Here is a 54,778-nt window from a genome sequence, read left to right on the forward strand (position 1 = left end):
TGCGACGGTGAACCGGCTTGAGGCCGTCACGGGCGTCAGGAAGCGCGCGCGAGACGATCACGCTCATGGCGTAGTCGAGGTACGAACGCTTCAGTTCGTCCTCGATCGTGATCGTGGAAATGTCGGAGCCGCCGCCTCGACCGTTGATCGGGGTTGCGGCGTTTTCGTAGCTGTCGTCGGTCAATGAAGCGTGGCTTTATGCGGCCGGAATCGGAACGTGATCCGCTGTGATGATTTCTAGCATTCCAGGGGCTCGGTGGCAAAGCGACGTCGCCGTGAAAGCCCGTCTCTGAAAGGACTTTCCACATGCGCGCCTACACTCTCGCCGCCGCCCTCATGATCGCCTCTCCGCTGGCCCTGACCACGGCCTGCGCCGCGACCGGCAACGCCCCGCAAACCCATGTCGAACGTGCGCCCGTCGGCGCGACGGGACAGGCGGTCCTGATCAACGCCTCGGGCGCCAATATCGGGCGCGTCGACCTGCGCCAGGGGCCGACCGGCTTGGTGATCAAGGTCGAGGCCTCGGGCCTGACGCCCGGCTGGCACGGTATCCACATCCATGCGACCGGCGAATGCGCCGCGCCCTTCACCTCTTCCGGGGCCCACATCAATCACGGTGAACCGAAAGCCCCGCACGGCCTGCTGAACGCGGCCGGCCCGGACGACGGCGACCTGCCCAACATCTGGGCCGGCGCCGACGGCAAGGTGAACGCCGAACTGTTCACCCCCCGCGCCCGCATCTCGTCGGAAGGTCCCGGCCAGTGGCTGTGGGACGCCGACGGCTCGGCCATCATCATCCACGCCAATCCCGACGACCATTCGACCCAGCCCATCGGCGGCGCGGGCGACCGGGTTGCCTGCGCCGCGCTTAGCGCAAGCTGAGCTTTCCTTAGACGTTGAAGATGGCCCGCTGAACGCCGTTCAGCGGGCTTCTTTTTGCGTCAGCAGGCGCCGGATCAGCTCGGTCTGTTCTTCTTGGCGCGCGGTCAGGTGCTCGACCTTTTCCAGCAAGGCCATGATCTCGATCTCGGCCTTCAGGTTGACCTGATAGTCATTGCCGGCGTCCAGACGGTCCTTCTGCGCCTGACGGTTCTGGCTCATCATGATGATCGGCGCCTGGGCGGCGGCGATCATCGACAGCATCAGGTTCAGGAAGATGAAGGGATAGGGGTCGAAGGCGTCGCGCCTGAGCACCAGGTTCAGCACCGTCCAGGCCAGCAGGAACAGGCCGAAGGCGATCAGGAAGGTCCAGGACCCACCGAACGTCGCCACTCTGTCCGCCAGCCGCTCGCCGAAGGTCTGGCGGTCGTCGAAGGTCTCGTTGATGTCCTCGGAGATCGGCCGGCGTTCGGCCGTGCTGCGAACGACGCTGGCGGCGTTCGCGGGCAGTTCGTGCGTCGCCTTGCCCAGCCAGCGGCGGGAGACGTGGTCGGCGTCGAGGGGGGCGTGCGGCATGGCGGTCTCCTGAAACGGTCAGGAACAGATCAAGCCTTGGCGGCCCCCGCGCGCAAGCCCCGTTCGGCCAGAGCGACCAGAGCCACCCCGCCCATGGCGATGGCCGACCCGGTCAGAATCTGCGGCGTCAGGATGTCCCCCATGAAGCCCCAGCCGATCAGCATCGACACCACCGGCGTCACCAGCAGATAGGGCGTCACCCGCCCCGCCTCCCGCCGCTGCACCAGCCAGAACAGCAGGGTCGTCGCCAGGACAGACGACACGATCCCGGCCCAAAGCAGCGTGGCCCAGACCATGGGCGTCGCGGTCTTTACCGCCTCCCACTGCCCATGCTCGAACACCGCCGAGCCGAAAGCCATGACGGGAAAGGCGCCGAGCGCCAGCAGGCCCTGCATCTTCAACGGCGGAATGGAGGTGGTGCGGCGCGCCACCACCGTCGTCACGCCCCAGGCCGCGCCGGCGGCGATGGCGACCAGAATGGCCTTCCAGTCCTGCAAGGCGTGAGCGTCCAGCGTCATCCAGGCCACACCGACGAAGGCCACGCCCATGCCGACCAGGGCCGCCTTGGACAGCCGCTCGCCCAGGATCAGGAAGGCGAACAGGGTGGTGAAGGGGATCCACAACTGGTTGGCCACGGTCACCGGACTGACGTCGGTCGCCAGCCAATAGGCGGTGTAGGCCAGGCCATACTGGATCGGTCCGCCGACGATGACGATCAGCATCAGGCTCTTCCAATCGGGGAACGGCGGCCGCACGAAGGCGATCAGACAGGCGCTGGCGATGCCGAACCGGATCGCCCCGACCAGCAGCGGCGACAGGTGCTCGGTCGCCAGCTTGGCCCCGGCGTTGTTGATGCCCCACACGACGATGATCGCCGCGATGGCGGCGATCTCCAGCCCGGTCAGGGCATGGGGTTTAGGCGGCAATGGCGCGGGTGCGGGCCCAACTTCAGGATTGGCGTCGGTCATCACAGGCCTATGACACGGCTTGGGACGCGCGTCGGCTCACATTGGATGACCCCAGGTTTCGGGATCAGAACTCCGGCTTGGCGACCATCAGCCAGTAGATGGCCAAAACGCCGGCGAAGGCGGGCCAGCCCAGGGCGAACCACCAGCGGAAAAGGCGATGATAGGCGGACGGCAAGTCAGTCCCCTCGCCTGCCGCCTGTTCGGCCAGCTTCATCATCCGGTACTGTATCCACACGACCGGCAGCCAGCAGACGCCGATGAGGACATAGAGACCATAGGCGGCCAGCAGCCACGAACTGGTCAGGGACCAACCCTGCAGATGGATCAGGCCCAGGCCGCTGATCGGCTGGATCACAACGGCGGTCGCGGTGAAGACGAAATCGGCCAGAACGACGATCCTGCCCACATCCGCGACCGTCCGCGCATCTTTCGTCGCGTGGGCGCGCAGCATGAAGAAGGCGATGCCCGCCCCTGTGCCGAACAGGACGGCGCCGGACAGGATGTGGACGATCTTCAGCAGGATATACAGGCTCATCGGCGCGCGTCCGTGGCGGCCACGAACAGACACAGGGCCATCATCGGCAGCACCTTGAGCCAGGGCCCCAGCGGGTCGATCCAGAAATGCGGCAGGCTGGTCGTGCCGGCGATCAGATAGCCGACGGTGGCCAGGCACATGAAGATCGCCACCCGCGCTGTCCACGGCCGCACGAACAGCATTAGCCCCAGCACCACGTCCAGCAGGGCGCCCCACCAAGCGATGGGTCCGGCCATGCGGCCATAACCGCCCTCGTGCAGAATGGCGACGGCGCGGTCCCAGCCGGGTCCAAAGCTGATCAGGCCGGTGATCAGCCAGAACAGGCCCAAGGTTACGATGGAGACGGGCCGCACGAACCACAGCCGCGCGTGCCAGACATCCTGAACCGAGGCCGGGGTCTCGGCCAGGAAGCGGGTGAAACCGCGCGACGGAACGCCCAGCGCCTGCGCCCAGCCGCTGTCGCGACCGGACACGTCATGGTCCATTTGTTTGATCGCGGTCGTGCGGATCGGCGAGGACCAGCCCAATCGACCAAGCAGATCACCGACCGCCAGCGCGGGCGCGGCCAGGGCGCGCGGCACGCGAACCACAGGCGCGGGCGTCAGTCCCATCCAGCCGCGATACAGACGCACCGTCTCGACCATGGTCACCGGCTCTGGTCCCGGCATGTCGAACGACTGGCGAGACGGGGCGCCTGGTTTCAGCGCCGCAACGACGGCGGCGGATAGATCGCCCAGCGGGATCGGGCGGAAAATCTGGTCGCCGCCTATGACGAGGCTGAACAGCGGAAAGGCCGCCAGCGCGCGGATCAGGCCCGTGCCGCCGAACGCCGCGCGGTCCACCACCAGCGACGGCCGCAGGATCAGCCAGTCCAGGCCGCTGGCCTCGACCATCCGTTCGGTCTGGGCCTTGGTGCGGGCGTAGTCGGTGCCGGCGTCATCGTCCGCGCCGACGGCGGAAATATGAACCAGTCGTCGCATGCCCGCCGCCTCGCAGGCCGCGATCAGGGCGCGCGGACCATCGACATGGGCGGCGCGGGTGCTGTCGCCCGACCCGTTCTGAAGCACGCCGACACAGTTCACCACCGCATCGACGCCGGCCAGCAGCGTCGTCCAGGCCTCGGCCGTCGTCAGTTTTGCGAAGTCGGCGACGACCCAATCGAACGTCGGCGCACGACGGGCCGGTTCGGCGATGCGACGGGCGCCGGCGCGCACGGACCAGCCCGCAGACGACAGGGCCGCCGCAACATGCGAGCCGATGAAGCCGTTGGCGCCCAGCACCAGCACCCGTCCGCTCATCCCAGCACCCGGTCCGTCAGATCGACCCCTTGCGGAGGCGTGGCGCACCAGGTCGCACCGGGAAATCGGCGACGACGACGCGCGATGAAATCATAGAGGGTGTCGCGGACGATCCTCGGCATAATCCGCCCGAGGACCGCCAGACGATAAGGCGGCGGCAGCAGGGCCGCGATGCCCAGGACGCCGTCGGACCTCTGTCGCGCCACGCCGTCCTGGATCAGCAGCATCGTATAGGGATTTTCGGCATCGACGCCGTAGTGGACCAACAGGGCCCGCCCCAGCGGCGACTGCGTCGGGGCGAGCCGGATGCGACCGGCCCGGTCGTGCTTCAGGATTTTGTGCGCCGAGCCCGAGCAGAGCGCGCAATCGCCGTCGAACAGAACCAGGGGCCGGTCGTCCGGGAAGGCCGGAACGGCGGGATCCTCACGATAGCTGTAAGGCCCCCGTCCCATGGTCGGTTCGGATCGGCCTTAGAACGGAATGTCGTCGTTCAGGTCGTAGCTTTCCTTGGGGCCGCTCGGCTTGTTGGCGCCGCCGGTGGAGAAGCCCGACGAATAGTCGTCGTCGCCGCGACCACCGCCGCCGCCGCCGGCATAACCGCCGCCTTGCGATCCGCTTTCCGAACGACCGCCCAGCATGGTCAGTTCACCCTTGAAGCGGCTGACCACGATCTCGGTCGAATATTTCTCGACGCCCTGCTGGTCGGTCCATTTGCGGGTCTGGAGCGCGCCTTCGATATAGACGGTCGAGCCCTTCTTCACATAGTTCTCGACCACCTTGACGATGTTGTCGTTGAAGATGACGACCCTGTGCCACTCGGTCTTTTCCTTGCGCTCGCCCGAGGACTTGTCGCGCCAGGTTTCCGAGGTCGCGATCGACAGGTTGGCGATGCGGTCGCCGTTCGGCATGGACCGAATTTCGGGGTCACGACCCAGGTTGCCGACCAGAATGACCTTGTTGACGCTGCCCGCCATGGAAACTTCCTTCTCGTGTGAGGCGGCGACTGCATCGCCCGCCTCGTCAATTCAGTCCGATGTCTGACCGGGGCGACGCCTTATCGCCAGCCGCTTTCTACATCGCACCCGCCAAACCGGTGGATTAACGAAATGTTCCACCTTTGTTCACGTACTGCAAGTCCTATTTCGCGGCGGGGTCCGCTGCGATCGCGATAGGACGGCCCGTCTCGTCGCGCTGGATGGCGCCGGGGATGGCCAGGCGGCCGTCGCCGGTGCGGGCCATGGCGAAGAAGCGGCTGCCGTTCAGGCTCTTGCCGATCTTGACCCCCTCGCGGTCGATGAAGATGAACCGGCCCTGATAGGCGCCCGCGATCTCCTGGTTCGAGCCGCCCATGCGCAGAAAGCGCAGACGCATCTCCTCTAGGCGCGCGGCGCACTGTTCCAGCTGGGGCTGGTCGTCGGCGATCTTCTGCAGGCGAGGCGGCGCATTGTCCGGCGTCGCCACGAAATAGCAGGCGCCCTCGGCGAACTCGTATTTCGGTTCGTTGGAGCAGGCGCCCAGCAGGGCCGTTCCAGCGACGGCGGCGAGAACGACGAGGCGCATCAGTTCATCCCAGGAAATTGGCAGTTGCGGTCCTGCTCGGCCAGGGTCCGGAAACGGGAATTGTCGCCCGACTGTTCCACCCGGCGCGGCACCAGGCGCAGCGTCGTATCGCCCCAGCGGCCATATTGGGCGTCGCCCGGCCCGACGCAGGTTCCGGCATACAGCGCCTGGACGCAGGCGTTCAGGCTCATGTTCGAAGACAGGGTGCGCCAGCCGGAACCGCTGTGACGCAGGCACGGGCTGCCGTTGGCGACGGGCGTGGGTCGCGGCGCGGGGCTCTGCTCGACATAGGCGGGCGGCGCCGTCTCGGCCATCTCGACGGCCGGCAGCTCGGGCGGCGGAGCGAAGGCGGCGGTGGGGGCGGCGGCCAGGGCGCCGGTCGCGTCCAGACCCACGTCCAGAGCGTCGGTCGCCAAACCATTACGCTGGGCGCAAACGGCCAGGGTCGCCATGCCCACGAACTGACCATCGACGAAGCAGCGCAGCTCGCGCGTCGGCTCCAGCGAAGGCGCGTCGGCCAGGTTGACGACCAGCCCGCCCTTGGACGCGGGCGAATCCTCCGGCGTCTTGTCGCCGCCGCCGGTGAAGATCAGGGCCAGCACGACGGCGGCGATGATCACCAGACCAGCGCCGACCACGATGATGACGCGGTTGTCTTTCGGAAGGGCCATGAAGGGGCTTTCGCGGATGAGGAGGTCAATAACTCCGACCGGGCGCCGGGCGTCAACCGGCAAGCGCCGCGCAACGCCCGTGCAGATGATATTCCAAGGGAGCAAAACCCGAAGGATGGCGCAACCCATACGAGACGATTGACGCCGCTGAAGGCGATAGCCAAGCTTCACCTCATGACCCCGACCGCCCCGCCCTTTTCGTCGCCAAGCTTTCTGTCCGCCGTGACGCCAGAGAAACGCATCAGACGCGCCTTCGCCACGGCCGGCGCGATCATCGCGGCCATGATCCTGGTCGCCGTGGCGCTAGGATTGGCGAACTTGGCAATGCCGGGTTTCCGCGGCGCATTCGAACTCTCCGAAGTCGCGCAAACGTCAAACCGACTGATGGAAGAAATCCGGGTGATGGGTGCTTTGGCGGTAATTCTCGGCATCACAGCCACCTTGGCTCTGTGGTTCGCCAGCCTGATCCATCATCGGCCAGCCGTCAGCTTCCTATGGGCGAATCGCAAGCCTTCGATCCGACTGCTGCTGCTCGGCGCGGCGGTGTCGGCCCCGATCACGGCGATCATCTTGTTCGGCTATGGCTGGCTACAGGGGGAACCGCTGCTGTTCCCGGTTCTGGACGATCGGTATCCACTGATGCATCGCGTCTCTTACGCCTTGGCGGCAGTCGCCGCGCTGTTCGTGGCGGCGGTGGCGGAAGAGGTGCTGTTTCGAGGCCTGGTGCTGCAGGCGACGGCCGCCTTAACGCGCCGAATCCTCGTGATCTGCGCGATCAACGGCGTGCTGTTCGCTGCCTTTCATCTTTATGCCGACCCGGTGGTGTTCGCCAGTCTGGCCATCGCGGGCGCGCTCTGGGCCTGGGTCACGCTGGAGCTGGGCGGCATCGAGTTCGCGACCGGAGCTCATGTGGCCCACAATCTCTGCGTCGTTCTTCTGGCCGAACCGTTCACTCTGGGCTGGGATACCGCGCCGACGGCAGCGCCGATAATATTGGCGTTCGACCTGTTCATGGTGCTGGCCGTGGCAGTGGCGGTGAAGACGCTGAAAGCCAGCAGAACGACAGCCCTGGCCTAGATCAGGCCAGCAGACGGCTGAGCGCAGCTTGATAATTGGCCAATTGGGTCTGCTGATAGGCGGTCGAGGAGCCGTTGCCGGTCTGGGTGTTGGTGATGCCGACGGTCGATGGCGCCAGCGAGCGATAGGACGATCGCACCGCCGTCATGGCCTGGGCCAGCGACTCGATTGCGGCCTTGATCGCGGCCGGATCGTTGAGGCTCAGCTTGTTGGACAGGTTCAACCCATAGGTTTTGGTCGCGTCCTTGTCCGGCGTGACCGGGCCGACGAAGCCCGACGTCAGGCCCAGCGCGCCAAGCGCATCCTTGCCGACGGCCCCGGAGGAGATGATGGCGCCGTCCTTGTTCGCCGCCGTCTTGATTTCCAGACGCTGGACGATGGGTTTGGCCTTGAGGTCGGTGATGACCTTGGCTTCCAGCTGGCGGCCCGAGGCGGCGTTGATCTTTTTGGCCAGGCTCTCCAGCGTGTCCTTGGCGTCGATGGTCACGGTGACGGCCCGCCCGCCGGCGGCGGGAGTGATCGAGAACTGATCTCCGACCCGGGCCGCTGTGGCCACAGTCAGAAGCTTGGAATCCGCCTGCATGATCTGGCCTTGCGGCAGGCCCAGCCTATCGAGGACGCTGGCGCCGCCCGAGGCGATGCTGAGGCTGGTCGGCATGGCCTGGTCGCCGTCGGCGCGCCAGGTCCGGTTGGATTGGACCGCCCCTGTGGCCAGATCGATCTGGGCCAGATAGCCCGAAGTGGGGTCATCCTTGCCCGCACCCTCGGCCCGGTTCGTGCCGGTGATCCAGACCTTGCCGTCCTTGATGGCGACATCGGCGGCGGTGTCCGCGCCTGCCCCGCCGAAATAGGTCAGGCGGTCGTCGCCGGAGGCCTGAAGATCATCGGACAGGGTGGCGATGAAGACGTCGCTGCCGCCCGCATGGGCGTTCGTCGCCGCGCCGATGTCCAGAGCCGCATTTTCGGTATGGCCGGTGACCACGACCTTACCGTTCTCGACCGAAATGCCCGCGATCGCGCCGCTGGCGTAGCCGAGGTCGCGGCTGGAGGCCAGGGTCGGCACGCCGGCTGCGTCCAGAGTGAAGCGGCGTACGACCGCCTTCCCGTTCTCGACGCCCGCCGTATAGAGATCGTTGCCCGACACCGTCATGGCCTGGACGGAATCGTCGCCTGCGCTGCCGAACTGAATCGTCGAAACATTCACGCCGACGTCCGGGCCGTTGATCTTGATCGGCTTTTCCTGGAAGGCCTGAAGATAGGAATCCCAGCCGCCCAGAGCCGCATTGCCCGGCATGGCCGATTTCGAGCGCCCGGCGACATAGACCATGCCGTCTGCGCCGAAGTGGACTTCGGTCGCCTCGTCGGCCGCCTTGGCGCCGCGACGCTGGGTCCATAGCTCCTTGCCCGAACTGTCGAACACGGAAACGAAACTGTCGGCGACGGCGGCGTTGTCGCCGCTCTTGCCTGGCTCCAGCGCGCCCGTCACGGATCCGGCCAGAGCCACACGGCCGTCGTCGTCGATGGCGATGGAGAAGCCGTTGGCGCTGGACGCGGCGCCCAGCAGCTTGGTCTGCATCAGATTGCCGCCGGAATCGTATTTCATCAGGGCGACGTCACGCACGCCCTTGATCGGCTGGTCGCCCTCGCCGGCCGTCAGCTCGGCGACGACCCAGACCGAGCCGTCGGGCGCGACGGCGCTGGCCTTAACGGCGGCGACGCCGTCGGGCAGGTCGGTGTGCCCCACCCTGCCCTCGACCCAGAACGGATCGTCCACGCCCTGCTGCGCGGTCGGCGCTGAGCCGCCGTCAGCCTGGAATTTGAGCAACTGACCCGCCGTGCCGGTCTTGCCGACGCCCTGGGTCACATAGACGGCGTCGGAGGTGTCGACGGCCTGGAATCTGATCGCCTCGCCCGTTCCGCCGTTAACCTTCAACGCCCACTGATCCGGCCCGGCCGGCAGGGTGATGGTCTTGGTTCCGCTCTTGATCGTCTTGGGCTCGGCAGGGATCATCTGGACGCCCATCCGCGTCGCGACGCCTGCGGCTTCCAGCTTGCCGTTCATATAGGCGACGACATTGCCCATCGAACGATCGGTCGCGCCCATCTCGGACAGGTCCATCTCGACCGCCTGGGTTCCCGTCGCGGTCTTGACCGTCATTGAGAACTTCACGTCGCCCTCGAACGCCTTGACCGTCGAGGTCGCGGCGCCGTCATGCAGAGGCGCGGTGAGGAAGCTCGTCGGCGCGCGTTCCAGCGCATAGGTGCTCTTGACCGAGGTCTGGGCCACGCCCTGAACCAGCCGCATGTCCTCGAAGCTGGCGGTGCTCAGATAGGTGGACATCTCGGCCATGCCCTCGCCGAACCGCTTGGACAGCAGGGCCGCTTCGGACGCGGCGAGACCCTTGACGCCGGCCCGGTCGGCCAGGGCGCTGAGACTGTTGAGGCCCTGGTACAGGGCGAACATTTTGCGATAATCGCTGGAGGCGCCGGCCAGATCCAGGCTGACATTGCCTTCGTCGATCAGGCGGCGGCCGGCCAAGGCCGCACGGACCATGTCGCTGGCTTTTGGCGGGGTCGCTGTGGAAGACCAGGGCGCGGTCGGTTGGGTCTTCTTGGTCTTCGCAGCCGTGCTCGCACCAATGAGTGACGACGACGTGTCCGTCGTTATCCCATAAAGACCCAGCAGATAGCTGTTGTTGATCATTCACACGGCTCCGACCCTATCGTGCGCCTGCGCCCGATAACGAACCGTTAAGCTGTCAGATCAGCCCTTGAACAGCGACAGGATGATCTGGGGCGCCTGGTTGGCGATCGACAGAGCCTGGACGCCCAACTGCTGCTGGACCTGCAGGGCCTGAAGGCGCGCGCTTTCCTTGGCCAGATCCGCGTCCACCAGATTGCCGATGCCGGCCTCCAGCGCGTCCGACAGCTTGCCGACATAGGTGGTATGGCGTTCGATCTGTTTGGACTGGGCGCCCAATTCGGCCAGGCGCGAAGTGCTGGTGGAAATGGCGGTATTGATCCGCGTCAGGGCGTCGTCAGCGTTCGCCTTGGTCAGCAGGTCCGGCGCCGCCGCGACTGGGGCGGTGGTCGCGGCGAGGCCCAGGCCCGTCAGCGTCATGTCCTGGCGGTCCAGGGTGATCGTCTCAGCGCCGTCGGCGCTGGCCAGGAAGTTGATGCCCGCCGTCGCCGAGCCGTCCAGAATGTTCGATCCGTCGAAGATCGCATTGTCCGCGAACGACTGGATCGACTTCAGCAGCGACTGGAACTCGTCGTTGTAGGAGGTCCGCATAGCCAGGGTGGCGCTTTCGTCCGACGCGGCGGTCGCCTTGCCCTTGAGCTCGATCAGCAGGTCCGAGATCTGTTCGCCTGCGGCCAACGTCACGTCGGCGATCGAGGTGGCGCGGTTCAGGCTGGTGGTCACCGCTTCCAGCGAGCCGCGATCCGCGCGCTGTCCCTGTGCGACGGCCCAGACGGCGGCGTTGTCTCGTGCGCCCTGAACCTTCAGTCCAGTATTCACCCGGCTCTGAGTCGACGCCAACTGGTCGTTGGTGCGGTTCAGATTCTGCAGGGCGATCATCGCCGAGGTGTTAGTGTGGATGCTGGTGGTCATGGCTTCAAGCCCCCGGACGTTCTGTTGGGTACAGGATTAACCATGAGTCGTAATCACATGGTTAACGGCATAGAAACCATGATTGCACCGCACGGCAAGCCGGCGGCGCTGGGCATTCGTGAACGACGACGGCCAATTAGACGGCGGTGTCGACCAATCTTCCTCCGCGATAGGTCGGGTCGCTGCTCAGCGTCTCGACATCCTCACGCGGCAACTGCCGAACCACCTCGCCCGTCACGCGGTCCAGGACCTTGTATACAAAGCGGTTATCGCCCAGTGACTCGATGGTCAGCCGGTAACGGCTGGCGTCATTGTTGTCGTTCCGAGGCGTCGGCGGCGGAGGCGACGGCTTGGTGGTGATTGCGGCGTCGGGGATCGGCGGAGGTACGCTTACTGATCTCGCAACATTGTCTGTCATGGCTCCATGCGCGGGTCGGCCCGCGCCCTCTAGAGAAACAAGCGATCAGCCGGAGCGGTCGTGAGACCGCTCCGGCCGCGCGTCTTAGCGGAACAGGCCCAGCAGGATCGAACTGCCCTGGTTGGCGATCGACAACGCCTGCACGCCCAGCTGTTGCTTGGTTTGCAGGGCGGTCAGCTTGGCGCTTTCCTTGGCCAGGTCGGCGTCCACCAGATTGCCCACGCCGGCTTCAAGAGCGTCCTGAAGCTTGTTGACGAAGGTGATCTGGCGACCCAGCGACTTGGACTGGGTGCCCAGCGTGGCCAGGGCGCCGGTGACGGTGCCGATGGCCGTATCAACCGCCGCCGTGGTGGCGGCGCCGGCGGCGAGGTTGCCGGCTGTCAGAGTGGACAAGCTGGCCAACGGCGTCGTCAGGCTGTTGACGCTGTCGAACGAGGCGCCGGTGATCGCCGAGGCGATTTCCGTGCCCAGGGCGTTGAAGTCGGCAAGATAGGCCGTCTGCGCCGAACCGGTCGACGAGGCGATGCTGACGGACAGCGACTTCATCTCTTCCAGGGCGGAGGTGATGGTGTCGCCGGCGGCCAGGGCCACGTCGGTGATCGACTGGGTGCGTTGCAGGCCGGCGCGAACGGCGTCCTGCGAAGCGGCGGTGGCGCGTTGCGACGTGGCGATCGAGAAGATCGCTCCGTTGTCCTTCGCCGATGACACCTTCATCCCGGTGCTGATCCGGTTTTGGGTGGTTTCCAGCTGTTGGCTGGTCTTGTTCAGGCTCTGCAGGGCGACTGCGGCGCCGTAGTTCGTGTTGATGCTGGTAGCCATTTTGGCGTTCCTTTTTCACTTCGTGAGATCCGCCGCCATTTTGGCGACGGGAGCATTTTGCTCGGGGTTCAAGGCCATGACCCCGCCGCCGAGGCGGCGAGGTCGCCGGGCCTTAGCGGAACAGGCTCAGCAGGATCGAGCTGCCCTGATTGGCGATCGACAGCGCCTGCACGCCCAGCTGTTGCTTGGTTTGCAGGGCGGTCAGTTTGGCGCTTTCCTTGGCCAGGTCTGCATCGACCAGGTTGCCGACGCCAGCCTCCATGGCGTCCTGCAGCTTGTTGACGAAGGTGATCTGACGACCCAGCGACTTGGACTGGGTGCCCAGCGTGGCCAGGGTGCTGGTCGTCGCCGCGATGGCGGCGTCGACGTTCGCCGTCGTGGCGTTGGCGGCGGTGATGCTGCCAGTGTTCACGGCAGTGATCGCCGCGTTCGCGCCCAAGGCCGTCAGGCTATTGGCGCTGTCGAACGTGGCGCCGGTGATCGCGGTGCCGATTTCCGTGCCCAGAGCATTGTAGTCGGCCAGATAGGCCGTCTGCGCCGCACCGGTCGACGAGGCGATGTTGACTGCAAGCGACTTCATTTCTTCCAGAGCGGAGGTGATGGTGTCGCCGGCGGCCAGGGCCACGTCGGTGATCGACTGGGTACGTTGCAGGCCGGCGCGAACGGCGTCCTGCGAGGCGGCGGTGGCGCGTTGCGACGTTGCGATCGCGAAGATCGCTCCGTTGTCCTTCGCCGACGACACCTTCATCCCGGTGCTGATCCGGTTTTGAGTCGTGTCCAGCTGTTGGCTGGTCTTGTTCAGGCTCTGCAGAGCGACTGCGGCGCCGTAGTTCGTGTTGATGCTGGGCATTTCTAGCCCTCCTTTTCACTTCGTGAGATCCGTCAGCATTTTGCCGACGGGAGCATTTTGCTCAGGGTTCAAGGCCATGACCCCGCGGCCGAGGCGGCGAGGTCGCCGGGCCTTAGCGGAAGAGGCTCAGCAGGATGGAGCTGCCTTGGTTGGCGATAGACAGCGCCTGCACGCCCAGCTGTTGCTTGGTTTGCAGGGCGGTCAGCTTGGCGCTTTCCTTGGCCAGATCGGCGTCCACCAGATTGCCCACGCCGGCTTCCATCGAGTCCTGAAGCTTGTTGACGAAGGTGATCTGACGCCCAACCGACTTGGACTGGGTGCCCAGGGTGGCCAGGGCGGTGGTCACGCCCGCGATCGCCAGATCGACGTTCGCGGTGGTGTAGTCGGCGACATCGGGCGTCGCCGCCGTGAACAGCGCCAGCTGCGTGTTAGCGCTGACGGCCGTAGCCGTGCCCAGGCGATAGGTGCCCGAACCCGTCTGAAGATCGGTCGTCGCGCCCGCCGCCGTGTTCAACAGGTTGATCCCGTCGAAGGTGGCGCCGGCCAGTGCACTGCTGATTTCCTTGCCCAGGGCAGTGAAGTCGGCCTCATAAGCCGTTTTCGCCGAACCCGTGGATGAGGCGATGTTCACCGAAAGCGACTTCATTTCTTCCAGAGCGGAAGTGATGGTGTCGCCGGCGGCCAAGGCTACGTCGACGATGGACTGACCGCGTTGCAGCGAGCTGCGAACCGCATCTTGCGAGGCGGCGTTGGCGCGCTGTTGCGTGGCGATGGCGAAGATCGCGCCATTGTCCTTGGCCGAGGAGACTTTCATGCCGGTGCTGATCCGGTTTTGAGTCGTGTCCAGCTGTTGGCTGGTCTTGTTCAGGCTCTGCAGAGCGACTGCGGCGCCGTAGTTCGTATTGATGCTAGCCATTTTGGCTGTTCCTTTTTCACTTCGTGAGATCCGCCGCCATTTTGGCGACGGGAGCATTTTGCTCGGGGTTCAAGGCCATGACCCCGCCGCCGAGGCGGCGAGGTCGCCGGGCCTTAGCGGAACAGGCTCAGCAGGATCGAGCTGCCCTGATTGGCGATCGACAGCGCCTGCACACCCAGCTGTTGCTTGGTTTGCAGGGCGGTCAGTTTGGCGCTTTCCTTGGCCAGGTCTGCATCGACCAGGTTGCCGACGCCGGCCTCCATGGCGTCCTGCAGCTTGTTGACGAAGGTGATCTGGCGACCCAGCGACTTGGACTGGGTGCCCAGTGTGGCCAGCGACGACGTCACCGTGCTGATGGCCGTATCGACGGCAGCCGTGGTGGCTGCGGCGCGAGCGACCGAGCCGCCGGTCAGGCCGGTTACGGCCGCAACGCCGAGGGGGGTCGTCAGGCTGTTGGCGCCGTCGAACGTTGCGCCGGAGACCGCCGAGGCGATTTCAGTACCCAGAGCGTTGAAGTCTTTCAGATAGGCGATTTCCGCGTCTGAACCGGCGACCGAGGATTGGATGCTGACGGCAAGAGACTTCATCTCCTCAAGCGCCGTCGTAATGGTGTCGCCGGCGGCCAGGGCCACGTCGGTGATCGATTGGTTGCGTTGCAGTGTGTTGCGCGTGGCGTCTTGCGAGGCGGCATTCGCACGCTGCTGGGTGGCGATGGCGAAGATCGCGCCATTGTCCTTGGCCGACGACACCTTCATCCCGGTGCTGATCCGGTTTTGGGTCGTTTCCAGCTGTTGGCTGGTCTTGTTCAGGCTCTGCAGGGCGACTGCGGCGCCGTAGTTCGTATTGATGCTAGCCATTTTGGCTGTTCCTTTTTCACTTCAGTGATTTCCAACGGCTTTTTGCCGCGGGGAGCTTTTTGCTCAGTAGGTAAGAAGCAATTGCCGGGCCATTTTTGCCGCTCGCAATTTGTCATAAGTAACTGTTTTTACTTGTTTACCTTTGATTTACCCTCCTTCTAACCCGGCAACTCCTGCCGGGCCGACCCACAAGCCAGGCAAGTTTTGCCGAGTGCGTGACGAGTTCAGTCTGCGCCGGCGGTGCGTCACCGCGCGGCGAAAGGCGAAATGTTCAGCCTGAGAGCTTAGCTGCGGAAGAGGCTCAGCAGGATCGAGCTGCCCTGGTTGGCGATCGACAACGCCTGCACGCCCAGCTGTTGCTTGGTTTGCAGCGCGGTCAGCTTGGCGCTTTCCTTGGCCAGGTCGGCATCGACCAGGTTGCCGATGCCGGCCTCGGTCGAGTCCTGCAGCTTGTTGAGGAAGGTCATCTGACGACCGACCGACTTCGACTGGGTGCCGATGGCCGCCAGGTCGGCGGTGATCGTCGCGATGGCGGTGTCGACGATGGCGGTCGTGGCGCCGGCGCGGACAGCGGTGCCGGCCGAGACAGCCACGACGGAGGCGGCGGCCGCCTTATCGACCGTGCCGAAGCCGATCTGATAGGTCCCGCCGCTGACATTGGTGGTGATGGTCGTCGCGGTGGTGGTGTTCCACAGGTTGACGCCGTCGAAGCTCGCGCCCTTCAAGGCCGCATCGATTTCCTTACCCAAGGCATTGAAATCGGTCAGATAAGAGGTTTCGGCGGCGGAGCCGGCGACCGAGGACTGAATGCTGACGGCCAGCGACTTCATTTCTTCCAGGGCGGCGGTGATGGTGTCGCCGGCGGCCAGGGCCACATCGACGATCGACTGTCCGCGCTGAAGCGAATTCCGGACCGCATCCATGGCGCCCATGTTGGCGCGCTGGGTCGTCGCGATGGCGTAGATCGCGCCGTTGTCCTTGGCCGAGCCCACTTTCAGGCCCGTGCTGACACGGTTTTGCGTGCGCTCCAACATGGCGTTGGTCGCATTGAGGTTTTGCAGGGCGACAGCTGCGCCGTAGTTCGTATTGATGCTCGTAGCCATTTTGGCTTCCTGTTCACTTCGTGTGATGTCCGGCGCCATTTTAGCGCCAGGAGCGTTTTGCTCGGTCTCTAGGAGAGCAAGGGCGGGGCCAGTTCGAAACAGCGCGCCCGTTCGACGCCTTCATTGATTTCGTTGAATTTATCTCGCCTTTCGGCGAGGCGACCCGGCAAGCTTTCACCTCACGCGGCAGAAGTTGCCGAGTCGTTTTTGCTGGGTGTCAGTCTGCGGCCCGTTTGGTCCCGGCCTGAACGTCCTGCATCGCCCGCTCGGCCAGCAGTGTCTCGACCGCCAGCCGCCGCGCGCCGTCGCAGGCGACGATCTGGGCGCCGCGCAGCACATAGGCGGCATCCAGATCGCCCGCCGTAGGCTCAGCCGGCAAGGTCGCCAGGGCGCACGGCCGTCGCGCCGCTTCCGGCAACGTCAACCGCGCCGGCGCAACCGTCGAGATCGGGGGCGAGCCGGCACAGCTCGCGGTCATGGCGGCGCAGACGATCAGCGCGGCGGTGTTCCAAGGAATAGTCGGCGTCATCGGCGCTCCTGGCCTGTGCGACGGCGGTCGCGGTCGCCCGGTCCACCGCCGTCGTCCTGTGTTGATAGTGATCGACGCGCACGGCCTGAGCCGCCGCCCCTGCGGTCTCGATGCGCCTGGCTTCGGCTTGCGCCTGGGCGGCTGCGGCGGCGTCTCGCTCGTGAGACCGAGCCGTCGCCAAACGTTTCTGTTGCAGGTCCAGCGGGTCCCAGCGAAAGCCGAGGCCGCCCAGCAGAACGGCCCCTACCCCTAACACCGCCACGCCTGCCGCCAGCCAACCCCACGGCGTCAGCGCGCGCAGGAGGGCGCTCACGGGAAGGCCTTTCGATCCAGCTCGAAATGCGGGCCGTCGCGCAGTGTCTTCCAGTCCCCGCCCCAGATCAGGGGCGTCTTCAGATCAGCGGCCGCCGCCTTGAACGCCTGGGCGATCCGGCCATACAGCGGCCAGTCCCAGCGCACCTGACCCTCGACCAGGGCGGCGACATCGACCGCGTGACCCGTCAAATGACGCGAGCGCAGCGTGCGGCTGGCCCCCGCCTTGACCAGCGCCGCCTGACGCGTCGCCGTGCGCAGGCCCTCCGTGATCATGAAATCGACCGGAGATCGCAGGATCGCCGCCTCGACCACCGCCGTCAGCGCCGGATGGACGCCGACAAGCCGCACCCGCGACCGGGTGGAAAGCCGAAAGCTCATGGCCGGCCTCCCATCATCTTCAGCCGGGCATTGGCCACAAGGGCGACCAGTTGTTGGGCGGTGGGCGCCACCAGATAGAGGACCAGGATCAGGGCCAGTAGTCCCATCAGCCCATCCGTCATCCTGGGCAGCATCTCGGGCGGCATCCGCCCGACCGTCCGCATCAGCAGCACCCACAGCCCCGCGCTGACGGCGAAGGCGTAGAGGCGGCGAAACAGCCAACGCCCTTCCGCCAGCGGCTCTATCGTCGGTCGGGTCATTGTTCGTCCTCCTTGTCATAGGTTTCCACGATGCAGCGCCCGTCCCAGCCAGACTGGGCGCGCCATTCGCCGTCGCTGAGGCTGTCGGGCGCTTCCCACGCCTCGGCCTCCAGCACTTCCACCGGCTCGGCCGGATGCCGCCGCCGGCTCATCCGACGGCCGTGATGCGAACCGCGCCCGCCGCGCCTGCGCCGCCCGGGCCGGCGACGGTCAGACCCGCGCCGCCGCCCCCTCCGCCTGCGCCGAATATCGCCCCCGCACCGCCGGGACTTCCGGCGCCGGTCACCGACGCGGACCCGCCGCCGCCGCCTCCACCGGACAACGACAGATGGGGCATGGCGGCGATCGAACCCGCCGCACCCGCCGCCCCACCAGCGGCAAGACGTCCGCACCAGCCGCCGGCCCCGCCCGGTCCTCCAGCACGCGCGACATCGGGCGCACTCAGCCCGCCGCCAGCGCCGCCGCCGCCGGGTCCATCGGGACAGACCGTCTCGCCGCCGGTCGCTGCTGTGGTCGTGATCGATGAGCCGCCGCCGGGGTTGGCGACGCGCAAACCCAGACCGCCGGCGCCGCCCAAGCCCGCGCTGGCGCTGCCTGTCGCACCGCCGAGGCCGCCCGAGGCGCGCAGCAGGACCTCGCCGCCCGCCGCGATGCGGCTCTCGTCTCCCGCAGCACTCCCAACGCCGCCCGCGCCGACGGTGATCGTCAATGCATCTTCGAGATCGTCAGTGGACCAGCAGCCTTGCGTCAGGCCGCCCGCGCCGCCTCCCCCGCCGCCGAAACGCACGGTCCCGGCCAGCCCAGCCAGGCCAGCGCCGCCCCCTCCTCCGCCGCCGACGCAGGCGACTTCGAGCCAGCGCGCCCAGGACGGCGGGACATAGTGGCCGTCTGCGGTGAACAGGGTGGTCTCGCGCCTGACCGCGCCTTGATCGAAGGCGATTCGGCCGGTGGCGCGGTCCACGCGAAACACGCTCCGCCACGTGCCTGCGTCATCGCAGACCTTGAGGCCCAGATCGTCATCGCCGATCAGGCCAAGTTCGGCACGCGCCGCATATCCGCTCTGGAACAGCAGCGACAGCACATCGCCCGCCGTTTCCTTGTTCAGCGTCAGACGCAGGTCGCCGTCGCCGCCCTCCTCCACGCCGCGCGCGGTGAACAGGGCAGCGTTGATCTTGACGGACAGGGGATTGGCGTCATCGGCGGTCGTGCCCAGGCCCAGCCGCATCAGGCCTTGGGCCTCGCCCAGCCGCTCGCCGAGCGCGACCCAGCCCGCGTCGGTCCGCACCAGAACGGCTGGCTCGTCCAGCACCACGGCGATCAGGCCATTGGGCGTCGGCACGACGGTCCAGCCGCCCGCCTCGAACCGCATCAGGACGCCCGCGGCCCGCCCAGCCCAGGCGACCCCCTCCGCATCGTCCGGCAGGATATAAAGGTCGCCGTCAGCCGGCGCGGGCGGCTGAACCGTCGTTGTCCGGCTGACCACCGCCGTTTGCAGCAGGGCGTCCAGCCGGGTCAGGGCCGTGTTCAGGGTCACGTGCTTCTGCATCTGTCCCGCCGCCAGATAAGGCAGGGCCAGACGCGCACTGAAGTCGTCGCTCATCATTCTCTCCGTTGTCGTCGGAGATCAGTCTGGGCGTGGCCCTACCTCAGGCCGGAAGATGGTCGATACGATCGATTAGGCCGTTGTTTTCATACGGCTTCGGTTTGCAGAATATGCTGGCTAGACCGGGTTAACTCGCGCATCTCAGTCGTGAAGATAGACGATCCGCTTCAGCGTCTGGTCGTTTTGCACCCGCGCCTCGTGCATCTCGTGGTCGCCGCTGGCGCGCGCATTGGCCTCGGTGTCCTCGACCCAGTGGGTGCTTTCGATGTGCTTCTGCAGCGCCCGCGCCGCCATCAGCTGGCCGGGAAAGAAGGTGTCCACGATGTCGCCGGCGAGGGGCACCGTGCCGGTCGCCGTGTCGATGGCCATATAAGCCCCCATCCGCGCGAGGGTCGCCGGCGTCGCCTTGGCCCGCACGGCCTGAAGCATCAGCCAGCCGCCCGTTCCGACCGTATAGGCCGTGCCGACAATCGGCACCCAGGTCAGCATGGCGTCCAGCCCCAGGCCGAACGGGCCGATGCCGATCACGCGGTCGGACAGCTTCTTTACGCCCTCGACATTGGACCAGATGTTCTCGATATCCCGGATCGACCGTCTGGCCATGTCGCCCTCCAAAGCGTCGCCTTAACGCGGCGCGACGCTTCGCGTTCAATCCGAGAGATACGTCTTCGATGACCCTGATCAAGCTGGCGGCGAATGTGACGGCAAGCGCCCTGCTGCTGGGGCTGGCGGCGTTCGGCGCAGCGGCCCTCAGCGGGATCGGACATCGCTGGGTGGATATCCTGGCGCAGTTCACATCGCCGGTGCTGCTGACGGCCGTAGGCGTGACCCTGGTTTGTCTGATTCTGCGACTGTGGCCGGCCTCGATCATCGGCGGGGTTGCCTGTCTGGTGCTGGCCATCGCGGTCTGGCCCCAGTGGACGCCGACGAAGGGCGTCCCTGTTCCGGACCAGCCCATCGTGCGGGTCTATTCAGCCAATCTTTGGGTGTTCAACACGGACGTTGAGGCGATGCGTCGGTCGATTTCCGCCGCCGACGCCGACATTCTGGTGCTGGTCGAGATGGGCCAAGCGCCGGCGTCGCGGCTCGATGCGCTGCTGCCGGACTATCCTCACCGCGTCCTGATCGGCCAAGCCCGCCCCGGCGACCATGCGCGGTCGATCATCGCCTCGCGCTATCCGATCCTGCAACGCCTGCCCGAACGGGCCGACGGCCTCAGCGCCGTGGGCGCGACGGTCCAGACGCCCATCGGCCCGATCAACGTGTTCGGCGTCCACCTGACCCGGCCCTGGCCCTATCAGTATCAGTGGGGGCAGATCAGCCAGGTCATGGCCCTGACCGAGCGTCGCAAGGCCGCGCCGGACCATCCGGTCATCGCCGCAGGCGATTTCAACAGCGTCTCGACCGCCCGCATCGGTCGCCAGATCCAGGCGGACATGGGCTTGATCCCCGCGCCCGGCTGGCCCGGCACATGGCCCAGCCAGGCGCCGGCCTTCGCCGGCATCACCATCGATCAGGTCTATCGCTCGCCGGACCTGGCCCTGATCACGCGACGGTTGGGCCAGCCGACGGGGTCCGACCATCGCCCGGTCGTCACCGAGTTCACCCGCGCGCAGTCGCCGCGATAAGCGCCTTCAACCGCGCCTCGTGCCCGTCGGTCGGAAAGTCGTCGGCGACCCAGCCGTCCTCGAACGCCTTGATCAGGCGGCCGGTCTCAGGCCCTGCGGCGAGGCCCAGCCGCGCCAGATCGCGCCCGCCGACCGGCATCTTGGGCGGCGTCCAGTCGGCGGCCAGCGAACGCAGCCGCGCGCCGTCGCCCTCGCCTGCCGCCTCGGCGCGCATCAGCCGATCCTCGAACGCCCTGCGCCCCAGTCGATAGATCGCCGCCCGCGCCTCGGCGTCGCCCATGCGCGGCGACACAGCCGCCCCCTCGCCGACCGCCGCCGCCAGTCGGTCCCGCATCGCGTTCGACAGGCGTAGAGTGCTCGCGATCCCGACCACCGCCGCCGCATCGGCGGGCAGAAGCGCCGACAGCCGCATCACAGGATCGTCGGTCAGATCGCACATCGCCTCGAACAGCGGCAAGAGCTGCACCTGCGGCAGCACCTGGGCCAGCACGCCCGTTTCGGCCATCGCCCGCACCGCCGTACGCGGATCGCGCGCCGCCAGCAGTTTCAGCAGTTCCTTGGACACCCGCTCGGCCGACAGCTGCGCCATGCCCGCCTTCAACGTCGCACAGGCCGCCAGCCCGACCGCATCCGGCTCTCCCCGTCCGTACCAGGCGTAGAACCGGAAGAAACGCAGGATGCGTAAGTAATCCTCGCGTATGCGCGTCTCCGCCTCGCCGACGAAGACGATCCGCCCTGCCGCTGCGTCGTCCAGCCCCCCGCCGGTCGGGTCGAACACCGTCCCGGCCGCATCGGCATAGAGGGCGTTCAGCCGGAAATCCCGCCGCGCCGCATCCTCGGCCCAGTCCTCGGTGAAGGCGACGACCGCGCGACGTCCGTCCGTCTCGACGTCGCGGCGCAGGGTCGTGATCTCATAGGGGCGCCGCTCCGAAACCCCGGTCACCGTGCCGTGCTCCACCCCGGTCGGCACGGCCTTCAGCCCGGCCGCCTTCAGCGCCGCGATGGTCTCTTCCGGTCTCAGCCGCGTGGCGATGTCGATGTCATCGACCGACTGGCCGAGCAGGCTGTTGCGCACGCAGCCGCCGACGAACCGCGCGCAGCCCGGACCGCCCGCCGCCTCCAGCGCCGCCATCACCGCCCGCGTCGCCTGGCTTTCCAGCCACGGCTGTCCCGCCATCGAGAGGCTCATGCGGCGTCCTCGTCCGCCGCTGCGTCGGGCGCGGCCTCGTCGCCGTACAGCCGGACGTGCAAAGCCTTCAGGATTCCCGCCGTCACGCCCCAGATGTAGCGTTCGCCCCAGGGCATGGCCCAGAACCAGCGCCGCAGCCCTTCGTCCATGTCGTAGAAGTCGCGCCTGTGGTTGGCGGCGTCCATCAGGAAGTCCCAAGGCGTCTCGAACACCTCGGCCACCTCGTCCGGCGAGGGCGTCGTGACCGGCGCCTCGCGCAGCCAGCCGATCACCGGCGTGACCAGAAAGCCCGTGCCGGTCTCATAAGCGTCAGACAGGCCCAGCACCTCGACCGCAGCCGGGCTCAGCGCCACCTCCTCGTCCGCCTCGCGCAGGGCCGCCTGGACCGCGTTCTCGCCCGGATCCAGCCGCCCGCCCGGAAAGGCGATCTGGCCCGTGTGCCGCGCCAGAGTATCCGCCCGCCGCGTCAGCAGAACCGTCGCCCCCTCGGGCCGCGCCACTATGGGAATCAGCACCGCCGCCGGCCGAAGCTCCTTGGCCGTCCGCGCCGCCTGGGGGTTCAGATCGAAGTCCGAACGCGCCGCGACCAGCTCCGGTCGCCAGGTCTCGACCGGCGCCAGCCGTTCGACCAGCCGGGTTCTCAACGTCTCCAGGCTCACGTCACGGCGCCCAGCGAAAACGCCTGGCCGCCTGACCGCACCACCAGCCGCCCATCGACCTCCTCGGCCATCTCGACCAGTTCGTAGAAGACCGGGCGTGCGATCCGCGCCCACAGGTCGCGTCGCACATGGACGCGCGGCGCCGGTTCGCCCGTCGTCGGATCGGTCTCGACCACGATGGAATCGCCCTCGCTCGCCCTCACCTCGTCGCCGACATCGGTCGTGAACACGAGGTCGTCGCCGTCGCGCGTCATCGCCACGGCCCGGAACGGCAGATCCTCGACCTGGATCTTCAGCTTCTCGACCGGCGTGACCAGGTGATAGCCGTCCGGGTCTTTGCGCAACACGGTCGAGAACAGCCGCACCAGTTCCTTGCGGCCGATGGGCGAGCCTTCGTGCATCCAGACGCCGTCGGCACGGATCACGATGTCGATCTCGCCGCAATGCTCGGGATGCCACAGGTGAACCGGCGGCAGCCCTTTGCCGGGCGCCTGTTTCGCCGCCTGGGCGACGGCGTTCAGTCCTGACTTGGGATCATTCATCCCTCTGACTTAAGCCCCGCAAAGCGTGCGGGAAAGGTCAGCCGATGCGAACCGGTCCCGAAACCTGATCCACGCCGGTCGCCAGCCACAGGACGCGACGACGATCCACCGGACCCGGCAGGATCGCCTCGGGCGCGCCGACGAAACCAAACCGCTCGAAATAGGCGGCGTCGCCGACCAGAAGCACCCCGCCGACATCCAGCGTCCGCGCTTGGTCCAGACAGGCCTGCACCAGCTCAGCGCCCAGGCCGTCGCTTCGTCGGCCGGCATCCACCGCGATCGGCCCCAGGAACAGGGCCGGCGTCTCGCCCACCGTGACCGGCCATAGCCGCACCGAACCGATCACCCGTCCATCCAGCCGCACGACAAAGCCCACGGTGGCGTGCGAGCCTTCACGCAGCCGCTCGGCGGTCTTGGCGAACCGCCCCGGCCCGAAGACGGCCATGACCAGGGCCTCCACGCCTTCGGCGTCGGCCGGGGTCTCAGCTTCGATCCGGCTCAGGGCCGCAGGTATGGCGAGGGCGTGCGGCATCGGCGCTCCATTAGGCGCGGGCACCTAGAAGCAAAGCTGCGCCAAATCAAGGCGCGCTTCGATGACCGTCATCCGGCCTTGGAAAAGTCCGGCGCACGCTTTTGCGTAAAGGCCATGAAGGCCTCCATGGCTTCGGGGCTCTTCATCTGCGAGCCGAAGGCCTCGCCCTCTCGCTGCATCAGGGCCCAAATCCCTTCGGCGTCGCGCATCAGCCGCTTGGTCTTGCGGATGGAGTTGGGCGCGCGGCCCGCCACCCTGGCGGCCAGGTCCGCCGCCATCGCCTCGACCTGATCGGCCGGGACCGCGCGGTTGGCGATGCCCCAGGCCAGGGCCGTGCGACCGTCCAGCGGCTCGCCCAGGGCGAACAGTTCAAAGGCCCGCTGATGACCGATCACGGCCGGCAGCAGCAGGCTGGACGCCGCCTCGGGCGCGAGGGCCAGGTTGACGAAGGGCACGGACAACAGGGCGTCCTCGGCCACCACCACTAGGTCGCAGTGCAGCAGCATGGTCAGGCCGATCCCGACCGCCCGCCCCTTCACCGCCGCCACGGCCGGCTTGTCCAGGTCCGCCAGCGCCTTCAGGAAGCGGAACACCGGCATCTCGCCCGGTCCTGCACCCTGCGATCCCAGGGCGATGAAGTCCTGGATGTCATTGCCGGCCGAAAAGCTGTCGCCCTCAGCGCGCAGCAGCAGCGCGCGCACCGCATCGTCGGTTCGCGCCCGCTCGGTCGCTTCGGCCAGGGCCGAATACATGGCCTGGGTGATGGCGTTCTTCTTGTCGGCCCGGTCCAGCGTGACGCTCAGGACGCCGTCGATCAGTTCGCTGCGGATATGTTCGCTCACGTCGTTTCCTCGTCCTGTTCGACGGCGGTCCACCAGTCGACGCCGTTTTCGTCACGCGTCCGCGTCACGCGGCCGCGTCGTTCCAGATAGTTCAGGTGCGCCTGGGCCTCGCCCGTGGCCATGCCCAGCACCCCGTCGCCGACCGCCCGACCGAACACGGCCGAGAAGCCGTCAACGACCCTAGACGGTTGACGCAACGTCCGCTCAAGCCGTTTCAGCGCTGTCTCGTGTCCGCGCTTCAACGCATCGAGCCGGGCATGAACCCCGTAAAACGGCTCGCCATGCGCCGGCAGGACGAGCAGTCCCTCCGGCAGCAGGCCCCGCAGTTTGACCAGCGAGTTCATCCAGTCACCCAGCGGATCGGCGTCCGGCTCCGTCGACCAGACCGATACGTTCGACGATATGCGCGGCAAAATCTGATCGCCCGCGATGAAGACGTCGTCCGATCGCCGCCACAGGCAGACGTGTTCCGGGCTGTGGCCCGATCCGACCACCACGGTCCAGTCGTCGCCGTCGATGCGCAAGGCGTCGCCGTCCGAAAGCCGGAGATAGCTGCGTGGCATCGGGCTGACCCCCTTGGCGAACCCGCCATAGTCCGCGCGCCAGCGTTCGATCTGGACCTCGTCCCACCCTGCCGCACGATAGAAGATCTCGCCGTCGGCCGGCGCATCGCCCGCCTGCTCGGCCATAAGCATCCGGCCGGTGATGTATTCGATCTGCGACATCAGCAGGGGCGCGCCCGTCCGTTCGCACAGCCAGCCGGCCAGGCCGATATGGTCGGGGTGCATATGGGTGCAGATCAGCCGCGTCACCGGCCGCCCCTCCAAGGCCCCCGCCAGCGCCGTTTCCCAGGCGGCGATGGAGCCGCGGGTGTTCAATCCGGTGTCAATCACGACCCAGCCCTCGGCGTCGCGGATCGCATAGACGTTCACATGATCCAGATGGAACGGCAGCGCGAACCTTAGCCACAACACCCCGCGCACGACCTCGATCGCCTCGCCGGGCGCCGGCACGGCGTCGAACGGATAGGTCAGGCCCCTTGCGTCCTTCGCTACCGTCGTTCGCGTGCTGCCGTCGGCCAAGTCAGTCTCCAATCGAAACGCGCAGACACTAGCCTCAGTCCGGCCTCAGCGTCCACACTCGCCTTGACCCGGCCCAAATACACCGCCACGAAGCTGGCCTGCATTCAGAAACTCAGGGTGTTTTCATGAAGTCCCGCCTCGCCGCCGCCCTTGCGGCGCTTCTGTTCAGCGCCTTCGCCGTCGCGCCCGCCATGGCGCAGGATCAACAACAACGCCCTAACGCCGACGGCGAACCTGCCGTCACCAGAGGCAGTGCATCGCGCGTGGCCGCTGGTCGCCAGCGTCGCGAACGCGCGCCCGCCGCTCCGACGGCCGAGCAGATTTTGGCTTCTGCCCAAGAGCAGATGAACCTCACAACGACCGGCTGCCAGGTCAGTGAAGCCAAACTGATGGGCAAGACCGCAGCCGACACGACGGTCTATGAAGTCGCTTGCGGCGCCGCACCGGGTTACATCGTCGAAACCAAGACACCGCCGGAAGCTTCAAGCTGCATCATCCTGGCCCATTCGGCCGAGGTCGCCCGCGCCTCCAATCCTACGGCGCCTCCCGCCGCACAGTGCACGATCGCCGCCAATACCGACATCCAGAAGTTCCTGCGCCAATACGCACAGGATGCGGGCGTCGCCTGCACCGTCGATCAGGCCAAGCTTCGCGGACAGTCCAGCGACGGGGCCGTCATCTATGAAATCGGCTGTTCGGATGGCCCCGGCTTCTGGATCAAGCAACAAGGCACGACCTGGAGCAAGACGCCCTGCATCCAGGTGCTGGCCGAAAACGGAACCTGCGCCTTCACCACCACGGCCGAGAACGCCGCGTTCGTGAAGACCCTTTTCGCCGGCTCGGAAGCCGCTTCCTGCGACGTGACCGAAGCGCGCCTGATGGGTCAGAACGCCAACGGCGTGTTCTATGAAGCCAAGTGCGCCGGCGCCGACGGCGTCATCGCCCGCCTGAACGCCGAAAACGCCGTCCAGCAGATCTACCCTTGCGCCACCGCCCAGGCCATCGGCGGCGGCTGCAAGCTGACGACGGCTCCGGCCGCTGCGGCTGCGCCGGCCGGCGGACGCCCGTAAGCGAAGCCTCAGACTGAACGAAGGGCCGTCGGAGCGATCCGGCGGCCCTTTTGTTTTGCGCGCCCTCTTTTCCAGAACGAAGACGCAGCCTAGCGTCGCCGTCATGCGCATCGCCACCTGGAACGTGAACTCCGTCAACGCCCGCCTGCCCACGGTGCTGGCCTGGTTGGAGCAGGCCGCCCCCGACGTCGCCTGTTTCCAGGAGATCAAATGCGTGGACGAGAAATTCCCGCGCGAGGCCTTCGAGAGCCTGGGCTACAACGTCGAGACCCACGGGCAAAAGAGCTACAACGGCGTCGCCCTGCTGTCGAAATACCCGCTGTCCGACATCCGGCGCGGCCTGCCCGGCGACGACGCGGACGAACAGGCCCGCTATATCGAGGCTCTGGTCGAGGCGCCCCAGCCCATCCGCGTCGGGGCCATCTATCTGCCCAACGGCAATCCGATCGGGACGGAGAAGTTCGCCTACAAGCTGGCCTGGTTCGAGCGTCTGAACCGCCACGCCCGCGAGCTGATGGCGTTCGAGGAGCCGCTGGCCCTGTGCGGCGACTACAACGTCATCCCCGAAGCAGAGGACGCCAAGAACCCCGCTGCCTGGACCGACGACGCCCTGTTCCAGCCCCAAAGCCGCCAGGCCTTCCGCGCGCTGAAGAACCTGGGCCTGGCCGACGCGCACGAGATCGGCGGCGAGCCAGCGGGGACATACACCTTCTGGGACTATCAGGCCGGCGCCTGGCAGCGCGACCACGGCATCCGCATCGACTTCGCCTTGCTGTCGCCCCAGGCGGCCGACCGGTTCCGGGGCATCGAGACCCATCGCGACGCCCGCGACATGGAAAAGCCCAGCGACCACGTCCCCGTGGTGGTCGATCTCGATCTCGCCAGAGACGGGGAGGCCTGACGCCCATGGCCGACGCCTTGCGGGTGGTTCTGCTGATCGCCCTGGCGGCGGCCCTGCTGACGACGTTGGCTTTGGCCCTGTCGTGGTGGATGGAGCCGCCGCGTCGCCTGCATCGCGCCATGCTCAAGACCCTGGGGGCCGCGCCCGAGGTCGAGGCCCTGTCGCCGGGCGAGGGCCGCGCCTGCGCGTTAAACTTCGACATCGAACAGGTGGTCGTGTTATGGGCCAACGGCGCCCACGGCCTGGTCTATGCTTTCGACGAGGTGGACGGCGGTGAGATCATCGTGGATGGCCATGTCGTCGCTCGCGTCCGCCGGGGCGAGGCGCGCAAGTCACTGGACGTCCTGGCCCCCGATGCCGAACAGGTGGTGCTGCGGCTGATGTTCGCCGACGCCCGCCATCCCGAGTTCGAACTGGCCCTGTGGGACGCCGCCCTGCCCGCCCAGACCGGCTCGCCCGGCGAGGCGCTGCGGCTAGGTCGGCGCTGGCTGTCGCATCTGGAAGCCCTGCTGAAGGGCTGAGACGCGACAGGGCCTTTCGGTCGCCGCGATGGGGCGCTAGAAGCCCCGCTCATTCCTGAAGACACGCCTTTATCAAGGAGGCCGCCTTGGCCCGCCTTTTCGACGCCTATATCGTCGCCGACTGGACTGCCGCCGAAACCAAGAAGCTCGGCGACACCTCGCTGTGGATCGGCGTGGCCAAGCGCGACGTGCGTTTTCGCCTCTATACCGAGACCCACAACGTGGCGACCCGCGCCGAAGGGGAGGCCCTGCTGGCGTCCATCCTGGCGGATCACAGGAAGCGCGGCGACCGGGTGCTGGTCGGGCTGGACTTCAACTTCGGCTATCCCGTCGGCACGTCCGCGCGGTTGAAGCTGGACGGAACCCCGTGGCAGGCGATGTGGAAGTTCATCGCCTCGAACGTCGTGGACAAGGCCGACAACACCAACAACCGCTATCAGGTCGCGGCCAAGATGAACCGGTTGATGACGGACGAAGCCTGGCCGCTGTGGGGCGCGCCGGCCAAACAGGCCCAGCGCTGGTTGACCACGACCAAGCCTCCCGCCGGCTCGGGCGCCGACATCCCCGAGTTCCGCGCCACCGAGAACGCCGCCCGCAAGGGTCGGCTTCAGCCCAAGAGCGTATGGCAGATGCACGGCGCGGGCGCAGTGGGCGGCCAGACCCTGGTCGGCATCCCGGCCGTGCGGCGGCTGCTGGAAAGCCTCGGCCCGTCCGGCGCCGTCTGGCCCTTCGGCACCGGCTGGCGCGAGCTGACGCCTGACGACGTCGAGCCCCTGTCGGCCCTGGTCGTCGAGGTCTGGCCCTCCATGCACGAGACCAAACCGAACGAGGGTGAGTTCAAGGACCAGGCCCAGGTCCGCTCGACCGCCGAGGCCCTGGCTCACATGGACGAGGCGGGTGATCTGGCCAAGGCCTTTGGCCCTCCCAAGGACGCGACACCTCAGTTGATCGCACAGGTCGAGCAGGAAGAAGGCTGGATCCTGGGCGTCTGAATCAGGCGGCGACCGGCACGCCCTGCATCGCGTCGGCGACGGCGCGAATCAGGGCCTCCGCCGCCACCGGCTTGGACACCGCGCCGCAGAAGCCCTGGGCCAGCAGCTCCGCCTCCATCCCTTCGCCGGCGTCCGCCGTGTAGGCCAGGATCGGGGTCAGGCGGTTGGGGCCAGAACCCCCGCGAATCCGGTTCAGGGCCTCGACCCCGCCCATCTTCGGCATCCGCAGATCCATCAGGATCACGTCAAAGACGGCGCATTCGGCGCACTCGACCGCGTCGGCGCCGTCCACCGCGTCCTCCACCGTCGCGCCCATGCCGTTCAGAAAGGCGCGGGCCAGTTCACGATTGGCGGGATGGTCGTCGGCGACCAGCACGCGCAGACCCCCGACATCTGCGCCGCTCATCGGCCGGGCGCCGACCGCGACCTCTTCTTCCGCAGCGGGCGCCGGGATTTCGAACCAGAAGACACTGCCCTTCCCCTGGACACTATCGGCACCGATGGCGCCATTCATGGCTTCCACCAAGCCTTTGCAGATGGCTAGGCCCAGGCCCGTGCCGCCATGCGAACGTGTGTGCGACCCGTCCACCTGGGAGAAACGGCGGAACAGTTGGTCCAGCTTGTCGGCGGCGATGCCGTCGCCGGTGTCATGCACAGCAACGCGAAGCCGTTCCTCGTCGGCGCTCCAGCGCACGGCCAACCGCACCCCGCCCCGGCTGGTGAACTTCACCGCATTGCCAATGAGGTTCAGCAGGATCTGGCGCAAACGGTCGGGGTCGGCGACGATCGAAGACCGATCCGTGGTCAGTTCAAGCTCCAGATCCAAATCCTTGGCGCCGGCCTGGGGTGTGAACAGTTCCAGGGTCGAACGCGCCAGGGTCTCGATATCGGTCGGCTCGGGCCGGATAGCGACCTGCCCGGCCTCCAGCTTTGAAAAGTCCAGGATGTCGTTGACCGTGCACAACAGGGCGCGGCCCGCATTGTCGACCCGGCCGACATAGTTGCGCACCAGATCCGGCAACGGCTGTTCCAGCGTCAGGGCCGTGAAGCCGATAATGCTGGTCAGGGGCGTGCGCAATTCGTGGCTCATATTGGCCAGGAACTCGGCCTTCACGGCGGCGGAGGCTTCGGCCTCGGCGCGGGCTTGTTCCAGCTGCACTTCCAGCGCCTTGCGGCGCGAGATGTCGCGGATGACGACCACGGTCTCGACCGGTCGGCCGGTCTTGTCGCGCACCAACTGCATTCGGGTCTCGCACCAGACCGGGTGGCCGTCACGGTGCAGAAGACGGTTCTCCAGGGTCGCCGAACCTCGCCCGCGCGCCATCTGGGCGAAGGTCTCGGCCAGACGAACACGGTCGTCGGGATGAACGAAGGATTCGGCCGTCCGTCCCGCCATCTCATGCGGCTTCCAACCCAGCAATCGCTCGACGGCCGGGGAGATATAGTTGGAATGCCCATCCAGTTGAATGCGAGCGATGACGTCGGCGGCGTTGTCGGCAAGCAGCTTGAACTGATCGTGGCTGCGCGCCAGCGCGTCCATGGCCGCGCGCTGGTCGGTCACGTCCTGAAACACGCCGAACATGGCCAAAGGCTTGCCGTCCGGCGAGAACTCTGCGGCGCCTTTGCTGACGACTTGACGAACGACGCCGTCATTGCGGCGGATGCACATATCCAGCTCGAACGGGCCCTCACCCTGCAGCGTTCGCTGCCATTTTTCTTCCAGCAATGTGCGTTCGGCCTCGGGATAGAAGGCTGTCGCCGTATAGAAATCGGGCGAGAAAGTCTCGGGCGAGACGTCGTGAATCTTGTAGACCTGATCCGACCAGAAGATGGTCGGATCGACCACGTCCACGCGCCAGTGACCGACGCCGGACAGGGCCTCAATCATGCTCAGCATATGCTGCTGTTCGCCGCGCTGACGTTCAGCGCGCGCGCGTTCCAGTTCAGCCACTACCAACCGTGCCAGGTCGCGCAACCGATCAAGCGTCGCATCGTCCGGTCGCGGGCGGACCCGAGTATCGATCACGCACAGCGTGCCGTAGTTTGCCCCGTCCGACCCCGTCAGCAGGGCGCCGACGTAGAAGCGGACGTGTGGCTCGCCTGTCACGAACGGGTTGTGCGCGAAGCGAACATCCTGCGTCGCATCCTCGACCACCATCACTTCGTTGGCAGGCAGATCGAGCGCGTAGGTGCAGAAGGATACATCGCGAGGTGTCGAGCAGCCGTCCATGCCGATGTTGGCCTTGAACCACTGAATGTCCTCGTCCAGCAGCGTCACCAAGGCGATGGGACAGTCCAGAAGGTGCGCCGCCAGATTCGCGGCCGCTTCAGTCGCCGCATCGCCCTCTGCACCCACAGCATGCAACGAACGAACACTGGAGAGACGCTGGCTTTCGTTCATCGACGCGGCACCCGGATACTGACTGGGGTCCGACCATGCGCAAACTTGCCTACTTTAACGTTACCCGGCGGTAGGTAAGTTTCCTGATCGTCAACCTATCAAGGCCCGCGCCGCCGCCCGCGCCTCGTCAGTGATTTCTGCGCCGGACAGCATCCGGGCGATCTCTTCCTGACGGCGCTGGTCGTCCAGGGTGACGACCGTCGTCGTGGTCAGACCGTCGCGGTCGGCCTTCATCACCTTCCAGTGGGCATGGCCGCGCGAGGCGACCTGGGGGCTGTGGGTCACCACCAGAACCTGGGCGCCGTTCGACAGGCGTTTCAGACGCGAGCCCACGGCCTCGGCCACAGCCCCGCCGACGCCCTGGTCCACCTCGTCGAAGATCATCACCGGCTGGCGCATGTCCTCGCGGCTGGCCAGCGCGGCCTTCATCGCCAAGGCGAAGCGGGCCAGTTCGCCGCCTGAGGCGATGGCGTCCAGCGGGCCGAAGTCGGTGCCGGCGTTGGTGGCGATCTGGAACCGCACGGTCTCGACCCCGTCGGGGCCGCGCCGGCCCTCGATCGGCTCCAGCGCCACGCGGAAACGCGCCCGCTCCAGCTTCAGCGGCCCCAGTTCGCCCATGACGGCGGCAGTCAGGCGCTCGGCCGCCGCCTCGCGCGCCGAGGTCAGGAAGGTGGCGGCCAGGTCGTAGGATTCGGCGGCCTCGGCGGCTTCGCGCCCTGCATTGGTCAGGGCTTCTTCGCCGTCTTCGATCAGGCGAAGCTGCTCGCGCAGGCGAATGCGCAATTTTGGCAAGGCATCGACCGTGGTGTTCAACTTACGGGCGGCGGCGCGCAGGGCGAACAGCCGCTCTTCGGCCTTGTCCAATCGACCCGGCTCGTAATCGAAGGCCCCGGCGGCGGCGTCCACGGCGGCGACGGCTTCGGCCGCCTCGACCATGGTGCGGTCGATGGCGTCGATAGCGGCGGACAGTTTCAGGATGACGGGGTGATCGCCCTCGGCCCCCGCCTGCCCCGCTCGCTGACGCGCGTGTTCAACGGCGCGCAGGGCCGCCCCCAGCTTCTGGCTCAGCTTGTCGCCGCCCAGCTGTGTACGGGCGTCGGCCAGGTCGGCGATGGCTTTTTCGGCGGCGCCCAGCAGCGCCCGCTCGCCGGCCAGTTCGGTCTCCTCGTCAGCGCGGGGGTCCAGGGCGTCCAGTTCGGACAGGTTGAGCGTGATCTCCTCGACCCGCGCGGCGGCGTCGGCCGCCTGCGCCTTGAGCTCCGCCAACTTCGCCTCGGCGGCCTTCAGCTTGGTCGAGGCCGCCGCCACCGCCAGCAGCTGCGGCTGCAAACCGCCATAGGCGTCCAGCGACCCGCGATGCGTGCGCCAGTCCAGCAGACCGACGGTCTCGTGCTGCCCATGCACCTCGACGAGGGCCGCGCCGATCTCGCGCAGGGCCGTGACCCCGGCGGGCTGGTCGTTGACATAGGCGCGGCTGCGGCCGTCGGCGCCCAACACCCGTCGCAGGATCAAATCCTCGCCCGCCTGAACCTCGAAGCCCCTGTCGGCGATCAGGGCCAGAAGATCGGGATCGTCGGGTGCGGAGAAGACGGCGGTGGCGACGGCCTGTTTTGCGCCATGTCTGACCAGGCCGGCATCGCCGCGTCCGCCCAGCGCCAGGCCCAGGGCGTCCAGAATGATCGATTTGCCTGCCCCGGTCTCGCCGGTCAGCACGGTCAGGCCGCTCTCGACCTCAAGATCGAGCACGTCCACCAGGACGACATCGCGAATGGAAAGGGCGGTCAGCATCGGTTCAGGCGCCGGCGGAACGAATCATGACCGACAGAATCCCGATACCGGCCGCATTGCACAAGCCGTTGCGTGATCAGCCCGGAATGATCCGTTGCAGCCAGCTCTCGCGTTTGCCCTCGGGCGCCTTGTCCGGCGTCTGGCCGTTCTCGGTCAGCAGGGCGTAGGCCTCGGCATACCAGGGGCTGCCGGGGAAGTTGTAGCCCAGAACGGCGCCGTTGCGGGTCGCCTCTTCCTTCAGGCCCAGCTGCAGGTTCACCTCGACCAGGCGATACAGGGCCTCGGGGGTATGCGAGGTGCGCTGGAAGTCGGGGTTGGCGATGACCGACTTGTAGCGGTTCACCGCCGCCAGCGGCTGGTTGGCGCGCTGATAGTAGCGGCCGATATTCATTTCCTTGCCGGCCAGCTGGTCGTTGACCATGTCGATCTTGACGGCGGCGTCCGAGGCGTAGGGCGTGCCCGGATAGCGGCGTGAGACGTCCTTCAGACCCGCGAGGGCGGCAGTGGCGTAACCCTGGTCGCGCCCCACGTCCGTGATCTGCTCGAAGTTGCAGACCGCCTTCATGTAAAAGGCGTAGGACGCCGACGGATTGCCGGGGAACAGGGCGATGAAACGGTCGGCCGCCGCGATGGCGTCGGTATAGGCGTTGTTCTGATAGTAGGCGTAGACCTGCATCAGGATCGCGCGACGCGCCCAGTCCGAATAGGGGTGCTGGCGTTCGACTTCCTGGAAATAGTCGACGGCGTCGGACCAGCGGCGCTGCTGCAGGCGCTCATAGCCGGTGTTGTACAGGGCCTCGACCGGACGTTCTTCATAGGCGAGGCGCGGGCGCTCTTTGCCGGCGCAGCCTGAAATCGTCACTGCGGCGATCGCCGCGGCCATCAGCACCATGCCGGAACGGAACTTAGAAGCGGACAAGGACGACCCCATGACGTGTGAAGGAAAGCCTAAAAGCCGTCCCCCCGGAAACCAACGCGGCGACCTCTAGCACCCGCAACCGAGCCGCGCCATGCCGAGGAAATCTCAGCGTATGACTTGCCCTGCCCGGCTCCACTGGTAAAGAGCGCGCCAACCGACCGCCGTTCATGGGGGGCGGATGACGGCGAAAGGATGACCGGCCGATGAAGCTGCTCTCAGGCAACTCCAACCGCGCACTGTCCCAGGCGATCGCCGACCACCTGGATGCGCCGCTCACCAAGGCCCAGGTCAAGCGGTTCGCCGACAACGAAGTCTTCGCCATCATCGAGGAAAACGTGCGCGGCGAGGATGTCTTCATCCTGCAGTCGACCTCCTATCCGGCGAACGACAACCTGATGGAGCTGTTGATCATCACCGACGCCCTGGTGCGAGCCTCGGCGCGGCGGATCACGGCGGTCATTCCCTATTTCGGCTACGCCCGTCAGGATCGAAAGACCGGCGGCCGTACGCCCATCTCGGCCAAGCTGGTCGCCAATCTGATCACCCGCGCCGGCGCCGACCGCGTCCTGACGATGGATCTGCACGCGGGGCAGATCCAGGGCTTCTTCGACATTCCGACCGACAACCTGGTGGCCACGCCCGTGCTGGCGCAGGACATCAAGGAAAAATACGCCCGCGGGGACGACCTGATGATCGTCTCGCCCGACGTCGGCGGTGTCGTGCGCGCCCGCTCGCTGGCCAGCCGCCTGGATGCCGACCTGGCAATCGTCGACAAGCGCCGGCCAAAGGCGGGCGAGAGCGAGGTCATGAACATCATCGGCGACGTTCAGGGCCGCCGCTGCATTCTGTTCGACGACATCGTCGATTCGGGCGGCACCCTGGTCAACGCCGCCAAGGCCCTGATCGACCAGGGCGCAACCGAGGTCTCGGCCTACATCAGCCATGGCGTCCTGTCCGGCCCAGCCGTCCAGCGGATCACCGACGGCCCGCTGAAGGAGCTGGTGATCACCAACTCCATCGAGCAACCCCACGAAGTTTTGAACTGCCCGAAAATTCGAACGGTTTCCGTGGCTCCGCTGGTTGGCGAAGCTATCCGACGGATCGCGAACGAGGAATCGGTTTCGAAGCTGTTCGATTAACCTTCGGATAACCATAGGGACCGCCTTATAAGCGCCAACAGTGTTGGCGCTTTGTGCGCGCGTGATCGCCTGAGGAAGTCTTCATGAAATCGGCCCCCCTGAGCCGCGGCCTCTCCGCCGCCGCCCTCGCCGTCGCCGTCCTGCTCGCCAGTTGCGAGAGCGGACCGTCGAAGGCTGAGCTGGAAGCACAGCGCCTTGCGGCGGAACTGGCCGCCCGCAAACCGCCGCCCGTGTCGCTGAACCAGGGCGTGGCGGACGCCGCATCCATCTACGTCGCCTTCCTGCGCGAAGCTCAAACAATCCAGCCTGGCGGGTTCCCCGATGCGGAATCGATCCAGGTCGCCCTGCGCAAGGGTTCGGCCTATGACGCCGATCAGCTGTCGCGCGGCCTGATCGCCTATGGCGCCATCATCGCCCTGCAGTCGCCCGAGTTCGTCGCCGGCGTGCAGCAGTTCTCCGTCGATCCGGCCCAGCGTCAGCAGATGGTCGCTCAGATCGTCGCCGACCCGGCCTACGCCGCCTCACTGCCGGGCGCCGACGCCGCCGCAGGCCTGATCTCCGCGACCATCGGCAAGGACGCGATCGCCATGCGCGCCATCGCTGAGGCCATCGAGCAGGACGCCTACACCATCCAGGGCCGCAGCGATCCGCGCCGCCGCTGGGCCGTTGTGCCGATCCCGAACCGCGAAATCCGACTGGAAAGCGCCAAGACCCTGTCCGCCGTGACGATGCTGCCGTCCGCCCAGGAAGCCAGCCAGTTGTTCGCCGCCGCCAACAGCGGCACGGGTCTGGGCTTGACGGCGTCGCGCAAGGGCCCGCCCTATACGCCCGCCGTCGTTCGCTCGCTGGCCATCGCGGCCCTGGGCGCCCTCGGCGCAGGCGGCGACGAGGCGCGCGTCAACACCGAGGCCCTGACGCGCGAACCAAACAGCGAGTTCTGCATGGATATGTCCAAGCTGATGCTCTTCCAGTGCCTGGCCGCCTCGCGCCCCAGCTACGAGGACATCTTCTGCCTGGGCCGTCACGTCACCCGCGACCTGGCCACCTGCACGACCGAGGCGACCCAGATCACCACCATCGTCGTCGGCGATCCGCAGGAAACCGGAGCCGCCCCGGCGCGCACCCCCATCTCCGTCACCGTGCCGCAAGCGACGCCTGTCCCAACGCCGGCGGCAGCGGCGACCACCCAGTCGCTGAACACGACGCCGACCGGCCCGCGCTAAACAGCGTCCAACACGAAACGAGGCCCGCCCCGATCGTTCGGGGCGGGCCTTTTTCTTTGGGCGAACGATCTATTCGTAGCCGTGCGCGGCTTCGTTGATCACCTGGGACGGCATGGACGAGAAGTCCACGGCGACGGGGGTGGCGGTCTTGGCCTGATAGGTACGCAGCACATGGGTCATGCGGCGGCGCACCTCGCGTTCGGCCTCGGTGCCGGTGTCGAGCGCCAGGGGCGCCAGGCAGAAGTCGATGATGGCTTCGGTTCGGGTCAGGGGTTCCATTTGGGCGGTTCCTTTTCGGGTTAAGCCGCGTGGGTGAACTGGGCGGTCTCGGTCGAGTCCTTCAGCGCCGTCGTCGAGGACGTGCCGTTGGAGATGACCGTGGCGACCTGGTCGAAATAGCCGGTGCCGACTTCGCGCTGGTGACGCGTAGCGGTGTAGCCGATGGCCTCGTTGGCGAACTCGCGCTGCTGCAGCTCCGAATAGGCCGCCATACCACGATCGCGATAACCGTCCGCCAGCTCGAACATCGAGTTGTTCAGGCTGTGGAAGCCGGCCAGGGTCACGAACTGGAACTTGTAGCCCATGGCGCCCAGCTCGCGCTGGAACTTGGCGATGGTGGCGTCGTCCAGCTTGGCCTTCCAGTTGAAGGAGGGCGAGCAGTTGTAGGCCATCAGCTTGCCCGGATGCTCTTTCTGCACGGCCTCGGCGAACTTCTTCGCATCATCCAGATCCGGGTGCGAGGTCTCCCACCACAACAGGTCGGCGATGTTGGCGTAGGACAGGCCGCGCGCGATACAGTGGTCCAGACCCGTGCCTTCCTTCAGACGGAAGAAGCCCTCCGGCGTGCGGTTGTCGCGGTCGATGAAGGGCTGGTCGCGCTCATCGATGTCCGAAGTGATCAGCTGGGCGCTTTCGGCATCGGTGCGGGCGACCGTGATGGTCGGCGTGCCCATGACGTCGGCCGCAAGGCGGGCCGCAACCAGATTGCGCTCATGCGCCTGGGTCGGGATCAGGACTTTGCCGCCCAGGTGGCCGCACTTCTTCTCGGACGCCAGCTGGTCCTCGAAGTGGACGCCGGCGGCGCCCGCCTCGATGAAGGCCTTCATGATCTCGAAGCTGTTCAGCGGCCCGCCGAAGCCGGCCTCGGCGTCAGCGACGATGGGGACGAACCAGTCGCGCTTGGCCCCGCCCTCGGCGTGCTCGATCTGGTCGGCGCGCTGCAGGGTGCGGTTGATGCGGCGGCACAGTTCCGGCGCGGCGTTGGCCGGGTACAGCGACTGGTCCGGATACATGGCGCCCGCCGTATTGGCGTCGGCCGCGACCTGCCAGCCCGACAGATAGATGGCTTTCAGACCCGCGCGGACCATCTGCATGGCCTGGTTGCCGGTGACGGCGCCCAGGGCGTTGATGAAGGGCTCGTCATGCAGCAGCTGCCACAAGCGGTTGGCGCCGCGTTCGGCAAGCGTGTGGGTGATCGGCACCGAGCCGCGCAGGCGCAGGACGTCTTCCGGCGTATAGGGGCGCTCGATGCCGTCGAAACGGCCGGCGGGCGAAGGAACCAGATCGGCGAAGGTGGTCATGGTCGAACTCGGTCTCTGAAGGGCGCGGCCGCAGCCGCCGTCTCAGGGACAAGAACACGGGACAGTCACGAATGACACAGCAACACCCGAGTCATTGATGTCACTTTGTCACATCGTGACTTTGCATTATCGGTCACGTTGTGACATTCTGCAGCCATGGACGCCTCCGCCGATCGCAAGCTCTTCCTCGGCGCCCGGCTGAAGCGGCTAAGGCGCGACCTGGCCCTGACCCAAACGGGCATGGCGGCCGACCTGGGCGTTTCCCCCAGCTATCTCAACCACATAGAGCGTAACCAGCGGCCCGTTTCGGCCCAGCTGCTGCTGCGGCTGGCCGAAACCTATGATGTCGATCTGCGCAGCCTGAACCAGGGCGGGGCGGCGGACGAGGCCCGCCTGACGGAAATTCTGGCCGACCCCCTGTTCAAGGGCTTGTCCGCACCGCGCCACGAACTGGTGCAACTGCTGGAGGAGGCGCCGGGCATCGCCGACGCCATGCTGCGCCTGTACCAGGCCTTCGACGACGGCCGCACCCGGGCCCGCGCCGCCGCCGAGAACGGCGAAGGCCTGGTTGAGACCAGCCCGGCCGAATGGGTGCGCGAATATATCCAGTCGCGCGGCAACCACTTCCCCGAACTGGATCAGATGGGCGAGGCCCTGGCCGAAGCCCTTGCGGCCGAGTCTCCCGCCCACGCCGACGGCTTCGAACCCGCCGCGCGTCACCGGCTGGCGGCCAAACACGACCTGGGGGTCCGCACCCTGCCCGCCGAGGTCATGGTCGAATGGACCCGGCGCTACGACCTACACCGCCGCCGTCTGCTGCTATCGGAAACCTTCGGCCCATCCTCTCGCGCCTTCGCCGTCGCCTATCAGTTGGCCCTGGTCGAGCACGGCCCGGCCCTGCATGACATGGTTCAGGCCGCGAACGCCCCCGATGCGGCGACACGCGCCCTGCTGAAGGTCGCCCTGACCAACACCCTCGCCGCCGCGACCCTGATGCCCTACGCCGCCTTCCAGCGCGCAGCGGAAGCTGCCGGATACGACCTGGCCCGGCTCCAGGCCCGGTTTGGCGTCAGCTACGAACAGGCCGCCCACCGGCTAACCACCCTGTCGCGCCCCACGGCGCGCGGCGTGCCCTTCTTCCTGATGCGGGTTGATCAGGCGGGCAACATCTCCAAACGCTATGCGGCCGGCGCCTTTCCGTTTTCACGCTTCGGCGGCGCCTGCCCGCGCTGGCGGCTGCACAGCGCCTTCCGCACGCCGGGCCGCATCGTCACCCAGATCATCGAGACGCCGGACGGAAGCCGTTGGTTCACCTTCGCCCGAACGGTCGAACGTCAGGGCCACGACGGATTCGGCGAAAGCCATGACCTCGCCATCGGCCTGGGCTGCGAACTGCGCCACGCCCACCGCCTGGCCTATGCCCACGGCCTTAATCTGGAACGGCCCGACGTCACCCCCATCGGCCCGGCCTGCCGCCTGTGCCACCGCCACCCGTGCGCCGAACGCGCCGCCGCCCCCATCGACCGCCCGCTGGCGGTCGACGACTGGTCGAAATCGGTCAGCCCCTATCCGTTCGCGGCGGCCTGAGACCTACCGCCGCTGATCGGCCGTGCGATCACGGATGGCGTTGAACTCGGCGGTCGGCTTCCAAGCCGGCCAGCCTTCGCTGTCGGCCACCGTCAATCCCAGCCGATACAGCAGATCCAGGTTCTGCAGCGCCGCCGTGAAGTCGTAGTCGGCGCGCCATTCGTCGGTCAGCTTGTGATAATACCGCTCCATCTGCCCCTCGTAATAGGGCTTGCCCGCGTCGATCCCGCCCTCGACGAAATCGCGTCCCGTCCAAGGCATCAGGGCCGGCACCCCGCCGGCCGCGAAGTTGAAATGGTCGGAGCGGTAGTAGAAGCCTTCCTCGGGATAACCGTCGCCCGTCACCACGCGCCCCTGCACGGCCGCGAACCGGCCCAGAATGTCCTCCAGCTCCGACTTGCCGACCCCGAACACCGCCACATCCCGCGTCGCAGGCGTGAAGGGCAGCATGTCGATGTTGATGTCCGCCGCCGTCTTCGCCAGCGGATAGACCGGGTCGGCGGCATAGGCTTCGGACCCCAACAGGCCCTGCTCCTCGGCCGTGACGTGCAGGAAGACCACGGTGCGTTTCGGCGCCGGCCCCGCCTTGAACGCCCGCGCCATTTCGATCAGGCCCGCCGTGCCCGACGCATTGTCCCAGGCCCCGTTGAAGATGTCGTCCCCCTCGGCGTTCGGCGTCTTCGCCTTTCCGACGTGGTCCCAGTGGGCGGAGTAGAAGACATATTCGTCCGGCCGTTCCGTGCCGGGAATCTTGGCTAGCAGGTTGTTGGAGTGGATGACCTCGGTCGTCTCGGCGATGTCGACGCTAAGGCGCGCGCCCATATCGACTGCACCGCCCAGCGCCGCCGTCTTGCCGCGCTCAGCCATGCCCATGAAGGCCTCGCCGCCGATAGCGGTTGCGGTGGCCATGTTGATCGCGCCGGTAAAGCGGGCGTCCTCCGCGCCCTTAACCGTCATCTGCGGCCGGGTCGCCCCGCCCACGGCGCGCCGCCAGCGGCCATCCTGATCCTGAAGCGTGATGACGCCGACGGCGCCGCGCCTCAGCGCCTCCTGCGTCTTGTGCGTGGTCGAGCCGTAGAAGTTCGGGTCGGCGCCCATGGAGGTCGGCTGACCGCGCAGGACGACGACGACCTTGCCGGTCAGGTCCGCGTCGCCGTAGTCGTCCCATTGCGGGGCCGAAATGCCATAACCGGCGAAGACCAACGGTGCGCCTTCGACCTTCACCGCCGGATCGGCCGGGCCCGCGCGCAGGGTGATGTCGGTTCCCGAAACCAGCGGATGCATCGCCCCGTCCGCCCCGGTCCATGCCGCCGTGGGTGCCCGCTGCGGCGTGAACCGCACCAAATCCACCGGCTGCAGCCACGATCCGTCGCGACCGCCCGGCTCCAGCCCCATCGCCTCATATTGGGCCTGCAGATAGGCCAAGGTCAGACCTTCCCCGACCAGGCCGGGGAACCGCCCCTCCATCTCGTCCGACGCCAAATATTTGATGTGGTCCGACAGGCGCTGGGCGCTGAACTGCGGTGTTGCGGCCGAGGCGACGGCGAAGGCATCCAGCCGAGGCGGCGGTGCAGAAACCGGTGCGGTCGCACAGGCGGCCAGGGCAAGCGCCGCAAAGGCGGCGACGGATGAACGGCGAAGGATCATGAAGCGTACTCGACAGGGACCAACGACGAAAGGGCGGAGACACATCCCCGCCCCTTCTTTTGATTTCTACGACTTAGCGGCGTTCGGACGCCGAGGTTTCCCGCGCAGGCGCGAACTCCGACCCCGGCTTCCATTGCGGCCAGTCGCGGCCGTTCGCCAGGGCGCGGCCGACATCATAGAAGACCGTCAGGTCCTCGATCATGCCGCGATAGTCCCAGTCCGGCGACCATTCGTCCGCCGCCTGGTGATAGCGTTTGGCGCCATATTCCGCCCGCGCAGCCTCGCGCTCAGCGATCGGCGCGTCGCGGAAGTCGCCCCGGCTGCCGGCATAGGCCATCGGCACGCCGCGCTTGGCCAGGGGGAAGTGGTCCGAGCGATAATAGGTGCCGGCCGCGTTCTCATAGTCGGGGACCAGGCTGCGGCCCTGCGGCTGGATCGCCGCCGCCAGACGCTCGTCGAAGTCCGACTGGCCATAGCCGGTGACGCCCAGGCCGGTGACGCGGCCATAGACGTTCATCGAATCCATATTGAACCCGCCCACGGTCTTGGCCAGCGGATACACCGGATTGACGGCATAGTATTCCGAACCGAGCAGGCCGCTTTCCTCGGCGGTGAAGCTGATGATCACGATGGACCGTTCGGTGCGCGGCGCACCGCCGAACATCCGCGCCAGTTCCAGCAGCCCTGCCGTGCCCGAGGCGTTGTCGACCGCGCCGTTGAAGATGCGGTCGCCCGTCGCGTCCGGCTCGCCCATGCCGATATGGTCCCAGTGGGCGGTATACAGCACCGTCTCGTCCGGATGGGTCGTGCCCGGCAGGCGGGCGATGACATTGTGGCTGGTGACCTGATTGGTCGCCACGTCGAACTCGGTCGAGAAGCCCGCGCCGGGCAAGGCGACGGGCTGGAAGTCACGGCTGCGCGCCTGGACCTTCAACGCTTCGAAATCGAGGCCGGCGCGGCGGAACAGATCGACCGCCACATCCCGCTGGATCCAGCCCTCCATCGGCACGCGCTCGGCCGCCGCATTCTGGCGCAGGATGTCGAACTGCGGCACGCCCCATGAGTTGGCGACCGTCGCCCAGCCATACGAGGCCGGCGCCGTCTCGTGGACGATCAGCACGCCCGCCGCCCCGTGTTTGGCCGCCTCTTCGTATTTGTAGGTCCAGCGGCCGTAATAGGTCATGGCCTTGCCGCCGAAGGTGTTCAGCGCCGGCTCTTCGAAATCGGCGTCGTTGACCAGCACGACCAGGATCTTGCCGCGCAGGTCCTGGTCCTTGAAGTCGTTCCACTGGCGCTCGGGCGCATTGATGCCGTAGCCGACGAAGACCAGCGGCGCGTCCTTCAGGCTGACATGCTCGGCCGGGCGGCGGGTCGAGATGGCGACCTCGCGCCCCTGCGTCATCGGCAGGGTCCAGTCGCCCAGCTTCAACGAGGCCTGGACGTTGGACTGGACGAAGCGGTTCAGCACGACGTCCTGCGTCCACTGACCGTTCGGCCCGCCGGGCTCGAACCCGGCGGCGGCATAGCCTTCGCTCAGATAGCGCACGACCTTCTCTTCCGCCGGGGTGGCGATGCCGCGCCCCTCATAGCTGTCGTCCGACAGCGTCTTGATGTCCTGCGAAATCCGCGCGGCGTCGAAGACGGGAACGGTATGGACGGCGCCGGGATTGGGCGCGGTCGCGCAGGCGGACATGGCGGCGCCGGCCAGAAGCACAGCCGCGAACGAAGAGACAAGACGCATGAACAGTGGCCCCACAGCCGTAGATGATGACCGACCCTAGGCGGCCAAGCCCACCGTGTCGATTCCGTGTCCTGGACCATTCGTCGCAAACGAAAAAGCCCGCCGAAGCGAACTTCGACGGGCTCAAGATTTCGGGCTGGCGAGGTTCCCTTAGTGGGCGACGCCCTTCCAGATCCGGCGATAGCTGGCGTAGGTCAGGCCCGCGAAGATCAACAGGAAGATCATCACGCCGAACCCGGCCTGCTTGCGTTCGACCATCTTGGGTTCCGACGTCCACGCGATGAAGGCCGCAACGTCTTTGGAATACTGATCCAGCGTCTGGGGCGAGCCGTCGTCATAGGTGACCTGGCCGTTTTGCAGCGGCGCGGGCATGGCGATGAAACCGCCAGGCGGGACATGGCCCTTTTCCTTGTCCCAGAACGGCGTCAGATCGCCGGCCATATAGGGGTTGTAGTGCTGGCCATCGCGGATCTGCAGTCCCGCCGGTGCGGCCCGGTAGCCCGACAGCAACGAGTAGATGTAGTTGGCGCCGTCGTGACGGGCCTTGGCCATGACCGACAGGTCGGGCGGCGCGGCGCCGCCGTTGCCCGCCGCCGCCGCGGTGGCGTTCGGATAGGGAACGCGGAACTTGTCGGCCGGGGTGGCGTCCCGCAGAATCGGCTCGCCGGTTTCGCTGTCGATATCCGGCACCTGGTTCTCGGCGGCCAGAGCCTTGACCACCGGGTTGTCGTTCGGGTTCGGATATTTCGGATTCCAGAACGGACCATGACGGTCGCCCAGGTTCCGATAGTGCATCAGGTTCATGCCGTGACAGGCGGCGCAGACCTCCTGATAGACCTTGTAGCCGCGTTGCAACTGGCCCTGGTCATAGGTTCCGAACGGCCCCTCGAAACTGAAACCGCCCGAGCGCGGGTGGGCGGCGGCGCCGGCCGCCATGGCGGGGGCGGCGGCGCTGATCAGCCCCAGCGCAACGGCCGCCGAGGCGAGGATCGTCTTGATCGACACGGTCTTCATTCCAATCGTCATGCCCCTCAGCCCTTCTGCTCGACGGCGTCCGCGCCGGTCAGGACCGGTTCGGAGATCGTCGCCGGGATCGGCAGCGGCTGCTCCTTCAATCCGACCAGCGGCATGATGATCAGGAAGAAGGCGAAGTAGTAGAGGGTGAACACCCGCGTCAGCCACAGATAGGAGTTCAGGTCGCCGTCGATCAGGGTGAAGGTCTCGAACGACCCGATCACCGGCGCGTCAGGCAACTGACCGCCGCACCAGCCCAGCCCCACGCCCACCACCAGGAAGATGATGAAGAAGGTGCGCATCGTCGGGCGGTAGCGCATGGAGCGCACCTTGGACGTATCCAGCCAGGGCAGGACGAACAGCACGCCGATGGCGCCGAACATCGCCACCACGCCGCCGAACTTGTCCGGGACGGCGCGCAGGATCGCGTAGAAGGGCAGCATGTACCACTCGGGCACAATGTGCGCCGGCGTCTGCAGCGGGTTGGCCGGGATGTAGTTGTCGGCGTGGCCCAGGGCGTTCGGCTGATAGAAGACGAAGATGGCGAACAGGATCAGGAACAGGATGATCGCGAACCCGTCCTTGACCGTGAAATACGGGTGGAAGGGCAGCATGTCCTTCTTCGCGCGATCCTTGGGGATCAGGATGCCGACCGGGTTGTTCTGACCGGCCGCGTGCAGCGCCCAAAGGTGCAGTACGACGCAGCCCAGGATGGCGAACGGCAGCAGATAGTGCAGCGAGAAGAAGCGGTTCAGCGTCGCATTGTCGATCGCCGGTCCGCCACGCAGCCAGATCAGGATCGGCTCGCCCAGCACGGGGATGGCGCCGATCAGATTGGTGATGACCTCCGCGCCCCAGAACGACATCTGACCCCAGGGCAGGACATAGCCCAGGAAGGCGGTGGCGATCATCAGGAAGAAGATCACACAGCCGATGATCCAGATCATCTCGCGCGGCGCCTTGTAGGAGCCGTAGTACAGCCCCCGCAGCATGTGGAGATAGACGGCAATGAAGAACATCGACGCGCCGTTGGCGTGGACATAGCGGATCAGCCAGCCGCCGTTGACGTCGCGCATGATGCGCTCGACCGAGGCGAAGGCCAGGTCCACGTTCGGCGTATAGTGCATGGCCAGAACGATGCCGGTGATGATCTGCGTCATCAGGCACAGGGCCAGGATGCCGCCGAAGGTCCACCAGTAGTTCAGGTTCCGCGGCGTCGGCAGGGACATGTAGTCCGCGCCGAAACGGATGATGGGCAGCCGGGTGTCCAGCCACTTCTCGACGCCCGTTTTCGGGACGTAGGTGCTCTCGTGATCGCTCATGATCCCCCCTTGGTCCTCAACCGATCTTGACGCGGGTGTCGGACGTATATTCGTAATCCGGCACAACCAGGTTCAGGGGCGCAGGCCCCTTTCGAATGCGACCGGACGCGTCGTAGTGCGAGCCGTGGCAGGGGCAGAACCAGCCGCCGTAGTCGCCTGCGTTGAACGTGGGCACGCAGCCCAGGTGCGTGCACGAACCGACGACGACCAGATAGGGCTCGTGACCGGCCTTGGTGCGTTCGGCGTCGGTCTGCGGGGGGCTGCCGACGGCGCCCTCCGACTGGACCTTCTGAATTTCGGCTGGCGTGCGATAGCGCACGAACACCGGCTTGCCCTGCCATTTGATCACGACCTGCTGGCCCTGCTGAACCTTGGTCAGGTCGAACTCGATCGAGGCCAGGGCCAGGGTGTCGGCCGCCGGGTTCATCTGGTTGATCAGCGGCCAGGCGATCATTGCGCCCGCGCCGACCGCCGCAGCGCCCGCCGCGATGTGAATGAAGTCCCGACGATTGGGATCACCGCCCTCTGGGCTGTGAGTGTCTTCCGTATGCACGACCGATTCGGCCACGTTTCCACCTCTCGAACGCCGCGGAAGAAGCCCAGGAGCTTCTCCCAGCCACGGCACGAACCAACAAAAGACGCCGGAAATCCCCGACGGCCCGAGACTTGCGCCCTTTGGACGCAAGCTGCTGACGTTTCTTGCGAAACGCTCGCAAACAGACCGCGACAAACCCCCTCGCCGCGCGTATGTCAGGCCTTAGAATGCGTCTCGCCCTTTTTCAACCTGACATTCCTCAGAACGTCGGAGCCTGCATCCGATTGTCGGCCTGTTTCGGCGTCGATCTGCACGTGATCGAGCCGACCGGCTTTCGTTTCGACGACCGCGCCATGAAGCGTGCGGCCCTCGATTACGGCCCCTTGTCGCACATGACCCGTCACGCCGACTGGGAGGCTTTCCAGGCGAACCGCCCCGTCGGGCGGCTGGTGCTGTTCACGACGCGCGGCGCCACGCCCCTGCCCGACTTCGTCTTCCAGCCTGACGACGTGCTTCTGTTCGGCAAGGAGAGCGCGGGCGCCCCCGACTATGTCCACGCCGCCGCCGACGCCCGCGTCGTCGTGCCCCTGCGCCCACAGGCCCGTTCGCTGAACCTGTCCGTCACCGCCGGCATCGCCCTGTGGGAAGGCCTGCGCCAGACGGGCGGGGTCGGTCAGTCCTGAACCGCTGGCTCCAGCCGCGCCATCGACGGACGTTCGCCGGCCTTTGACGCCGCCACGGCCTCGACGGCCCGCATGACCCGCAACAGGTTCTCGCCGGCGATCTTGCGGATGTCCGCCTCGGTCCAGCCCGCTGCCATCAGGGCCGCCAGGATGCGCGGATAGGCGTCCACCCCGCCCATGCCTTCGGGCAGACTGCCGATACCGTCGAAGTCGGCACCCAGGCCGACATGGTCGATGCCCGCGACCTCGCGCACATGCTGAATGTGCGCGACGACGTCGGCCATGGTCGCCTGGGGCGTCGGATTGGCGGTAGTCCAGGCCGTCAGCCCGGCCTCCACCGCGCCGGGATCGCCGGGGTTCAAGGTCTTGAGCCGCGCCTCCTCGCCGGCCTTGGCGCCGTTCCACGCCCGCACCGCCTCGGACACGAAGCCCGGCGCCAGGTTGATCATCACGATCCCGCCGTCCTGGGGCATCATCCGCAGCACCCGATCCGGCACATTGCGCGGATGGTCCGTCACCGCCCGCGCCGACGAGTGGGAAAAGATCACCGGCGCGTCCGAGACCCGCATGGCGTCCACCATCGTGTCCTCCGACACGTGGCTCAGGTCCACCATCATGCCCAGCCGGTTCATCTCCTTGACCACCTCTTCCCCGAAAGGATTCAGCCCGCCCCATTTCGGCGCGTCCGTCGCGCTGTCGGCCCAGGTCGTGGTCTTGGAGTGGGTCAGGGTCATGTAGCGGGCGCCGGCCCGATAGAATTCGCGCAACAGGGCCAGCGAATCATTGATCGAATAACCGCCCTCCATCCCGATCAGGCTGGCGATCCGGCCAGACGCGAACACGGCGTCCACCTCGTCGGCGGTCTCGGCCAGGCCAAAGGTCTCGGGATGCGCGGCGATGATCCGCTTGGTCGTATCGATCTGTTCGAAGGTCTCTTCGACCGCCTCGCGCGGCGTCAGGCTGGCAGGCACATAGACCGACCAGAACTGACCGCCGACGCCCCCGGCCCGCAGTCTTGCGATGTCGGTGTGCAGCTTGGTCGAGGCTGCCAGGTTCTTCGTCAGATCAACGGCGTAGACGTCGTTTCCATATTGCTGTCGCAGCGCCCACGGCAGGTCGTTGTGCCCGTCGATTAGCGGCGTGGTCTTCAGGATGCCCAGCACCTGCGCCTCGTCTGCATCCTGAGCCTGGGCCGCTCCCGCCAAGGCAAGGGCGGCGACAGTGACGAAGAGAAAACGACGGATCATGGGCGGGCTTCCTGAAAACGGCAGGCGGCCATTAGCGCCTGCGATTCCGTCTATGACAACCTGTCCGGATGACGCCGCCGCCGCGACGTGGTTCAAGCGCGCCATGAGCGACGCCGTCTTCTCCGATCCGCTCGACCTCAAGAAGGTCGAGACCCGCGCCTGGTTCGAACATCTGCGCGACCGCATCCACGCCGCCTTCGAGGCGCTGGAGGACGCGGCGCCGGCAGACCTGTTTCCCGGCGAACCCGGCCGGTTCGTCCGCACGACCTGGGACCGCGCGGAAGGCGGCGGCGGCGTCATGGGGATGATGCACGGTCGCCTGTTCGAAAAGGTCGGCGTCCACGTCTCGACCGTGCACGGCAGCTTCCCGGCCGACTACGCCAAAAACGTGCCCGGCGCCGACGTCGATCCGCGCTTCTTCGCTACGGGGATCAGCCTGATCTGCCACCCGGTCAGTCCGCGCGTGCCGGCGGTGCATATGAACACCCGCTTCATCGCCACGACCAAATGCTGGTTCGGCGGCGGCGGCGACCTGACGCCGGTGCTGATGGCGGATCGTCGCCAGGACCACCCCGACACCATCGCCTTCCACGCCGCCATGCAGGCCGCCTGCGACGCCCACGACCCGACCTGGCACGCCAAATACAAGGCCTGGTGCGACGAGTATTTCTACCTGCCCCACCGCAAGGAGCCGCGCGGCACCGGCGGCGTCTTCTACGACCATCACGACAGCGGCGACTACGACCGCGACTTCGCCTTCACCCGCGACATCGGCCTGGCCTTTCTGGACGTCTATCCCCGCATCGTCGCCGCCCGCATGGCCGAGCCCTGGACGGCGGAAGAGCGCGAGGAACAGCTGATTCGACGCGGCCGCTACGTCGAGTTCAACCTGCTCTACGACCGCGGCACCATGTTCGGCCTGAAAACCGGCGGCAATGTCGACTCGATCCTGTCGTCCATGCCGCCGACGGTGAAGTGGCCCTAGGTCAGCCTCCCTCTCCCGGTGGGAGAGGGCTTGAGCACCCGAGAGCGTAGCAATCGGCCTTTGTGCGAAAGGGTGAGGGGTTACGCTGGGCGACGCGATCAGCACCGTAACCCCTCATCCGGCTCTTCGAGCCACCTTCTCCCTCTGGGAGAAGGAAGCACGCTTCACCCCATCGCCTCCACGAACACGTCTCCTGCCCGGCTGCGATACCGCTCCCTGTGCCTCAACAGCCGAAACGGCCGCTCTGGCAGGGTGAAGGGCGCCGTCACCAGCCGGCCGGCCGCTACCGAAGCATAGGCCACGCTTTCCGACAGGGCCGTCGCCCCCGCTCCTGCCTCGGCCGCCGCCAGCACGGCCTCGTTCGAGGGCAGGGTCATCGATACCGACAGGGTCGCAGGATCGAGCCCCATGTCCCGCACCGCCGCCTCCAGCGTCGACCGCGTGCCCGAGCCTACTTCGCGCAACACCCAGGGCTGGCCCGCCAGATCCTTCGCCTCCAGCCGACGTCGCGTCGCCCACGGATGGTCCGGCGTCACCAGCACGGCCAGCCGATCCGACCCCACCTGGACCTGGGACAGGGCCGGCTCGTCCACCGCCCCCTCGACCAGGCCGATCTCGGCCGCGCCGCTCAGCACGGCCTGGGCCGCCTCGCGCGTATTGCCGATCTCGACCGCCAATTCGACGCCCGGATAGGCTCTGTGGAAATCCACCAGCCGGCGCGGCAGCCAGTAGCTGGCGATGGTCTGGCTGGCGAACACCGCCAGCCGCCCGCGCCGCAGGGCGCTCATGTCCGCCAGCGCGGCCTCCGCCGCCGCCGCACGCGCCAGCACGGCTTTCGCTTCGGGCAGGAAGGCCCGGCCGGTTTCGTTCAGGACGACGCCCCGCCCGACCCGATCGAACAGCCGCACGTCATGCTCCGCCTCCAGCGCCGCCAGGGCGTTGGACACCGCCGACTGCGTCAGGTTCAGCGCCCGCGCCGCCGCCGTCACATGGTCGCGTTCAGCCACGGCCACAAAGATGCGCAGGCGTTCCAAGGTCACGATTGATCTCCAAATCGGATTGAAACGACCATAACTATCCGTTGGACCGCCGTCGAGAGCGGGCGCATTGCCCGCACATGAAGTCCGCTGCCCTGCCCTGCCCCGCACAGCCGCCAAGCCTGGCGTCGGCGTCGGCGTTCGGGCGCACGATCCGGCCGGGCGTCATGCTGTGTCTGCTGGTGACCCTGGCCGCCATCGGCCTGACCAGTATCGAGCGCGACGTCATCGGCCATGTCTGGCTGGAGCCGCTGGTGCTGGCCATCTTGCTGGGCGCCGCCGTCCGTACGGCCTGGACGCCGGATGTACGGTTCAAGGCCGGCATCGACTTCTCGGCCAAGACCCTGCTGGAGGTGGCGGTTGTCCTGCTGGGCGCCTCGGTCAGCGCCGCGACCTTGTCGTCTCTGGGCGTATCTTTCGTCGTCGGAATCCTACTTTTGGTCGTCGTCGGAATCGTCGTCGGTTTCGGCGTCGGCCGCGCCCTGGGACTGAACCCGCGCATGGCCCTGTTGGTCGCCTGCGGCAACGCCATCTGCGGCAACTCCGCCATCGCCGCCGTCGCGCCCGTCATTGATGCCGACGGCGAGGAGGTCGCGGCCTCCATCGCCTTCACCGCCGTGCTGGGTGTGATCGTGGTCCTGGCCCTGCCCTTGTTGGGCGGCCTGATCCATCTGAACGGCCTGCAATACGGCGCCCTGGCCGGCCTGACCGTCTATGCCGTGCCGCAGGTCCTGGCCGCCGCCGCCCCGTTCGGCGCCGTCGCCACCCAGACCGGCACGGTGGTCAAGCTGGTGCGCGTGCTGATGCTGGGACCGGTCATCCTGGCCCTGTCCCTGATCTTCCGCGACCGCGCGCCGACGGCGGCCAAGCCGGGGCTTGCCCGCCTGCTGCCGTGGTTCATCGTCGGCTTCCTAGTAATGATCGCCCTGCGCTCGTTTGATCTGATCCCGCAGACCGCCCTCGCGCCCATGGCTGCCGCGTCCGGCCTGCTGACCATCGTCGCCATGGCCGCCCTGGGCCTTCAGACCGACATCCGCGCCGTCGCCCGCGCTGGCGGCCGCGTCGTCTCCGCCGTCATCCTGTCACTGGCCGCCTTGGTGGGGTTGGCGCTGGCGCTGATCCGGCTGTTGGGCCTCTAGATCCCGCTGCCGTAATCCTCGACCGGCGGCGTCAGCAGCAGGAAGGCGCGGATCCAGGCCGTAAGCACGGCCCGGTCGTTGGGTCGCTTCAGACTGTCGATCGCCTCGTCCGCCACCGGGTGCGGAATGCGTGTCCCGCGCCGTCCCTCGATCAAAGCCGCCGCATAGTCCGGCTGGAACTCGGGGTGGCACTGAAACGAGATCGCGTCCTCTCCCCAGGCCAGACCGGCGTAGGGGGTGAAGCCGCTGGAGGCGATCACCCGCGCATCGTCCGAAATCGCCGTCACCTGATCCTGATGCGACACGGGAATGGCGATCGTCCGCGCACGCGGATGCATCCAAGGCTCGTCGACGCGCACGTCATAGCGATGCAGCCCCACACCCCAGCCCTTGTCGGACTTCTCGACCGCTCCACCGAAGGCATGGGCCAGCGCCTGATGTCCGAAACAGATGCCGACCAGACGCGTGCGTCCGCGCGCCGCCCTCAGCCACTCCACCAACTGCGGAATCCACGGCAGATTGTCATAGACCCCCGCCGCAGACCCCGTGACAATGGCGCCCTGGAACGCCGACGGATCGTCCGGCAAATGCCCCGACTGCACATCGAACCGCGTCGTCGCCACGCCCTCGCCCAGCAGCGCCCGGAACCGCGCCGGATAGTCGTCGTAGTCGTCCTTCAGATGCTCCGGCGGATGTCCGGTTTCCAGAATGGCGATGCGCGTCATGCGACCAACCTAGTGACTGCGGTCAGAAGGTCCAGACCTCGGCCCGTCCGCCGGCCTCGCCCAGGGCGCCGGCGACCCAGCCGCAGACTTCGTTCGCGGCGGCCTCGGCGCCCTCTGGCGGATTGACCACCACCAGGGCGCAGCCGTTCATCTTCATCGGATTGGTCAGCGGCCTCAGCCGCGCCTCCGCGACCAGGATCGGCCCCGCCTTGCCTTGCAGCCGCCGGATGAAGCCGTCGAAGGTCTCCAGATCCTTCAACGGGGTCCAGATCGCCACCGTCGCCGTGGGGTCGCGCTTCACCACTGTAATCGCAGTCTCGGCCGAGCGGACATAGTCGTCGGGCTTCTCGAACGGCGGGTCGATCAGCACCAGCGGCCCGCGCACCTTGGCCGCCTCCGCGACCACCTCTGCATAGCCGTCGCCCTCGCGCGCCTGAGCATTCGTCCGTCCAGCCAACGCCTCCGCCAACATGGCCCGAACCGGCGGGTTCAGCTCGAACCCGACATAGCGGCCACCGTCCTTCAGCGCTTCAGCGATCAGCAATGGCGACCCCGGATAATATCGCACGCCGCCGTCAGGATTGATCGCCGCCACCTCGGCCGCCAGCGCATCCATCAGCGGCGTCCGGCCGTCCGCCGTCATCAGCCGCGCCACCCCGGCCTCGGCCTCCTTCGACCGCGTCCCGTCCCCCGAAAGGTCGTACAGCCCAGCCCCTGCATGGGTGTCGAACACGGTCAGCGGACCTGTTTCCTGACGCGCCTTCACCAGCCACAGCACCAGGGCGTGTTTGAGCAGGTCGGCGAAGTTTCCGGCGTGGAAGCTGTGGCGATAGTTCATGCCGCCTCGTCTCCCGCTCCGTTCCTGTCGTCAAGCGGAACTCGCCGCCCCGGCCCCGCGTTCGTCGCTCGTCTTCGGCAAGCGGCTGAAAGACCAATGAAAAGGAAACGCGGCGGATGGCCGACGGATCGCACGCCTTCGACATCGCCGTCGAGGTTCCGCAAGGGCTCAGCTATTGCAGCGACGAGTTCGCGGGCCTGAGCCGTCGCCGCGCCGGCAAGGGCTGGTCCTACAAAGACGCCAAGGGCAAGACGATCAGCGACCCCAAGGTCCTGGCCCGCATCCGCGCACTGGCCATTCCGCCCGCCTGGACCGACGTCTGGATCTGCCCCAAGGCCAATGGCCACATCCAGGCCACCGGCCGCGATGTGAAGGGCCGCAAACAGTATCGCTATCACAACGACTGGAGCACGGCGCGGTCCGAAAACAAGTTCGACAAACTGCCCGCCTTCTCCCGCGCCCTGCCCAAACTTCGCGACAAGGTCGAGCACGATCTGAGCCTACGCGGCGTCTGTCGTGAGAAGGTGCTGGCCACCGCCGTGCGCCTGTTGGAGATCACCCTGATCCGCGTGGGCAACTCCATCTACGCCAAGCAAAACCGCAGCTACGGCCTGACCACCCTGCACAAGCGCCATCTGGAGGTGGACGGCTCGGCCCTGACGTTCGAGTTTCGCGGCAAGAGCGGCAAGGACCACAGCGTCAGCGTCAAGGACCGTCGCCTGGCCCGCGTGGTGCGCGAGCTGGAGGGCTTGCCGGGCCAGCAACTGTTCAAATACCGCACGGCGGACGGCGAACTGTGCCCCGTCGATTCCGACGACGTGAACGAATACATCCGCGAAGCGATGGGCGAGCAGTTCTCGGCCAAGGACTTCCGCACCTGGGCCGGCACCGTCTCGGCGGCACGGGCATTGCGAGACACCGAAGCCCCGACCTCGCCCACCGACGCCAAGCGAAAGATCACCGTCTGCGTCAAGGCCGTCGCGGGCCTGCTGGGCAACACCCCAACCGTCTGCCGCGTCTCCTATGTCCACCCCAAGGTCTTCGCCCTGTTCGAAAGCGGCGAAATCACCGGTGTCTTGCCCGGCTCGGAGACCAAGGGTTTCGAAAAGGCGTTGATCAAACAGCTGCTTGCGGTCTGATCAACGTCCAAGGCTTCAGGCGGCCTTGTCCCAGTCCAGCACGACCTTGCCCGACTGGCCCGACTTCATGGCCTCGAAGCCTTGTTGGTAGTCGGCATAACTCAGGCGGTGGGTGATCAGCGGGCTGAGGTCCAGACCGGCTTTCAACAGGCCCAGCATCTTGCGCCAGGTGGTGAACATCTCGCGGCCGTAGACGCCCTTGATGGTCAGGGCCTTCAGGATGATGGCGCCCCAGTCGGTTTCCATCGGCTTGCTGGGAATGCCCAGCATGGCCATGCCGCCGCCCATGATCAGGGTGTCGACGCACTGTTTGAAGGCGATGGGCGACCCCGACATCTCCAGCGCCACGTCGAAGCCGACCTTCAGGCCCAGTTCCTTCATCACGTCGTGGATGTCTTCCTTGGTGGTGTTCACGGTGCGAACGCCCGGCGCCACCTTCTGGGCCAGCTCCAGCCGGAAGTCGTTGATGTCGGTCAGGACCACGGTGCGCGCGCCCGCGTGACGGGCCACGGCGGCGGCCATCATGCCGATGGGACCGGCGCCGGTCACCAGGACGTCCTCGCCCAGCAGGTCGAACTGCTGCGCCGTGTGCACCGCATTGCCGAACGGGTCGAGGATCGAGCCGATCTCATAGGGCACGTCGTCGGGCAGTTCGATCACGTTGAAGGCCGGGGCCACCACAAACTCGGCGAAGGCGCCCTGGCGGTTGACGCCGATGCCGCGCGTGTGCGGGTCCAGATGGAAATGACCGGCGCGGGCGGCTTCGGAGTTCAGGTCGATGACATGCCCCTCGGCCGAGACGCGCTGCCCGATCTTCAGCGGGCGATCCACGTCCTTGCCGATGGCGACGATCTCGCCGGCGAACTCGTGGCCGGTGATCATTGGGGTCGGGACATTCTTCTGGGA

Annotated in this window: 59 protein-coding genes (1 of these 59 cut by a window edge); 14 read left to right on the top strand and 45 right to left on the bottom strand. The window is 66.9% G+C overall.

The window, feature by feature from the left end; translation table 11 throughout:
* The coding region (locus tag ACK4MH_RS13365; RefSeq protein ID WP_409719304.1) for a hypothetical protein at positions 1-148 on the bottom strand (148 nt) is incomplete at its 3' end.
* A gap of 158 nt (positions 149-306) precedes the next feature.
* Here ACK4MH_RS13365 and ACK4MH_RS13370 point away from each other — a divergent pair.
* Positions 307-882: a superoxide dismutase family protein gene (locus tag ACK4MH_RS13370; RefSeq protein ID WP_409719184.1), complete on the top strand. Its 576-nt coding sequence runs from the start codon at positions 307-309 to the stop codon at positions 880-882.
* Positions 883-921: 39 nt separating this feature from the next.
* Here the strand turns inward: ACK4MH_RS13370 and ACK4MH_RS13375 are convergent, their stop codons facing one another.
* The 8 genes from ACK4MH_RS13375 to ACK4MH_RS13410 form a co-directional block, all read right to left on the bottom strand.
* The gene (locus ACK4MH_RS13375; RefSeq protein ID WP_409719186.1) at positions 922-1,455 is read right to left on the bottom strand and encodes a DUF1003 domain-containing protein; all 534 of its coding nucleotides are present in this window, start codon (positions 1,453-1,455) and stop codon (positions 922-924) included.
* Positions 1,456-1,484: 29 nt separating this feature from the next.
* Complete coding sequence (locus ACK4MH_RS13380; RefSeq protein WP_409719188.1) at positions 1,485-2,423, bottom strand: DMT family transporter; 939 nt, start codon at positions 2,421-2,423, stop codon at positions 1,485-1,487.
* Between the two features lie 64 nt (positions 2,424-2,487).
* A complete protein-coding gene (locus tag ACK4MH_RS13385; protein ID WP_409719190.1) occupies positions 2,488-2,958 on the bottom strand; it encodes a DUF2269 family protein in 471 nt (156 codons plus the stop codon).
* The gene (locus ACK4MH_RS13390; RefSeq protein ID WP_409719192.1) at positions 2,955-4,256 is read right to left on the bottom strand and encodes an SDR family oxidoreductase; all 1,302 of its coding nucleotides are present in this window, start codon (positions 4,254-4,256) and stop codon (positions 2,955-2,957) included. Before ACK4MH_RS13390 ends, ACK4MH_RS13385 begins: the two co-directional genes overlap by 4 nt.
* Positions 4,253-4,708: a thiol-disulfide oxidoreductase DCC family protein gene (locus ACK4MH_RS13395; RefSeq protein ID WP_409719194.1), complete on the bottom strand. Its 456-nt coding sequence runs from the start codon at positions 4,706-4,708 to the stop codon at positions 4,253-4,255. Before ACK4MH_RS13395 ends, ACK4MH_RS13390 begins: the two co-directional genes overlap by 4 nt.
* Before the next feature lie 18 nt (positions 4,709-4,726).
* Positions 4,727-5,230 (bottom strand): single-stranded DNA-binding protein, encoded by a 504-nt coding sequence (gene ssb / locus ACK4MH_RS13400; RefSeq protein WP_409719196.1) that lies wholly within the window; start codon positions 5,228-5,230, stop codon positions 4,727-4,729.
* Between the two features lie 163 nt (positions 5,231-5,393).
* Positions 5,394-5,816 (bottom strand): hypothetical protein, encoded by a 423-nt coding sequence (locus tag ACK4MH_RS13405; RefSeq protein ID WP_409719198.1) that lies wholly within the window; start codon positions 5,814-5,816, stop codon positions 5,394-5,396.
* Positions 5,816-6,487: a hypothetical protein gene (locus ACK4MH_RS13410; RefSeq protein WP_409719200.1), complete on the bottom strand. Its 672-nt coding sequence runs from the start codon at positions 6,485-6,487 to the stop codon at positions 5,816-5,818. The genes ACK4MH_RS13405 and ACK4MH_RS13410 overlap by 1 nt, the downstream gene beginning before the upstream one ends.
* 138 nt (positions 6,488-6,625) lie before the next feature.
* Here ACK4MH_RS13410 and ACK4MH_RS13415 point away from each other — a divergent pair, with 138 nt between their 5' ends.
* Positions 6,626-7,564 carry a CPBP family intramembrane glutamic endopeptidase gene (locus ACK4MH_RS13415; RefSeq protein WP_409719202.1) on the top strand — a complete coding sequence of 313 codons (939 nt, stop codon included), beginning with the start codon at positions 6,626-6,628 and terminating at the stop codon, positions 7,562-7,564.
* Between the two features lies 1 nt (position 7,565).
* Here the strand turns inward: ACK4MH_RS13415 and ACK4MH_RS13420 are convergent, their stop codons facing one another.
* The 15 genes from ACK4MH_RS13420 to ACK4MH_RS13490 all read right to left on the bottom strand — a co-directional run bounded on the left by ACK4MH_RS13420 (position 7,566) and on the right by ACK4MH_RS13490 (position 19,828).
* Positions 7,566-10,268, bottom strand: a complete 2,703-nt coding sequence (locus ACK4MH_RS13420) for a transcriptional regulator (protein ID WP_409719204.1) — start codon at positions 10,266-10,268, stop codon at positions 7,566-7,568.
* A 60-nt stretch (positions 10,269-10,328) separates the two neighbouring features.
* Positions 10,329-11,177, bottom strand: coding sequence for a flagellin (locus ACK4MH_RS13425; protein ID WP_409719206.1), 849 nt, complete (start codon positions 11,175-11,177; stop codon positions 10,329-10,331).
* 136 nt (positions 11,178-11,313) lie between these two features.
* On the bottom strand, positions 11,314-11,595 hold the full coding sequence (locus tag ACK4MH_RS13430) for a hypothetical protein (RefSeq protein ID WP_409719208.1): 282 nt from the start codon (positions 11,593-11,595) through the stop codon (positions 11,314-11,316).
* 84 nt (positions 11,596-11,679) lie between these two features.
* Positions 11,680-12,414, bottom strand: coding sequence for a flagellin (locus tag ACK4MH_RS13435; RefSeq protein ID WP_409719210.1), 735 nt, complete (start codon positions 12,412-12,414; stop codon positions 11,680-11,682).
* Positions 12,415-12,526: 112 nt separating this feature from the next.
* Entirely contained in the window at positions 12,527-13,264 is a 738-nt protein-coding gene (locus ACK4MH_RS13440; protein ID WP_409719212.1) for a flagellin, read from the bottom strand.
* A 112-nt stretch (positions 13,265-13,376) separates the two neighbouring features.
* Positions 13,377-14,180 (bottom strand): flagellin, encoded by an 804-nt coding sequence (locus tag ACK4MH_RS13445; RefSeq protein WP_409719214.1) that lies wholly within the window; start codon positions 14,178-14,180, stop codon positions 13,377-13,379.
* A gap of 113 nt (positions 14,181-14,293) precedes the next feature.
* A complete protein-coding gene (locus ACK4MH_RS13450) occupies positions 14,294-15,037 on the bottom strand; it encodes a flagellin (protein ID WP_409719216.1) in 744 nt (247 codons plus the stop codon).
* A gap of 284 nt (positions 15,038-15,321) precedes the next feature.
* Entirely contained in the window at positions 15,322-16,140 is an 819-nt protein-coding gene (locus ACK4MH_RS13455; RefSeq protein ID WP_409719218.1) for a flagellin, read from the bottom strand.
* Between the two features lie 217 nt (positions 16,141-16,357).
* Positions 16,358-16,519, bottom strand: a complete 162-nt coding sequence (locus tag ACK4MH_RS13460) for a hypothetical protein (RefSeq protein ID WP_409719220.1) — start codon at positions 16,517-16,519, stop codon at positions 16,358-16,360.
* The gene (locus ACK4MH_RS13465) at positions 16,509-16,982 is read right to left on the bottom strand and encodes a hypothetical protein (protein ID WP_409719222.1); all 474 of its coding nucleotides are present in this window, start codon (positions 16,980-16,982) and stop codon (positions 16,509-16,511) included. Before ACK4MH_RS13465 ends, ACK4MH_RS13460 begins: the two co-directional genes overlap by 11 nt.
* Positions 16,979-17,362 (bottom strand): M15 family metallopeptidase, encoded by a 384-nt coding sequence (locus tag ACK4MH_RS13470; protein WP_409719224.1) that lies wholly within the window; start codon positions 17,360-17,362, stop codon positions 16,979-16,981. Before ACK4MH_RS13470 ends, ACK4MH_RS13465 begins: the two co-directional genes overlap by 4 nt.
* Positions 17,359-17,622 (bottom strand): hypothetical protein, encoded by a 264-nt coding sequence (locus ACK4MH_RS13475; RefSeq protein WP_409719226.1) that lies wholly within the window; start codon positions 17,620-17,622, stop codon positions 17,359-17,361. Before ACK4MH_RS13475 ends, ACK4MH_RS13470 begins: the two co-directional genes overlap by 4 nt.
* Entirely contained in the window at positions 17,619-17,774 is a 156-nt protein-coding gene (locus ACK4MH_RS13480) for a hypothetical protein (RefSeq protein ID WP_409719228.1), read from the bottom strand. The genes ACK4MH_RS13475 and ACK4MH_RS13480 overlap by 4 nt, the downstream gene beginning before the upstream one ends.
* Positions 17,771-19,222: a DUF2793 domain-containing protein gene (locus ACK4MH_RS13485; RefSeq protein WP_409719230.1), complete on the bottom strand. Its 1,452-nt coding sequence runs from the start codon at positions 19,220-19,222 to the stop codon at positions 17,771-17,773. Before ACK4MH_RS13485 ends, ACK4MH_RS13480 begins: the two co-directional genes overlap by 4 nt.
* A 144-nt stretch (positions 19,223-19,366) precedes the next feature.
* A complete protein-coding gene (locus ACK4MH_RS13490; RefSeq protein ID WP_409719232.1) occupies positions 19,367-19,828 on the bottom strand; it encodes a DUF4112 domain-containing protein in 462 nt (153 codons plus the stop codon).
* A 68-nt stretch (positions 19,829-19,896) separates the two neighbouring features.
* Here ACK4MH_RS13490 and ACK4MH_RS13495 point away from each other — a divergent pair, with 68 nt between their 5' ends.
* Positions 19,897-20,853 (top strand): endonuclease/exonuclease/phosphatase family protein, encoded by a 957-nt coding sequence (locus tag ACK4MH_RS13495; RefSeq protein WP_409719234.1) that lies wholly within the window; start codon positions 19,897-19,899, stop codon positions 20,851-20,853.
* Here ACK4MH_RS13495 and ACK4MH_RS13500 read toward each other — a convergent pair.
* The 6 genes from ACK4MH_RS13500 to ACK4MH_RS13525 all read right to left on the bottom strand — a co-directional run bounded on the left by ACK4MH_RS13500 (position 20,828) and on the right by ACK4MH_RS13525 (position 25,699).
* Positions 20,828-22,042 carry a CCA tRNA nucleotidyltransferase gene (locus tag ACK4MH_RS13500; RefSeq protein ID WP_409719236.1) on the bottom strand — a complete coding sequence of 405 codons (1,215 nt, stop codon included), beginning with the start codon at positions 22,040-22,042 and terminating at the stop codon, positions 20,828-20,830. The two genes, ACK4MH_RS13495 and ACK4MH_RS13500, sit on opposite strands and share 26 nt — an antisense overlap.
* Positions 22,039-22,701: a CoA pyrophosphatase gene (locus tag ACK4MH_RS13505; protein WP_409719238.1), complete on the bottom strand. Its 663-nt coding sequence runs from the start codon at positions 22,699-22,701 to the stop codon at positions 22,039-22,041. The genes ACK4MH_RS13500 and ACK4MH_RS13505 overlap by 4 nt, the downstream gene beginning before the upstream one ends.
* The gene (locus ACK4MH_RS13510) at positions 22,698-23,243 is read right to left on the bottom strand and encodes a DUF1285 domain-containing protein (RefSeq protein ID WP_409719240.1); all 546 of its coding nucleotides are present in this window, start codon (positions 23,241-23,243) and stop codon (positions 22,698-22,700) included. Before ACK4MH_RS13510 ends, ACK4MH_RS13505 begins: the two co-directional genes overlap by 4 nt.
* A gap of 37 nt (positions 23,244-23,280) precedes the next feature.
* Complete coding sequence (locus tag ACK4MH_RS13515) at positions 23,281-23,775, bottom strand: GNAT family N-acetyltransferase (protein ID WP_409719242.1); 495 nt, start codon at positions 23,773-23,775, stop codon at positions 23,281-23,283.
* A gap of 68 nt (positions 23,776-23,843) precedes the next feature.
* The gene (locus ACK4MH_RS13520; RefSeq protein WP_409719244.1) at positions 23,844-24,617 is read right to left on the bottom strand and encodes an enoyl-CoA hydratase; all 774 of its coding nucleotides are present in this window, start codon (positions 24,615-24,617) and stop codon (positions 23,844-23,846) included.
* Positions 24,614-25,699, bottom strand: a complete 1,086-nt coding sequence (locus ACK4MH_RS13525) for an MBL fold metallo-hydrolase (protein WP_409719246.1) — start codon at positions 25,697-25,699, stop codon at positions 24,614-24,616. Before ACK4MH_RS13525 ends, ACK4MH_RS13520 begins: the two co-directional genes overlap by 4 nt.
* Before the next feature lie 125 nt (positions 25,700-25,824).
* Between ACK4MH_RS13525 and ACK4MH_RS13530 the strand changes: the two genes are divergently transcribed.
* The 4 genes from ACK4MH_RS13530 (at position 25,825) to ACK4MH_RS13545 (ending at position 29,183) form a co-directional block, all read left to right on the top strand.
* Positions 25,825-26,769, top strand: coding sequence for a hypothetical protein (locus ACK4MH_RS13530; protein WP_409719248.1), 945 nt, complete (start codon positions 25,825-25,827; stop codon positions 26,767-26,769).
* Positions 26,770-26,872: 103 nt separating this feature from the next.
* Positions 26,873-27,670 carry an exodeoxyribonuclease III gene (gene xth, locus ACK4MH_RS13535; RefSeq protein WP_409719250.1) on the top strand — a complete coding sequence of 266 codons (798 nt, stop codon included), beginning with the start codon at positions 26,873-26,875 and terminating at the stop codon, positions 27,668-27,670.
* Positions 27,671-27,675: 5 nt separating this feature from the next.
* Positions 27,676-28,191, top strand: coding sequence for a hypothetical protein (locus tag ACK4MH_RS13540; RefSeq protein ID WP_135193229.1), 516 nt, complete (start codon positions 27,676-27,678; stop codon positions 28,189-28,191).
* Between the two features lie 86 nt (positions 28,192-28,277).
* Positions 28,278-29,183, top strand: coding sequence for a cobalamin biosynthesis protein CbiG (locus ACK4MH_RS13545; RefSeq protein ID WP_409719252.1), 906 nt, complete (start codon positions 28,278-28,280; stop codon positions 29,181-29,183).
* Between the two features lies 1 nt (position 29,184).
* Here ACK4MH_RS13545 and ACK4MH_RS13550 read toward each other — a convergent pair whose 3' ends face one another.
* From ACK4MH_RS13550 to ACK4MH_RS13560, 3 genes are all read right to left on the bottom strand, one after another.
* A complete protein-coding gene (locus tag ACK4MH_RS13550; protein WP_409719306.1) occupies positions 29,185-31,539 on the bottom strand; it encodes a PAS domain-containing protein in 2,355 nt (784 codons plus the stop codon).
* A 135-nt stretch (positions 31,540-31,674) separates the two neighbouring features.
* Positions 31,675-33,372: a DNA repair protein RecN gene (gene recN, locus ACK4MH_RS13555; RefSeq protein ID WP_409719254.1), complete on the bottom strand. Its 1,698-nt coding sequence runs from the start codon at positions 33,370-33,372 to the stop codon at positions 31,675-31,677.
* 76 nt (positions 33,373-33,448) lie between these two features.
* On the bottom strand, positions 33,449-34,303 hold the full coding sequence (locus tag ACK4MH_RS13560) for an outer membrane protein assembly factor BamD (RefSeq protein WP_409719256.1): 855 nt from the start codon (positions 34,301-34,303) through the stop codon (positions 33,449-33,451).
* Positions 34,304-34,494: 191 nt separating this feature from the next.
* Between ACK4MH_RS13560 and ACK4MH_RS13565 the strand changes: the two genes are divergently transcribed.
* Both ACK4MH_RS13565 and ACK4MH_RS13570 read left to right on the top strand, forming a co-directional pair.
* Positions 34,495-35,430 carry a ribose-phosphate pyrophosphokinase gene (locus tag ACK4MH_RS13565; protein WP_409719258.1) on the top strand — a complete coding sequence of 312 codons (936 nt, stop codon included), beginning with the start codon at positions 34,495-34,497 and terminating at the stop codon, positions 35,428-35,430.
* Between the two features lie 83 nt (positions 35,431-35,513).
* The gene (locus ACK4MH_RS13570) at positions 35,514-36,653 is read left to right on the top strand and encodes a hypothetical protein (protein ID WP_409719260.1); all 1,140 of its coding nucleotides are present in this window, start codon (positions 35,514-35,516) and stop codon (positions 36,651-36,653) included.
* 69 nt (positions 36,654-36,722) lie between these two features.
* Here ACK4MH_RS13570 and ACK4MH_RS13575 read toward each other — a convergent pair whose 3' ends face one another.
* The gene (locus ACK4MH_RS13575) at positions 36,723-36,932 is read right to left on the bottom strand and encodes a hypothetical protein (RefSeq protein ID WP_066550777.1); all 210 of its coding nucleotides are present in this window, start codon (positions 36,930-36,932) and stop codon (positions 36,723-36,725) included.
* 20 nt (positions 36,933-36,952) lie between these two features.
* Complete coding sequence (gene aceA / locus ACK4MH_RS13580) at positions 36,953-38,233, bottom strand: isocitrate lyase (RefSeq protein ID WP_409719262.1); 1,281 nt, start codon at positions 38,231-38,233, stop codon at positions 36,953-36,955.
* 156 nt (positions 38,234-38,389) lie between these two features.
* Here aceA and ACK4MH_RS13585 point away from each other — a divergent pair, with 156 nt between their 5' ends.
* Entirely contained in the window at positions 38,390-39,820 is a 1,431-nt protein-coding gene (locus ACK4MH_RS13585; RefSeq protein ID WP_409719264.1) for a short-chain fatty acyl-CoA regulator family protein, read from the top strand.
* Between the two features lie 3 nt (positions 39,821-39,823).
* On the opposite strand, the gene ACK4MH_RS13590 is transcribed toward ACK4MH_RS13585, so the two are convergent.
* From ACK4MH_RS13590 to petA, 5 genes are all read right to left on the bottom strand, one after another.
* Positions 39,824-41,467 (bottom strand): M28 family peptidase, encoded by a 1,644-nt coding sequence (locus tag ACK4MH_RS13590; protein ID WP_409719266.1) that lies wholly within the window; start codon positions 41,465-41,467, stop codon positions 39,824-39,826.
* 73 nt (positions 41,468-41,540) lie between these two features.
* Positions 41,541-43,208, bottom strand: coding sequence for a M28 family metallopeptidase (locus tag ACK4MH_RS13595; protein WP_409719268.1), 1,668 nt, complete (start codon positions 43,206-43,208; stop codon positions 41,541-41,543).
* A gap of 150 nt (positions 43,209-43,358) precedes the next feature.
* Positions 43,359-44,234: a cytochrome c1 gene (locus ACK4MH_RS13600; protein ID WP_409719270.1), complete on the bottom strand. Its 876-nt coding sequence runs from the start codon at positions 44,232-44,234 to the stop codon at positions 43,359-43,361.
* Between the two features lie 5 nt (positions 44,235-44,239).
* Positions 44,240-45,544 (bottom strand): cytochrome b, encoded by a 1,305-nt coding sequence (locus ACK4MH_RS13605; protein ID WP_409719272.1) that lies wholly within the window; start codon positions 45,542-45,544, stop codon positions 44,240-44,242.
* Positions 45,545-45,560: 16 nt separating this feature from the next.
* Positions 45,561-46,112: a ubiquinol-cytochrome c reductase iron-sulfur subunit gene (gene petA, locus ACK4MH_RS13610; protein ID WP_409719274.1), complete on the bottom strand. Its 552-nt coding sequence runs from the start codon at positions 46,110-46,112 to the stop codon at positions 45,561-45,563.
* A 194-nt stretch (positions 46,113-46,306) separates the two neighbouring features.
* Here petA and ACK4MH_RS13615 point away from each other — a divergent pair, with 194 nt between their 5' ends.
* Positions 46,307-46,762: a tRNA (cytidine(34)-2'-O)-methyltransferase gene (locus ACK4MH_RS13615; protein ID WP_409719276.1), complete on the top strand. Its 456-nt coding sequence runs from the start codon at positions 46,307-46,309 to the stop codon at positions 46,760-46,762.
* Here ACK4MH_RS13615 and ACK4MH_RS13620 read toward each other — a convergent pair.
* Positions 46,753-48,009, bottom strand: coding sequence for a dipeptidase (locus ACK4MH_RS13620; protein WP_409719278.1), 1,257 nt, complete (start codon positions 48,007-48,009; stop codon positions 46,753-46,755). The genes ACK4MH_RS13615 and ACK4MH_RS13620 overlap by 10 nt on opposite strands.
* Positions 48,010-48,112: 103 nt before the next feature.
* Here ACK4MH_RS13620 and hemF point away from each other — a divergent pair, with 103 nt between their 5' ends.
* On the top strand, positions 48,113-48,994 hold the full coding sequence (hemF, locus tag ACK4MH_RS13625) for an oxygen-dependent coproporphyrinogen oxidase (RefSeq protein ID WP_409719308.1): 882 nt from the start codon (positions 48,113-48,115) through the stop codon (positions 48,992-48,994).
* 164 nt (positions 48,995-49,158) lie between these two features.
* On the opposite strand, the gene ACK4MH_RS13630 is transcribed toward hemF, so the two are convergent.
* On the bottom strand, positions 49,159-50,034 hold the full coding sequence (locus ACK4MH_RS13630) for a LysR family transcriptional regulator (protein WP_409719280.1): 876 nt from the start codon (positions 50,032-50,034) through the stop codon (positions 49,159-49,161).
* A gap of 77 nt (positions 50,035-50,111) precedes the next feature.
* Between ACK4MH_RS13630 and ACK4MH_RS13635 the strand changes: the two genes are divergently transcribed.
* Entirely contained in the window at positions 50,112-51,170 is a 1,059-nt protein-coding gene (locus tag ACK4MH_RS13635) for a YeiH family protein (protein WP_409719282.1), read from the top strand.
* Here the strand turns inward: ACK4MH_RS13635 and ACK4MH_RS13640 are convergent.
* Both ACK4MH_RS13640 and rlmJ read right to left on the bottom strand, forming a co-directional pair.
* Positions 51,167-51,895 carry a glutamine amidotransferase-related protein gene (locus ACK4MH_RS13640; RefSeq protein WP_409719284.1) on the bottom strand — a complete coding sequence of 243 codons (729 nt, stop codon included), beginning with the start codon at positions 51,893-51,895 and terminating at the stop codon, positions 51,167-51,169. The genes ACK4MH_RS13635 and ACK4MH_RS13640 overlap by 4 nt on opposite strands.
* A 22-nt stretch (positions 51,896-51,917) precedes the next feature.
* Positions 51,918-52,733, bottom strand: a complete 816-nt coding sequence (rlmJ, locus tag ACK4MH_RS13645; RefSeq protein ID WP_409719286.1) for a 23S rRNA (adenine(2030)-N(6))-methyltransferase RlmJ — start codon at positions 52,731-52,733, stop codon at positions 51,918-51,920.
* 116 nt (positions 52,734-52,849) lie between these two features.
* Between rlmJ and ACK4MH_RS13650 the strand changes: the two genes are divergently transcribed.
* Positions 52,850-53,872, top strand: coding sequence for a DNA topoisomerase IB (locus tag ACK4MH_RS13650; RefSeq protein ID WP_409719288.1), 1,023 nt, complete (start codon positions 52,850-52,852; stop codon positions 53,870-53,872).
* A gap of 15 nt (positions 53,873-53,887) precedes the next feature.
* Here the strand turns inward: ACK4MH_RS13650 and tdh are convergent, their stop codons facing one another.
* On the bottom strand, positions 53,888-54,778 hold the 3' portion of the coding sequence (gene tdh / locus ACK4MH_RS13655) for an L-threonine 3-dehydrogenase (RefSeq protein ID WP_409719310.1). Its footprint extends 150 nt past the window's final position; the window shows 891 of its 1,041 coding nt (coding positions 151-1,041); the start codon falls outside the window, past its right edge; its stop codon occupies positions 53,888-53,890.

It is taken from the genome of Brevundimonas sp., assembly GCF_046295075.1.
Classification (GTDB): Bacteria; Pseudomonadota; Alphaproteobacteria; order Caulobacterales; family Caulobacteraceae; genus Brevundimonas.

Bases quoted from the DNA above. Each gene is read 5' to 3' on its own strand.
- ACK4MH_RS13370 (WP_409719184.1), top strand. From the start codon at position 307: ATGCGCGCCTACACTCTCGCCGCCGCCCTCATGATCGCCTCTCCGCTG.
- ACK4MH_RS13375 (WP_409719186.1), bottom strand. From the start codon at position 1,455: ATGCCGCACGCCCCCCTCGACGCCGACCACGTCTCCCGCCGCTGGCTG.
- ACK4MH_RS13380 (WP_409719188.1), bottom strand. From the start codon at position 2,423: ATGACCGACGCCAATCCTGAAGTTGGGCCCGCACCCGCGCCATTGCCG.
- ACK4MH_RS13385 (WP_409719190.1), bottom strand. From the start codon at position 2,958: ATGAGCCTGTATATCCTGCTGAAGATCGTCCACATCCTGTCCGGCGCC.
- ACK4MH_RS13390 (WP_409719192.1), bottom strand. From the start codon at position 4,256: ATGAGCGGACGGGTGCTGGTGCTGGGCGCCAACGGCTTCATCGGCTCG.
- ACK4MH_RS13395 (WP_409719194.1), bottom strand. From the start codon at position 4,708: ATGGGACGGGGGCCTTACAGCTATCGTGAGGATCCCGCCGTTCCGGCC.
- ssb (WP_409719196.1), bottom strand. From the start codon at position 5,230: ATGGCGGGCAGCGTCAACAAGGTCATTCTGGTCGGCAACCTGGGTCGT.
- ACK4MH_RS13405 (WP_409719198.1), bottom strand. From the start codon at position 5,816: ATGCGCCTCGTCGTTCTCGCCGCCGTCGCTGGAACGGCCCTGCTGGGC.
- ACK4MH_RS13410 (WP_409719200.1), bottom strand. From the start codon at position 6,487: ATGGCCCTTCCGAAAGACAACCGCGTCATCATCGTGGTCGGCGCTGGT.
- ACK4MH_RS13420 (WP_409719204.1), bottom strand. From the start codon at position 10,268: ATGATCAACAACAGCTATCTGCTGGGTCTTTATGGGATAACGACGGAC.
- ACK4MH_RS13425 (WP_409719206.1), bottom strand. From the start codon at position 11,177: ATGACCACCAGCATCCACACTAACACCTCGGCGATGATCGCCCTGCAG.
- ACK4MH_RS13430 (WP_409719208.1), bottom strand. From the start codon at position 11,595: ATGACAGACAATGTTGCGAGATCAGTAAGCGTACCTCCGCCGATCCCC.
- ACK4MH_RS13435 (WP_409719210.1), bottom strand. From the start codon at position 12,414: ATGGCTACCAGCATCAACACGAACTACGGCGCCGCAGTCGCCCTGCAG.
- ACK4MH_RS13440 (WP_409719212.1), bottom strand. From the start codon at position 13,264: ATGCCCAGCATCAACACGAACTACGGCGCCGCAGTCGCTCTGCAGAGC.
- ACK4MH_RS13445 (WP_409719214.1), bottom strand. From the start codon at position 14,180: ATGGCTAGCATCAATACGAACTACGGCGCCGCAGTCGCTCTGCAGAGC.
- ACK4MH_RS13450 (WP_409719216.1), bottom strand. From the start codon at position 15,037: ATGGCTAGCATCAATACGAACTACGGCGCCGCAGTCGCCCTGCAGAGC.
- ACK4MH_RS13455 (WP_409719218.1), bottom strand. From the start codon at position 16,140: ATGGCTACGAGCATCAATACGAACTACGGCGCAGCTGTCGCCCTGCAA.
- ACK4MH_RS13470 (WP_409719224.1), bottom strand. From the start codon at position 17,362: ATGAGCTTTCGGCTTTCCACCCGGTCGCGGGTGCGGCTTGTCGGCGTC.
- ACK4MH_RS13475 (WP_409719226.1), bottom strand. From the start codon at position 17,622: ATGACCCGACCGACGATAGAGCCGCTGGCGGAAGGGCGTTGGCTGTTT.
- ACK4MH_RS13480 (WP_409719228.1), bottom strand. From the start codon at position 17,774: ATGAGCCGGCGGCGGCATCCGGCCGAGCCGGTGGAAGTGCTGGAGGCC.
- ACK4MH_RS13485 (WP_409719230.1), bottom strand. From the start codon at position 19,222: ATGAGCGACGACTTCAGTGCGCGTCTGGCCCTGCCTTATCTGGCGGCG.
- ACK4MH_RS13490 (WP_409719232.1), bottom strand. From the start codon at position 19,828: ATGGCCAGACGGTCGATCCGGGATATCGAGAACATCTGGTCCAATGTC.
- ACK4MH_RS13495 (WP_409719234.1), top strand. From the start codon at position 19,897: ATGACCCTGATCAAGCTGGCGGCGAATGTGACGGCAAGCGCCCTGCTG.
- ACK4MH_RS13500 (WP_409719236.1), bottom strand. From the start codon at position 22,042: ATGAGCCTCTCGATGGCGGGACAGCCGTGGCTGGAAAGCCAGGCGACG.
- ACK4MH_RS13510 (WP_409719240.1), bottom strand. From the start codon at position 23,243: ATGAATGATCCCAAGTCAGGACTGAACGCCGTCGCCCAGGCGGCGAAA.
- ACK4MH_RS13515 (WP_409719242.1), bottom strand. From the start codon at position 23,775: ATGCCGCACGCCCTCGCCATACCTGCGGCCCTGAGCCGGATCGAAGCT.
- ACK4MH_RS13530 (WP_409719248.1), top strand. From the start codon at position 25,825: ATGAAGTCCCGCCTCGCCGCCGCCCTTGCGGCGCTTCTGTTCAGCGCC.
- xth (WP_409719250.1), top strand. From the start codon at position 26,873: ATGCGCATCGCCACCTGGAACGTGAACTCCGTCAACGCCCGCCTGCCC.
- ACK4MH_RS13540 (WP_135193229.1), top strand. From the start codon at position 27,676: ATGGCCGACGCCTTGCGGGTGGTTCTGCTGATCGCCCTGGCGGCGGCC.
- recN (WP_409719254.1), bottom strand. From the start codon at position 33,372: ATGCTGACCGCCCTTTCCATTCGCGATGTCGTCCTGGTGGACGTGCTC.
- ACK4MH_RS13560 (WP_409719256.1), bottom strand. From the start codon at position 34,303: ATGGGGTCGTCCTTGTCCGCTTCTAAGTTCCGTTCCGGCATGGTGCTG.
- ACK4MH_RS13565 (WP_409719258.1), top strand. From the start codon at position 34,495: ATGAAGCTGCTCTCAGGCAACTCCAACCGCGCACTGTCCCAGGCGATC.
- ACK4MH_RS13570 (WP_409719260.1), top strand. From the start codon at position 35,514: ATGAAATCGGCCCCCCTGAGCCGCGGCCTCTCCGCCGCCGCCCTCGCC.
- ACK4MH_RS13575 (WP_066550777.1), bottom strand. From the start codon at position 36,932: ATGGAACCCCTGACCCGAACCGAAGCCATCATCGACTTCTGCCTGGCG.
- aceA (WP_409719262.1), bottom strand. From the start codon at position 38,233: ATGACCACCTTCGCCGATCTGGTTCCTTCGCCCGCCGGCCGTTTCGAC.
- ACK4MH_RS13585 (WP_409719264.1), top strand. From the start codon at position 38,390: ATGGACGCCTCCGCCGATCGCAAGCTCTTCCTCGGCGCCCGGCTGAAG.
- ACK4MH_RS13590 (WP_409719266.1), bottom strand. From the start codon at position 41,467: ATGATCCTTCGCCGTTCATCCGTCGCCGCCTTTGCGGCGCTTGCCCTG.
- ACK4MH_RS13595 (WP_409719268.1), bottom strand. From the start codon at position 43,208: ATGCGTCTTGTCTCTTCGTTCGCGGCTGTGCTTCTGGCCGGCGCCGCC.
- ACK4MH_RS13600 (WP_409719270.1), bottom strand. From the start codon at position 44,234: ATGACGATTGGAATGAAGACCGTGTCGATCAAGACGATCCTCGCCTCG.
- ACK4MH_RS13605 (WP_409719272.1), bottom strand. From the start codon at position 45,544: ATGAGCGATCACGAGAGCACCTACGTCCCGAAAACGGGCGTCGAGAAG.
- ACK4MH_RS13615 (WP_409719276.1), top strand. From the start codon at position 46,307: ATGCGTCTCGCCCTTTTTCAACCTGACATTCCTCAGAACGTCGGAGCC.
- ACK4MH_RS13620 (WP_409719278.1), bottom strand. From the start codon at position 48,009: ATGATCCGTCGTTTTCTCTTCGTCACTGTCGCCGCCCTTGCCTTGGCG.
- hemF (WP_409719308.1), top strand. From the start codon at position 48,113: ATGAGCGACGCCGTCTTCTCCGATCCGCTCGACCTCAAGAAGGTCGAG.
- ACK4MH_RS13635 (WP_409719282.1), top strand. From the start codon at position 50,112: ATGAAGTCCGCTGCCCTGCCCTGCCCCGCACAGCCGCCAAGCCTGGCG.
- ACK4MH_RS13640 (WP_409719284.1), bottom strand. From the start codon at position 51,895: ATGACGCGCATCGCCATTCTGGAAACCGGACATCCGCCGGAGCATCTG.
- rlmJ (WP_409719286.1), bottom strand. From the start codon at position 52,733: ATGAACTATCGCCACAGCTTCCACGCCGGAAACTTCGCCGACCTGCTC.
- ACK4MH_RS13650 (WP_409719288.1), top strand. From the start codon at position 52,850: ATGGCCGACGGATCGCACGCCTTCGACATCGCCGTCGAGGTTCCGCAA.